Below are 41,445 nucleotides of genomic sequence, written 5' to 3' on the forward strand. Positions count from 1 at the left end.
AGCTGGCCGCTGCGCGGCCAGCAGACTAAAGTCTTGAATAAGCCTGCAGGCGAGACGTTCAGCACGTCTCGCCTGCAGACAACAGCAGCAATTTGAAAGGATTAGTAGTTCATCTGGTGGTAGTAGCGACGCGTGGTGAGCGGGTGGTTGCGGACGTGCTCGAGATGGCAGCTCAGGCGCTCGGTGATGGTGTAGGTGACCATCGGGGAGACGATCTTGCGGAACTCGGGGTCGCTGAACGGCAGCTCGACCTCGGCGGTGTCGAACTTGTTCACGCGGACATGGACGCCCTTCTCGTCGGCGAGCATGTGAGTGAAGTTGTCCACGCGGTCCATGAGCTTACGGGTGTCGTCCTCGCCGTAGAGCATGATGAGGCTCGTGCCCTCCTCGCACAGCTCGATGGTGCCGTGGAAGAACTCGGCGGCGTGGATGGACTTGGTCTTGATCCACTGCATCTCCTCGAGGATGCACATGGCGTAGTCGTAGGCCTCGCCCCAGAGCATGCCGGAGCCGATCACCATGTGGTAGTCGGTGTCCTTGAAGTCCTCGGCCATGGCGGCGCAGCGCTCGTCCTGGGCGTCCTTGGCCTTGATGAGGAACGGAGCGATGTTGCCGAACTCCTCCATGAAGGTGTCGTACTTGGGGAAGGCGCCGGCGTTCTTGAGGAAGCGGGCGACCAGCGTGATCTGGTAGGTGTAGATGGCCTCGCACAGAACGTCGTCCTCGGCGAAGCTGAAGAACTTGTAATCGGCGTACTCGGTGGCCGGAGTGTTGTCGTTGGAGACATACATCAGCGTGCGGGCGCCCTGCTCCTGGCAGAACTTGGCGGCCTCGATGATCTCGGGGGTGGTGCCGGTACGGGTGGAGAAGACGCAGACCGAGTCCTTGTTGAAGGCCTTGGGCGGGCACGCGAGGAACTCAGCGGCGATCTCGCAGTGGACGTCGACGTCGGCCGTGGTGGTCTCGACCCAATACTTCATCGGGAGCGTGTGGGCCCAGGTGCCGCCGCAGCCGATGAAGAAGATGTTGGAATAGCCCTGCTCGCAGACCTCGTCCACGGCAGCCTCAATCTGAGGACGGAGAGCGAGGGCATCGCTCACAACCTTCTCGTAACGAGGCTCATCGAAATTGAACATCCCTTACTCCTAACTCACTTGGATGAACCCTTCATTCATCCCATGACGTTATAATACTTTATATAACTAACTATGCAAGAACTATTTCAAATTTTTTTGATTTTTCTTCAATCAAAACCACCCCTAAAAGGGGTGGTTTGCTCTTAGGGTATAACCCTTGGATTTCCGGCACGCGTCTAAAGGCGCCGGCCCTCACGGGGTTCGGGCCGCACTGCAGGTTGACCCGTGACGGGCCGGTCAAACCGGCGCTACTTGCGCCCCGGCCCCCTATCGAAGGGGTCCTCGTGCTCCCTGACGCCCAGCCGGTCGAGCGCGATGTCGCCTTCTCCTGCTCCCGGATGCACTTCGCGATCGTGGCCTCGTTCAGGCCGAAGGTGGACACGTAGTAGCCCTCGGCCCAGAACTTCCTGTTGCCGAACTTGTACTTCATGTTCGCGTGCCTGTCGAATACCATCGGCGAGCTCTTCCCCTTCAGGTAGCCCATCACGCTCGACACGCTGTACTTCGGCGGTATCGCCAGCAGCATGTGGACGTGGTCGGGCATCAGGTGCCCCTCGATGATCTCTATCCCCTTGTACTGGCAGAGCTTCCTGAAGATCTCCCCGAGGTCGGACCTTGTTTGGTTGTAGATGGCTTTGCGCCTATACTTCGGCGTGAACACGACGTGGTGCTTGCACATCCACTTCGTGTGCGACAGGCTGTAGGCCTTCTGGGCCATACGCCACCACCGCCCTCTCGACTCGGATTCCTTGCGGCCTGAACAATCGCAAGTGTCCGGCGAGGGGGCGGCTTTGTAAAGCCGGTTGTCCCCACCCGCATAGCGGGTGGTTTCTGATGCGGCGCGCTGCGCGCCCCGCACAGGCTAAAGCCTTTAATAAAAAGCCCGTCGATCAAATGATCGACGGGCTTAGACATAGAGTATCGGTTCAATAAATACCGAGCACCAGCATGTTTTCGGCTAAAAAACGTCCTTGGCAAACACCTTAGCGTCATTGGGAACCTGACGGATTTCGATAGCCACGCCATCGCCCAGGAGTTCTTGGATATGCTCGGCATCTTTCTCGGTCGCGAAGATTGCAGGGGTCGGATGAAGCGTGGTCTCGGGGGTCTTTCGGGTTCCACCCAGATTGATCTCTTTGATGTCTTTGCAACCCTTAGCGAGACGATAGACATCTTCAATCGTCTCAGCGATGATAAACAGCGAATACTTGTCGGTAACGCCGCTGTTGAGCGCCTCGATAGCAGCGTCAACATCCTTGATGACGAGTTTAACGCCGCTGGGGCGGGCGAGCCTCAAGGCCGCCTTCCTCATGTCGTCTTTTGCCACAGCATCGCTGGCGAGCAGAATGCAATCTACATCCAAAGCGTGAGTCCAGGACATGGCAACTTGGCCGTGAATCAGTCGGTAATCAACTCTCGTAAGCTTAATCATCGTTATCATCTCCGCACGTGATAAAGGGAATGACAGGTGCGACCCCTAGCTAGGGCTCGAACCAGAACTAACTAGAAATCTTCTTCCTCGGCGCCGGCAAGCATGTCCGCCGCCTCGCAAAGCTGAATAAACGAACGCGATCCCTCGACCGCGGCTTTGGCCTTGTCCGCATCCAGAGAGTCCAGCTGTGTAACCATTTCCACCAGCAGCGGCAAGTTCATTCCGGCGATCAACGCAAACGATCCGGCAGTCTGCCTCTGAATGAATTCGTTGTTTACAGAGCCGCCAAAGATGTCAGTCACGACAAACCAAGAGTCGGCAGGGTCCCTCGTCTCCATCCATGCATCAATCAACGCCGCGACGTCCCTTGAATCGTCATCGACATAGGCGCACAGGCACTCGATTCGGTCGTTGGTGCCCATCAGAATCTCCAGAGAGCTTTTCATGCCTTGGGCGAGATAACCATGACTCGCTAGCAATATCTTATTCATAGTTCTCCAATATCAATAGGACGTACTATATTGTCATAACAAAGTATATTAGCAATCTACCCTACGTGGTGTGTCTATTTTCCAAATCCGCGAACGGTAACAATTGGTCGGTAAATCGACCAATCTATCTCTAATTTACAAATAGAACTTCAGTCGCTCGGTGCAGTACACCTGACGGGAGATGAAAAGCGGCTCGCCACTTGGGGCATAACGTCTATCGACAAACAGAAGCAGCGAAGAGTCCAGCTCCACGTTAAGGTATGCCGCCTCGAGCTCGCTCGCATAGCAGACCTCGAGCGTACGCGTGTTGGGACCCATCTTGATCCCCTGGCGATCGAGTACCGCCATCAGCGAATCATCGAGGGACTCATGCTCCAAAAAAGAAAGCGCAGCGGAATAGCTATTGGTTTCCAGCATCGTGGGCTTGCCATCCACAAGGCGCAGACGACGGCTACGCAATACCTTTTGGGTATCGTCTACGCCCAGGAACTTCGCGTCTCGCAGACTTGGGAAGTCCCAGCCCATTTCGAGAACCCTGGTAGACGCCAGTTTGCCCGCAAGCTGGCACGAATGGGTAAAGCTCTCACGGTCGTCCGCGGCATACATCTGCGTGTCCGACGAAACGAATGTGCCCTTGCCGCGGGCCCTCTCAACAAGCCCAGCATCTTCCATTTCTTTAATTGCGGAGCGAACCGTTATTCGGCTCACGCCAAATTGCTCGATCAGCTCCGCCTCGGTCGGAAGCTTATCTCCCGGGCGGTACGTGCCGTTGGCGATTGAATCAGAAAGCGCACGAACAATCTGTTTGTACAGGGGGATAACGCTATTTGCCTCAACCATATCAACCATACCTTTACAAGGAATCAGCAGCTTATAGATAAATGACTTATATTGTATTAGAACTTTTTAGCACTCCACGCCATTTCCTATAATGTTTCAGCAAACGAGGGGTTATTTTGCGTAAGCGGTGTAGAGTCCATCCATTTCCGCATACAGCTTCAATCTGATGGCGGTATATGCATCCGATAAGCCGATTGATTTTTATCTTCTGTCTGTCTCTCAGTCATCCCTCGTCGTAGAAATGAATGTGAGGTGAGAGACACGTAGTTGACGCACGAGCGTGGATATTTGGACGGTTTTTGAACTTTTGACGGCCGATTTCGTCCGAAAATCCACTGTCATTTGGCGGGCGTCCGAATTTCCACGCTCGTTTGTCCGAAAATCCACGCTCGTGCGGCAGATTGGTCGAAGGTCCCATATGGGTATACTCTCGGGGATTCGACTCGATTCGCCCCCGCTGGGGCGTCAAAGGAGACTGCATATGCCCACCACCTCAACCGACCCGCGCGCCGCTGCCGCCGCGCTGCTAGTGCCCGGCACTACCTGCCACGGCTTTGCCGTCGAGCGCTGCGAGACCGTGCCCGAGCTCGACTCGGACGCCTATGTGCTGCGCCACACCGCCTCGGGCGCTCGCCTGCTGTACCTGGCATGCGATGACGAGAACAAGGCCTTTGCCATTGGCTTTAAGACGCCGCCGGCCGATTCCACCGGCGTGTTCCATATTCTTGAGCACTCGGTACTGTGCGGGTCGGCCAAGTTTCCCGTCAAGGAGCCGTTTGTCGACCTGATCAAGAGCTCCATGCAGACGTTTCTCAACGCCATGACCTACCCCGACAAGACCATCTACCCCGTTGCCACCACCAACGAGCAGGACCTGTACAACCTGATGGACGTGTACCTGGACGCGGTGTTCAACCCGGCCATCTATACCAAGCCCACCATTTTTGAGCAGGAGGGCTGGCACTACGAGCTGGACCTGCCGGAGAGCGCCGAGGGCGAAGGCGACAGCAGCTCCGCGAGCCTGCGCGAGGGCACGCTGCGCTATAACGGCGTGGTGTTCAACGAGATGAAGGGCGCGCTGTCCGACCCCATGAGCGTGCTGGACGACGCCGTCAACGCCGCGCTCTATCCCGACACCGCCTATGCGCACGAAAGCGGCGGCGACCCGCGCGCGATTCCCGCGCTCACCTACGAGCAGTTCCTGGACACGCATGCGCGCCACTACAATCCTTCCAACTCCTACATCACGCTCTACGGCGACCTGGACGTGGACCGCGCACTGGCCTTTTTGGACGAGCGCTATCTGTCGCAGCCGAGTGCCGCAAGCCGCCGCATGGACGCTGCCGTCGCCGCCGGCGAGGACCCGTCCGCGCTGGCGCCCAATCCGCTGGGCGTGCAGGCGCCCGTGACCTGCGAGTACAAGCACGTCGAGATGGCCACTACACCCGAGAACGCCCTGGTGGGCCTGGGCCTTGTGTTGGGCAGCGCGCTCGACCGCAAGCGCACGATCGCGGCGGATATCCTGTTCGAGGCACTGCTGGGCTCCAACGAAGCACCGGTTAAGAAGGCCATTCTGGCCGCCGGCCTGGGCGGCAACGTGGTGAGCTACACCGCGGCCGAGAGCCTGCAGCCCTACGAGCTCATCATGCTGCAAAACGCGCAGCCCGGCGTGGCGCGCGAGCTGCGTCGCATGTTCCAGAACGCCTGCCGCGACCTGTGCGAGCACGGCGTTCCGCGCGAGCGCCTGGAAGCCATCATCAGCAGCAACGAATACGATCTGCGCCAGCGCGACTACGGCATCGCCGACGGCGTGGCCATTGCGTGCGACGCGCTGAGCACCTGGCTCTACGATGACGACGCCGCGACGCTGGCACTCAAGTACGGCCCGGTGTACGAGGAGCTGCGAGGCGAGCTGGACGGCAGCTATTTTGAGGACCTGCTGCGCGAGCTGGTGCTGCAGAACGATCACATGGCGCTCGTCGAGCTGGTGCCGGTGGACGCCGCCGAGGGTTCGGAGGGTGCCGAGGCCATCGAGCTGGCAGCCAAGCGCGACGCCATGACCGATTCCGAGCTGGCCGACGTGGTCGAGCGCACGGCCGCGCTGCGTGCCGCGCAGGAAGCCGAGGACACGCCCGAGGACAAGGCCACGCTGCCGCGCCTGCGCGTGTCCGACATTGGCGAGGCACGCCCCGAACCGTCACTGGTCGTGGACACGACCGCGCCCATCCCCTGTCTGCGCCACGACATCCCTACCAACCGCCTGGCCTACGCCATGCAGTATTTCGACCTGAGCTGCGTCGCGTTTGAGGACCTGCCCTATGTGACGCTGCTCTGCCGCCTGCTTAAGCAGCTGTCCACGCGCGAGCACTCGGCCGAGGAACTCGACAACTTGCTCGCTGGCAAGCTGGGCTTTTTGAGCTTTACGACCGAAGTCATGACCCAGCCCGACGTGGACGGCGTGCGCCCCTACCTGCTGGTGAGCGCCGGCGCCCTGTCCGAGAAGATTAATGCACTGGCGAGTCTGCCGCGCGAGGTATGGTCGAGCACGCTTTTGGCAGATGCCGACGCCGACCGCGTGCGCGACGTGCTCACGCAGATTCGCATTGGGCTTGAGCAGGGCTTTATCAACAACGGTCACTCGGCGGCGCTCGGTCGCGCGATGAGCTACAGCTCGCCTTCGGCCGTGGTGCGCGAGCAGCTTTCGGGCGTGGACTTCTACCTGTTCCTGCGCGATCTGCTCGACCACTTTGACGAGCGCCTGGACGACCTGCGCGCCAAGCTCACCGAGCTGGCAGGCCGCATCTTTGTGGCCGATGGCTGCATGGCGAGCTTTACCGGCAGCGATGAGGACTTTGACGCGTACTGGGATGCCGCGGGCAACCTGGGGCTGGGTGCGGGCGATGGTGCCGGCCGCGACGCGCTCGTGGTGCCGGCGCCGTGCGACCGCCACGAGGCTTTCGTGATCCCCAGCGACATCTGCTTTGCGGCAAGCGCGTGCGACCCGCGTCGCCTGGGCATTGACGTGACAGGCACTTGGGCCGTGGCTGCCAACGCGCTCTCCTACGACTACCTGTGGAACGAGATCCGCGTGAAGGGCGGGGCGTACGGCTGCGGATTCCGCGCGGCAGGTGAGCGTCAGGCGGCGTTTTACACCTACCGCGACCCGGCGATCGATCCTTCGATTGAGCGCGTGGCGCGCGCAGGCGAATGGCTCGGCAGCTTTGAGCCCGACGAAGCCGCCTTTGAGGGCTTTATCGTGAGCTGCGTGAGCGGCATGGACGCGCCGGTGAAGCCGTACGCGCTCACCAAGCGCCGCAACACGACCTACCTGGCCGGGCTCGATCCGCATGCGCGCGAGGAGCGTCGCGCCCAGATGCTCGCCGCCACGCCCGGTGAGCTGCGCTCGCTCGGCACCGACGTGACGCGCATCGCAGCCGAGTCGCCCACCTGCGTCTTTGGCGGCCGCGACGTCATCGCAAAGAGCAACGCCGGCTTTAACGTCATCGACCTGCTGGGCTAGCCACAGCAAGCAAAACCACCACAAAGGGGACAGGCACCTTTGTGGTGGTTTCGACATTTGCCCAGATAAAACCTGCCAAAATAAACCTGTCCCTTTTTGGTAGGTTTGGGGGAGGGGGCTAGGATGGATAAGGCTGAGTTGCGGCGGGCGGTAATTGCTCGGCGCGATGCGATTGATTTGGATGTTCGGAAGGCAAAGTCTGCTGTCATTTGCACGCGGCTGGCTGAGCTGCTGGGCCGCTTGGATGCCGCGGCGCCGCGCACCGTTGCCGTCTATGCCGCGATGGGTTCCGAGGCAGACCCTGCCGCGTTTGCCGCTGCGGCCGCCGCGCGCGGCTGGCGCGCAGCCTATCCGTGCATGCTCTCGGCAGCCGAAGCCGCAGCTTGTGGCCAGCGTATGTGCATGCGGGCAGTTGCCGCCGACGATGCGTCCGCGGCTCCGTTTATCACTCATCCCACGCGAACCTTCGCTGCCGCGGACATCGGCAGCAACCGCTTCCCCATCGTGCCTGCCGAAGCACTCGACATGATTGTTGTGCCGCTCGTGGCCTTCGACCAAACCGGCGCGCGCCTGGGCTACGGCGGCGGCTGCTACGACCGTTACCTGTCCATGCTCTCGCCCGCATGTCAAATCGTCGGCATCGCCTTTGACGAACAGCGCATCGACCACGTCCCCACCGACGTCCACGACCTGCCGCTGCCCAACATCGTCAGCGCCTAAATGTCGTTGTATCGCACCCGCAAGATAAGCGTGGAAAAACTCCCACTTTGGGACTGTTCGGGGGCAAAAAACGGGAGATTATCCACGCTCATTATTCAAACGTCCGATAATCCACGCTCGTATGTCTGAAAATCCACGCTCAATCAACGCGCGTCCAGATTTCCGCGCTCGTGTGTCCGATTATCCACGCTCGTGCAGCTTAACGCCCCGCAACCGCCTCAACATGCACGCGGCACGCCGGCAACTTTGAGCTTGCGATCGAGCTTTGCCGGATCCCTCAGATCATCCCAGCACAAGCGCACGATCCTGCAGTTATCAAGCAGCGAAAGCCTCGACTCGCGCTGGCGCTCATCAAACTGCGCCTTTGCGAGCTTGCCCTCCTCCGCTGCCTTCTCGCTTTTAACGAATCCGTCAAATTCCCCGATGATCAGCCGATCTTCCACGCGCCACAAGTAGTCGACGCGATACGGCCGTCCCGGCTCAACCGGGTCGAACAGCTCAATTTGCAGCTCCGGCGTCTGCCAGCCGCGCTCGATCATCAGGGCGCGCGCCTTGGACTCGCCACCGCTTTCCGACAGGCCATCGGCATACCGTGCAACCCTGCGCGCCGTCACAACACCGCGACGATTTAAGCCAAGCTTGTTGACTGCCTCAACGAGATGCTCCTTCGACAACAGCTGCTCATGAAGCGCCGAGTCCGCAATGATCAGTCCCTCGACAAACGATGCATCGACCAGGCAATCCGTAATCGTTTGATCGATATCGGTCACGGCAATGTCCATCTGGGTGGCCCGTGTTTGACGAACATAACGATGGCGAACGACCTGAGAGTCCGGCGTCGTTGATTGTGCCGGTGCCACGGCGATATGGATGTGCGTCAAATTGGCATGCGAAACCGAAAGGCCATAGATAACAGCCGCCGTATAGGAGCAAAACGTCCAGTCGGGATGCTTTTGCGCAAGGGCCCGCACCCGATGCAGATAACGCTGTCGAAACTTGAGTTCGGACCAATATTCCGGACGCGCATACAGCCCTGGCATGACCGCCTCTAGACTTCCCGCCGCCACCCGTCGCTCAATCTGCTTTGCCTCCGCCGCAGTTCGCGCGTACACGCAGCTCATCTGCTGTTCGCATGCCTTAATGTGACCTGCAAGTCTTTGATTCGCCGTCATGTTTGCCATGTCGCCTCCAAACTCTTGGAACGGCGCCAACGTACCAGACGGTTTCATGCGAAGTCTGACCAAATGCTGTCCAGCAGCTGACCAAATGCTTGACGGTTTTGGACGTTTTAGGCCAATGCTCTATATCTGCAGGTAGAGCGGTTGTCCAGAGGTCCCTGTCTCCACATCTTTATGCCTCAAAAGCCGTCGATTTCCTTAAAAGAAAATATGCTGTGGCTCGAAACTACCTAGTTTGCGATGCTGTCCGTAAACACTCGACGCGTGGTGCTGCCGCCTACGACAGCCGCAGAAAAATCGAGCGTGGAAAATCTCCCACTTTGGGCCTGTTCCTCGACCAAAAGTGGGAGATTATCCACGCTCATTCAACATGCGTCCGATTATCCACGCTCGTCGCGTAGCGGCCACGATAACCGCCGCAGCCACAGCCACGACAGCGGCCTAGTGCTCCTCGCCGGCGCGAGCCAGGTCGTAGGGCGTGGTCTGGTAGACGTAGTAGTTGAGCCAGTTGGTGTAGAGCAGCTGAGCCTGGCTGCGCCAGACGTTGCGCGGCTCGGCGGTGGGGTCGTCGTTCGGGAAGTAATGCGCCGGCACCTGGGGGTTGAGACCGCGCTTCACGTCGCGCTCGTACTCCAGGCGCAACGTGTCGGTATCGTACTCGGGGTGGCCAAAGACAAAGAAGCGGCGGCTGTCGGTCGACTTGACAATATACAGGCCCACCTCGTCGGACACGGCCACGACCTCAAGCTGCGGCTCGGCCTCCACGTCCTCGCGGCGCACATCGGTGTTGCGCGAATGCACGGCATAGAAACGGTCGTCAAAGCCGCGGACCAGCGGGCTTTGCGGCTTGACCAGATAATGCTCGAACACGCCGCTCGCCTTTGCCGGCAGGTCATACTTCTGAATGCCGTAATGATGGTACAGACCGGCCTGCGCGCCCCAACAAATGTGCAGCGTAGAGTGCACGTGCGTGGTGGACCAATCCATGATCTGGCAGAGCTCGGGCCAGTAGTCGACCTCCTCGAACGGCATCTGCTCCACCGGCGCGCCCGTGATGATCAGGCCGTCGTAGTGGATGTCGCGGATGTCGTCGAACGTGCGGTAAAACGTCTCCAGGTGGCCGGCGCTCACGTGGGTGGCCTCGTGCGTTTTGGTGCGCAGCAGGTCCACCTCCACCTGCAGCGGCGTGTTGGAGAGCTTGCGCATGATCTGCGTCTCGGTGGCGATCTTGGTGGGCATGAGGTTGAGGATGAGCACGCGCAGCGGACGGATGTCCTGGTGCAGCGCGCGGTACTCGGTCATGACAAAGATGTTCTCGCTCTCGAGCTGCGCGGCGGCAGGGAGGGCGTCGGGAATGCGAATGGGCATGGATGCTCCTTACGAGTCAGTTGCAGTTATGGTACAACGAGCGGCCCCATCCGCGCGAGTACATCGCTCCGAGACACCGCCAGCGGCCCAAATCACTCCAAAAGTAGAGATTACGGCATGTCCCAAAAATCTATGGCGCTTTAGTCTGGCAAAGTGATAGCAGGAGGCTACAATGGTTCGACGCGAAAAACTCGGCCGAAAGGATACATATATGTACCAGACGCGTAAGATCGGTGTGGTCGGCCAGGGCCACGTAGGAGCACATGTCGCCAACAGCCTGCTCATGCAGGGCATTGCCGATGAGCTGTACCTGTGCGATATCAACGAGGCCAAGGTGACGTCCGAGGTCCAGGACCTGCGCGACTCCCTTTCGTTTGTCCCGTACAACACCAAGATCGTCAACTGCTACGACCACTACGAGGAGCTGGCCTGCTGCGACGTCATCGTCAACGCCGCCGGCAAGGTCGCGCTGGCCGCCGGTAACCGCGACGGCGAGCTGTTCTTTACCACCGACGCCGCGCGCACCTTTGCCAAGCGCATTGTCGACGCCGGCTTCGACGGCATCTTCGTGAGCATCTCCAACCCCTGCGACGTCGTGTGCACCGAGCTGTGGCACCTGACCGGCTACGATCCCAAGAAGATCATCGGCTCGGGCTGCGGCCTAGATTCGGCCCGCCTGCGCACCGAGATCTCCAAGAAGGTCGGCGTGAGCCCCAAGTCCATCGACGCCTACATGATCGGCGAGCACGGCTTTAGCCAGCTTGCCGCCTTTAAGGCCGCGACCATCGCCGGCAAGAGCCTTAACGAGCTTCAGGCCGAGAATCCCGACAAGTACGCCTTCGACCACATGGAGGTCGAGGAGCTCGCACGCAAGGGCGGCTACGTAACCTACCAGGGCAAGCAGTGCACCGAGTACGCCGTCGCCAACTCCGCCGCGCGCGTCTGTGCCGCCGTGCTGCACAACGAGCACGCCGTGCTTTCGGCCTCTACGCTTATGACCGGCCAGTATGGCGAGGAGGGCATCTTCACCTCCCTGCCGTGCGTGATCGGCGCCGAGGGCGTCGAGGAGGTCTACACGCTCGACCTTTCCGAGCACGAGCTCGAGGGCTTCCACAAGAGCTGCCAGCACATCCGCGACAACATCGCCCAGCTCGACTGGTGGGATGCCGAGGCCTACGACGCCAAGTAAGCGTCGGTTGCCGCGACACCTCGCGAATCTAAGCGCGATACCAAGCGGGCCGCGCCGGAAATCCCCGGCGCGGCCCGCTTTTTTGACTCGCGCTGCGCCCTTGCGAATCGAAGGTGAATGGTTTTCCCGTTACTTAGTACTGCTCGATGCCCATGTAGCGACGAACCTCGGGGCTGTGGTCGAACACCTTGCCGCGGGCGGCGCGCAGCTCGCAGCTCATCGCGTAGAAGAAGATCGGCTCCAAGAACGAACGCACGCTGGCGGGCACGTCGCCCAGGCCGTACTCGAGCGCATCGAGTACCATGACCGTATCGGTGTGCGTGTTGAGGAACGCAAGTGCGCGCTCCTCCATGGGGCGGCACTCACCCGATCCGAGCTGCACAAAGTAGAACACGCCGGGCTCGGTGGCCTCGAAGGGACCGTGGAAGTACTCGCCGGAATGGATGTAGCAGCAGTGCTGCCACTGCATCTCCATGAGTGAACAGATGGCCATAGCGTAGGTCTGGCTAAAGTTGGGGCCGGATCCCAGGATATAGAAGAACTTGTGCTGCTGGCAGAGCTCGGCAAAGTGATCGCCCAGCTCGGCGTTGACCTTCTCGCGGGCGGCGGGCAGCAGCGCGTCCATCTGCTTAAGGCCGGCGTAGATGTCGGCGAGCGCCTCGTAGCCCTCCTGCTGGTCGAGCAGCTCGGCAGCCATTAGCACGCCAATGCCCTGCGGGACCTCGGCCTGCGACTCGCCCTTGCCCCACGGATAGACCCAGGTGGTCCACTTGCCGTTGTCGATCTTGGAGCCCGCGTAGTCGGTCATAGTCACGACCTCGGCGCCGGCGGCGAGCGCCATCTCGCAGGCATCGACAACCTCCTGCGTATTGCCGCTGTGGCTGCAGGCGACGACGAGCGACTTCGGCCCCAGGCTCTTGGGCGCCATCAGGCAAAACTCGCGTGCCGTGTAGACCGTCGAGGCAAACGTGGTGGCCTCGCGCTTGAGCAGCTCGTTAGCCGGCATCAGGTCGATCATCGAACCGCCGCAGGCGATCCAAAAGGCGTTCTCGATCTTACACTTGCGCTCGATAATTTCCTGAATCAGATCGTGTGCGTTCATGGTGATGCCCCTCCTTTTGTGGCGGTTTTGAACGACGATGGCTCGTACCTGCGGTCGTTCTATATTGTTCTATTTATAGCACGCACAACGACGCTCGTGAAGCCATTTCGCCAAACTTGTTCTATGTTGTTCTATCTGTGGACGTTAGATGTCGAAGACGTAGCGCGAGCCCACGATCTTTTGGCGTCCGAGCAGTAGAGGGCGTCCGCCGGCGTCGGTAAAGTAGGCCTCCATATAGAAGAGCGGCTCGCCGACCGGCACCTCCAGCAGCGGGGCCGCGTGGGCATCCGCCAGCGCAATCTCCACGGTACAGGGGTCGGACTTGAGCGGCGCGCGGCCCGAGTGGTCGGCAACGAGCGCAAAGATCGAGTTATCGGTGAGGTCCTCGGCGGCCAGCGTCTGCAGGTAGGGATGGTCGGCGAGCACAAAGGCGTTGTTCTCGAGCATGACGGGGATGCCGTCGGCCGTGCGCACGCGCTCGACCACGATAAGCTCACTGCCGGGCTCCACGCCAAAAAACGCCGCGTCCTCGCGCGTCGCCGCAACCACCGTGCGCGACACCAGGCGCGCTCCGGCCACCATATCGTTGGCAGCACAACCCTCAGTAAAACTCTGGACGTCACCCTTCTGGCGAATCTTGCGCTTGAGCTTGGGCGCGCACACAAACGTGCCCCTCCCCTGCTGGCGGCTGAGATACCCCGCGCGCGACAGCTCCTCGATGGCGCGGCGCACGGTGATGCGTCCCACGCCGTAGGACTTCGCGAGCTCCATCTCGGAAGGAATACGCGAGCCGGCCGCGTACACGCCGCGCGCGATCTCGCCCTTTAGGTCGTCCATAACCTGCTGGTACAGCGGCACGGCGGACACCTCGGCGCGCTCGGAACGTTCGGTCTTGCTATCGGCTGCCATCATTACGCTCCATCCCGCGCATGCTCGGACTCAAATTCTTCAATCGCCGCCATAAACTGCTCGCCAAAGGCGTCGGCCTTTTTCTCGCCAATGCCGTTGACCCGGATCAGCTCCTCGCGCGTTTGAGGGCGCAGGCGGCACAGGCCGCGCAGAGCCTTGTCGGAAAAGACCATATACGGCGCCATCTCCAGCTCGGTCGAGATCTCCTTGCGCAAGGCACGCAGGCGCTCGAACAGCTCGGCATCGTCGCCCACGCGCGGGCGCTGATCCAGCTCAGCCTCCTCGCGCAGCAGATCCACCGCGCGGCGGGCGCGGGCCGAGGCCTTGCGCTTGGACGCGCGACGCTTAACGGTAAAGGCGAACGCCTCATCCTCGACCTCGCCGGCACGCGGGCCCAGCCCAACGACCGGGTACTGCCCCTGCGAGGTGGCCAGATAACCGCGGCCGCACAGCTGGCCGATGATGTCCTTGATGCGCCCGACCGATTCGCTCGACAGCTCACCGTAGCCGCGGTCCTCGTCCAGATGCATCTGGCGAATGCGCTCGGTGTTGCCGCCGTGGAGCACGTCGGCGATCAGCGACTTGCCAAAACGCATGGGACGCGTGGCCACATAGCGCACGGCAGCGCGGGCCATATCGGTGACGTCCTCGACCTCGAACTGAGTGAGGCAGTTGCTGCAGTTGCCGCAGCCCTCGGCGTCGTCCGTGGCGGTGGCGCCCGCACCAGCCGCAGCAGCATGCTCGGCCGCGGCCTCGTCGCCAAAGTAGCGCAGCATATATTCGCGCAGGCAGCCGGTGGTATTGCAGTAGCCCTCCATCTGGCTGAGCAGACGATATCGATTTTGGAGCGCCCACGCGCGTTGCTCGTCGTCGAGCGCCTCGTCGGCCGCATCGCCGCGGTCGATTAAAAAGCGGCGCATGCGAAAATCGTTGCCGTTCCACAGTAAGTGGCAGCTGGCCGGATCGCCATCGCGGCCGGCGCGGCCCGCCTCCTGGTAGTAGGCCTCGATGCTCTCGGGCACATTGTTGTGGATCACGTAGCGCACGTTGGGCTTGTCGATGCCCATGCCAAAGGCGTTGGTGGCAACCATCACCTGAAGATCGTCGTCAATAAAGGCACGCTGGCTTTGGCGGCGGGCGTCATTGCCCATGCCGGCATGGTAGCGGCCAACGCGAATGCCGCTGGGGCCCAGCGCCTCGGCAAGCTCGCCTGCCAGCGCATCGACCGTCTTGCGGGTCGAGCAATACACGATGCCGCTCTCGCCCGAATGCGCAATCACATAGTCGCGCACCCACGCTGCCTTGGCCTTGTCGCCCATCTCCTCGCAGCCAAAGTAGAGGTTCTTGCGATCGAAGCCCGTCACCACCGTCGCGGGATTTTGCAGGCCGAGCATCTGCTGAATGTCCGCGCGCACACGCTCAGTCGCCGTAGCGGTAAAGGCCGCCACGATGGGGCGCTGCGGCAGGGAATCGATGAACTCACGAATCTGCAGGTAGGCGGGGCGGAAATCCTGGCCCCATTGGCTCACGCAGTGGGCCTCGTCAATGGCCACGAGCGGCACGCCAATGCCGCCGTCCGCCGCGGCCTCCTGCGCAAAGGCTAAAAAGCGCGGCTCGAGCAGGCGCTCGGGCGCCACGTACATAAGTTGGTAGCGGCCCTCGCGCGCCCGCTTGAGCACGGTGTTTTGCTGGGCCGGAGTAAGGCTGGAGTTGAGATAACTGGGGCGCGCACCCGCCGCGAGCAGCGCGCGGGTCTGGTCCTCCATAAGCGACAGCAACGGACTCACCACAAAGGTGATGCCGGGAAGCATGAGCGCGGGCACCTGGTAGCAAATGGACTTGCCGGCGCCCGTGGGCATAACGCCCAGCGCGTCGCAGCCGGCAAGGATCGCATCGACCATACGGTCCTGCCCCGGGCGAAACGAGGTGTAGCCAAAATAGGCGCCGAGCGTGTCGAGCGCCGTCTGCTGCATGCTATCGGTCATGGTTTCCTAACGTCCAAGTCATCTGCCGCCGATTATACGCCGCCACGCGGACCGGTGCCCCACGGCCACCAGCGATGGGCTACGCAATCCGGAGGGAACGAGCGTGGATTTTTGGACACTTTCCGGATGAGCGTGGATAATCTCCCACTTTGGGCCCGTCACCAAGCCAAAAACGGGAGATTATCCACGCTCATTCTGCAGATTGCCGCTCTGGCGGGCTTGCAGCGTCGACCGGTCCATCGTTCGTCAGAACGGCGGAACCAGCCCTACATGACCATAACGTAGCGCGATCCCACGTAGTACTGCTTACCCATCAGGACCGGCTCGCCATTGGGGCCGATAAAGCCGGCACGCAGATTGAGCAGTGGATCGTGCGGAGCAATGCCCAACTCGGCCGCTTGCTCGGCGTTAGCGCGAACGGCCTCGACCGTACGGTAGCCAACCGAGACAATCGGCGTTCCGCCAACACGCTCGACCTCGGCAAAAATCGACTTGTCCTCAAGATCGGCCGTCAACAGCTCACGGTATGTATCAAACGGCACAAAGATGTTCTCCTCAAAGATGGGCTCGCCGTCGGCCGTACGCACGCGCTTAATGTGCAGTAGCAGCGCGTCCTTCTGCAGGCCAAAGAACTCCATCTCGTTTTGACGTGCCGGCACAATCTGGCGATCGACCACGTGTGCACCCGCCTTCATGTCATTGTCGGCACACAGCGCGGTAAACGTCTGCAGCGTCGAGGCGTGGAACTGGCGGTTGATGTGCGGCGTGGAGACAAAGGTGCCGCGGCCCTGCTGCTTAACCAGGTAGCCATCGGAGCACAGCTCCTCAACGGCGCGACGCACCGTAATGCGGCTTACCTCGTACTGCTCGGCAAGCTCAAGCTCGGACGGGATACGCTCCTTGGGTGCATAAACACCTTTCTCGATCGCATCCTTGATTTCGTCGTAAATCTGCTGGTAAAGTGGTGCATTTTTGGGTGCGGGCATATCTGATCACTCTTATCAAAATAGCGAAATAACTAATACGTATATAACGTCTTTTTATATGTTATCTCAGTTTGATAAAACGATACACCACATACAGCAAATCCTTACTTGCCGTCGTCCTGCTGCAGACTGTCCTGCTCGCTGAGGCGCGCCTGCCTGCTGGCCATGCGCGCGGGCTTGTCGGGATCGGGTACGGCCGTGGGCATGGGCTCGTCGACATGACCGCCCCACCAGCCGCCCACGAAGTTGAGCGTGTGGAACACATTGATCACGGCGCCGGGATCAATATCGCACACCAGCTTGATAATGTCCTGGCTCTCGTAGGTCGAGACAACGGCGTGCAGCAGATACATCTTTTCGCGGCTGTATCCGCCAATGACCTCGGCGCAGCTAATGCCATGCTGAAAATGGTCAACATAGGCTGTCATGACCTCGTCTGCCTTGCGTGTCGTGATCTGCAGCGTCACACGGTCGTAGCGTCGGTAGAAACTGTCGATGGTCTTGGTCGAAATAAACTGGAACACGATGGAATACGCCGCATTGTCCCAGCCAAACATAAAGCCAAAGATGACGCCCCAGATGGTCTTGCCTGTATGGTTGGAAACCCACAGCGCGATAAAGTCGGTGCCGCCGGTGGATGCGCCGGACTTAAGCGCGATGGCGGCGCCCAGGCCCGAGACCACGCCGCCAAAGATGATGAGCATGATCTTGTCGCCCAAAAACGGGGCGAAGTGAAAGATGTTGAGGAACAGCGACGAGAGCATGACCTGCATCATCGAGAAGATGACGAAGCGCTTGCTGATGCCGCTCCAGCAAAGGAGCGCCACGGGGATGTTGAGCGCGAGCATGCCGAGCGAGATGTCGATATGAACGCCGCCGAGCGAGGTGACGCGATCGAGCAGGACCGCGACGCCGGTGAGGCCGCTCGGAAGCAGGTCGGCGGGGCGAATGAACGCCTGAATCAGAAATGTCTGGAGAACGGCGGAGATGGTGACCGCCACGGCAGTAATGGCGCGGCGGACGATGGTGAGACGGCCGAGCACGAGCACGCGGTCCGTGAGCTGATCGATGGCGTTCGCCACGTAGGCTCCTTTCGAAGGCAGATGTAATTGTGGGGCATGCCGGCGATTGTAGCATGGAGCGTGCGGGGGCGCTTCAATTCACCCTCTCTCGACAACCATCAGAAGGACCGTGAGGCCGCTCAAAAGAAAAACGCCGTGAAGAGAGCGATCCCTTCACGGCGAATTCGGCGTTTGCCCAGATAAAACCTGCCAAAATAAACCTGTCCCTAAATGGCAGGTAGGATGTCGGACAGGTTGTCGATGACAACGTCGGCGGCGGACTGGTCCAGGTTGACGCCCTCGTGCGGACGCAGTGCCAGGACGCGCGCGCCGGAGCGCTTGCCGGCCTCGATGCCCAAAGGCGAGTCCTCGATAACCAGGCACTCGGTAGGCTCCACACCCAGCGCCTCCATGGCACGCAGGTAGATCTCGGGGTCGGGCTTAAATGCACTGCACTCGTGACCGCTGATGGTGTAGTCCAGCACGTCGGTGATACCGGCAATCTCCACCAGCTCGTCAATGAGCTCGCGATAGGACGAGCTCGCGATGGCACACTTGACGCCGCGCTCGTGCAGCTCGCGCATCACCGGCTCCGTCTGCTCGTTGAGCAGCTCGGCATACGGAACAGGGTGAACCGGGCTGTAGACCTGCTTGTACTCAACGCGCAAGCGCTCGCGCAGCTCAACATCGTCGGGCACCAGCGACTTCCAGATGGCAGGCTCGTTAGACCCCGAAAGATCGGGGATCTCGTCAAAGTGGAACCCCTTTTCCTCCATAAACGCCACGCGGCGACGGTTGTAGAACCACTCGGTATCGACCAGCACGCCGTCCATATCAAACAGCACTGCCTTGATCATACGCATCTCCTCCCACCTGCCAAAAAGGGACAGGTTTATTTTGGTAGGTTTTATCTGGTGTTTTGCGACGCGACAGACACGCCCCCAAAGCAAAAAGGGGACGGGGCGCAAACCCCATCCCCTCTCAATCAACCCGTAAGGTCTACTTACTTGTGATTAGTAGGAAAGCTTCCACATGTAGCGACGCATGGTCAGCGGGTGCTGACGGGCCTCGGCGATCTGGTTGCCGTACTCGCGCATAACGGCGAGGTGCAGCAGCGGGTTGAAGTAGGTGACGACGCTCGCGGGCACGGCGTCAGCCAGGCCGTAGTCCTTGGAGTCGATCAGAGCGACCTTGGCGCCCATGCGCTCAAGGAAGGTGAGGGCGCGAGCGTCCATCGGACGGGTAGCACCATCGGACATGAAGAAGACGTAGGGCTTACCCTCGGTGGAAACCTCGAACGGGCCGTGGAAGTACTCGCCGGTGTTGTAGGCGGCGGCGTCGATCCACTGCATCTCGGTGAACAGGAAGGCGGCGTGAGAATAAGCCATCTTCTCGGAGGCACCGGAGGCCATGAAGTAGATCATCTTGTCGTCCTTGAAGTCCTCGGCGAACTTCTTGGCGAGCTTCTTGCAGTGCTGAGCGGCGTTCTCGCAGAGATCGAAAACGTTGGTGAGGCCGGTGATCATGTCCTCGTAGTGGTCATAGCCCTCGGTCTGCTGAAGGATCTCGAGAGCAAGAGCGATGGCATAGCCGGGCTTCTCGCACTTGGCAGCGTAGTTGGCGTGGAAGCCGTGGACGATGACGTGGTCGGCGTCGACGGTCAGAGCGGAGCCAGCCTTGTTGGTGAGGGAGACGACCGGGCAGTTGTGCTTCTTGGCGGTCTTGTTGGCCTCGACGGTCTCGGGCGTGGAGCCACCGAGGGAGCAGGTGATCACGAAGGTGTGCTCGTTGACCCAGGAAGGCGTGTCGTAGTTGAACTCGTTAGCGGTGAAGATCTGAACGTTCAGCTTGTCCGTGTTGTTGGCCAGGAAGTACTTGGCGGGGTAAAGGTCGGACATGGAGGCACCGCAGCCGACGAAGGCGACGCTGTGAATCTCGTGGTTGGACAGGACGTCAGCGACGATCTGCTTAGGGAGGTTAAGGTCGATCTCGTACATCTGACACATTCCTTTCGATGTTTTGCGGCGCCACATTGCCGGACGCTCGCAGGGTTACCGTGATTTGGACCGAGTCGCCGGCCCGTTGAGGATGTGCCAAAGGGACTGTCCTTTGACACATTTAGGGATGGAAGCCTGCCTGGGGTATGGGATGCCAGGCAGGCCCCCGGGGGAAGCATTGGGTCGCGACTAGGCCAGGATGCCGGCCGCGGAGAGGGCGATGCCGCCCACGATGGCGATCACGAGAAGCCAACCGGTGTTGACGTTCTTCTTGATGAGCCAGTACATAAGGCCGGTGAGGCCAAGGGAGATCATCTGGGGCATCATGCCGTCCAGGATGTCCTGGATCACGACGGTGCCGTCAGCGAACTGCAGCGGGGTGGTGGCACCGATCAGCGTAGCGATCATGCCGCCCACGGACATAAGACCCACGATGCCGCAGACATACATGAGCTTCTCCATGAGGTCGCCGCCCTGAAGCTTGCTCAGGTACTCGTGGCCGCCCTGATAGCCCATCTTGGCTGCGAACCAAGTGATCAGCACAGAGGGGACGATGGAGATGAGCATGGCCAGGATCGGGCCCATGATGGAGCCCTGCTGAGCCAGCTGAACGCCCAGACCAAAGGCGATAACGCGGATGGTGCCCTGGAAGAAGGAGTCACCGATGCCGGAAAGCGGACCCATGAGGGAGGTCTTGACCGCGTTGATCGAATCGGGATCGAAGTTCTCGGGATCCTTGGCGTACTCCTCCTCCATGGAGGCGGCGAGGCCTAGGACAAAAGCGCTCGTCTGCGGGGTGCAGTTGTAGAACGCCATGTGACGGTGGTAAGCCTCTTTCTTAGCAGCGAGCTGCTTGGGATCGGACTCATCCGGATAGAGGCGATCGAGCGTGGGAACCATGCCGTAGAGGAAGCCCATGTTCATCTGACGCTCGTAGTTCCAAGAGGCCTGGATGGCCCAGGAGCGCCAGAAGAACTGGCTGACCTTCTTGTTCAGGGACACGTCCTTGGTTGCGGTTGCCATAGTGTGTTCCTCCTTAGTCTTCGTCGTCTTCGAGCGGATCGTAGTCGGAATCGACACCGGCGGCTGCATGGGAACCGTTGAACTTGAAGCCCATGAAGACGACAGCCAAGCACACACCGATCAGAGCGACCGCGATGACGGACAGGTTGAGGTAAGCGGCGAGCAGGAAACCGATGAACAGGAACGGAGTCATACCCTTCTTGATCATCATGGTGAGCAGCAGGGCCAAGCCGTAGGCGGTCATGATCTTGGTCGAAACGTTAAGACCAGTGGACAGCCACTCGGGAACCATGTTGACGATGGCCTGAACCAGGTCGGTGCCAACAAAGACGGCGAGGAAGATCGGCAGGAAGTACATGACGGCGTACAGACCGGAGCCGGCGCAGATGTGCATACGGTAAGCGGTCTTGAACTTTCCGTTATCGATCGCGCTATCTGCCACATGGGTGAGGGCGGCGATGATGGAACGGAACACGATGCCGAGGAGCTGACCCAGGACGGCGACCGGGATGGCGATCGTCATGGCGGTCTCGGCGGAAGCATCGGTCAGGCACGCAAAGGCAGCGGCCACGATGCCGCCCAGGACCATATCGGGCGGAACGGCGGCGCCGACCTGCACCAGGCCCATGGACACGAGCTCGACGGCGGCACCGACGGCAAGGCCGGTGGGCACATCGCCCAGCAGCAGACCGACGAGCGTAGCGCCAACGAGGGGCTGCTCGAAGTTAAGACGACCGAGCAGGCGGGAGTCCCACATGCAGAACACGCCGACGAGGCCGACGAGCACCGCACTGATGAACGTATTCATACCCTTCTCCTTTCAGTCAGGCAAAAGCCTGGTTGATTACAGCTTGGCGTCGATGTCGACGCTCTGATACGTAGGGGTCTGCTGGACGTAGAGCTTGATGCCCATGTCGAGCAGCTGGTTGACGTCGGCCTTCTGGGTGGCGTCGAGGAAGACGGAGCTGTCCTTGCCGCCAATCTGATCGGCACCGTCGTGGTTGGCGGTGGCGCCCAGGTTGATGGCGTCGAGCTTGTAGCCCTGGCAGAACTGCAGCATCTCGGCAGTGTTGCCAAAGACGAACATGACGCGCTCGCCGAGGGTGTTGAGCTTGTCCATCTTGGCGAGGGCACGCTCGACGGTGAAGACGTTCAGGCGCACGCCCTGGGGCTTGGCCAGCTTAAGAGCGCCCTTCTTGATGTCATCGTTGGCGGCAGCGTTGTCGACGACGATGATGCGCTCGGCCTGAACCTTGGTGGTCCAGGTAAAGACGACCTGGCCGTGCAGCAGACGGTAGTCAAGACGTGCGAGGACGATCTTGGCGGGACCGGAGCTGTGACGGGGCGCCTTAGCCTTCTTGGCGGGAGTCGCGGCAGCCTCGACCGGTGCGTTGGGGTTGGTCAGACCGGTGCGGGCCTCGTTGATGAGGGCCGCGAGCTTGGCGCCCTTGATGGGGGCGGGACTCATAGCGAGCGTCAGTGCCAGCGGAATGTTGAAACCGCTGATCACCGTGAACTTCGTGCCGTTCTTGGAAAGCTCGACCATGTTGTTGTTGACCGAGCTGCCGAGCATATCGGTCAGCACATAGACGGTGTCGTCCGCGTTGAACGTGGCGATCATAGCCTCAACCTTATTGGTGATGGGCTCCTTGTCGTCACGAGCAAGCGACACGACGTGGACGTTCGACACGTCGCCGAGAACCATCTCGAGCGTGTCTTTGGCGCCTGCGGCCAGGCCGCCATGAGATGCGAGAATGATCTGATTCATCTTGCCTCCTCCTTTTCGTTATGGTCATTATAACGTCTTATACGTTGCTTATATTGATAATTAGTATATAAACCGTTCGCGGGTGAAAAACGACCGTTGGCGGGTTTAACGTACTTGAAACGTTGGGGCTGGGTAGGTCGGCGCTGGCTGGATAACCCCAGGTCGGACGCCGCGCGCAACCCTCTATCGCACGAAGTACCAGGGGCTTTCCTGCACGGTGGGCTCCAGCGCAATGCCCGTGCGCTCGCGGAAGAGATCCATGTCCTGCGATTTCTCCGTCCACCACGCGTTGGGCTTAAAGGTCATGCTCTCAACGACATGGCCGACAAACACACTGTTGCGCAGCTTGGAAAAGTCGGTGTTCATAATCACGATGGACGCGAGCACCAAAACGATGCCCAGGACTTTGATCGCGCCGGCGGGCTCGGCGTAGACGCCAATGCCCAGCAGTACGGTGACGACTGTCTCGAATGACATTACGACGGGAACTTTCGACGTCTCGAGCCCCATGGACAGACCCTGCATATATAAGATGTAAGCCACGGCTGTGGGGATGAGCCCAAAGCCAAGGAACAGCAGTATCAGCTGAGGCGACATTGCCGCGGCGACATCCGGCCACGGAGCCGCGATAGCTGCCATAACCGCACCGCCAAAAACAAAGCCCCAAAACGTGACAGCCAGCGGGTGGACCGTCTTGGTTGCTATCCGACTAAACACCGCGAGCGACGCACCACAAAGGCCTGCAATCACGCCCGACGTGACGCCCCAAACCGAAAAATGAAAACCGGAAAGGTCGCCATTGGTCACCGCAAGCACGCAGCCAACGATGTTAAAGACAATGGCAACGAGCTTGTTGAGGGTCACGTCCTCGCGATAAAGGACGCGGCCGAGCGCGACGCCAAACACCGGCGACGTGTAGAGCAGCACCGATGCCGTGGACATGCCCACCTCGCGCATGCACTCGTAATAGCAGGTGTTGGCGGCAGCCAAACCGACGATACCGACAAGCGCGCAGGAAACAAGCTCTTTAGGGCTTGCCTTGAACAGGGTCAGCGGACCCTGAACCACGGTAGACCCCTCACCCGGACGGCAGCCCATAAACATCAGGACCGGCGCCAAGATAAGCGCTCCGACCAACAAGCGAAAGGCAGCCATGCTCTGGGACGAAACGCCCATGGCCGAGATGCCGTTTACAAAGATTCCGATGCTGCCCCACATAAGCGCGGCGATCAGCACCAGCACATAGCCCAGATTGCTCCTCTTCAACGCAGCCTCCTCAGTATTATTTCCAATATGTTTCATGCTACGTTATAGTCGTTATATACATTTTTCAAGGCACAAATCGGCGAACGGGAAATCTCTCGACACAAGGAGTGTCCCCAACTGCCGGCAGTAAAGGAACGTCCCTAACTGCCGGCAGAAAGGGAACGTCCCCAAGTGCCGCTCTAGCAGTTGCAGTGAAATAGTTCTCAAACAGAGGCTTCACGCCCCCAAACAGGAACTATTCCACCGCAACTTATGAGGGATATTGGGCTGTTAGGCCACTCTATCCCTTAGTAATCCAGCTTCCACATGTAGCGGCGCGTCATGTAGTCCTTATGGGTGACGGCGGAGAGCGCACGCATGTAGACGTTGTTGAGGATCGGGGCAAAGATCAGGTGGTTGAAGTACTCGCTCACGCTGTCCTTGATGTCGTTGAGGCCGAGCTCCTTGGCGTCGAGCTGGTAGACGCGCTCACCACCGTACTGGTTGACAAAGCGAATGCCGCGCTCGTCGTTACAGCGGCTGCGGCCGACGCTGATGAGCTGGAACAGCGAGGTGCGCTTGTCCAGGATCTCGAAGGGGCCGTGGAAGAAGTCGCAGGTGTTGATGGTGCAGGAGTCGATCTGCAGCATCTCCTGCACGTTGCAGATGCTAAAGACGTAGGCGGCACCAAAGAGCGGGCCCTGAGCCATAACGTTGATGCAGGGCTTGTCGGCGTTCTGCTCGGCCCACTTGGCTGCGAGCGGACGGGTGTACTCGACGGCCTTGTGATAGATGGGATCGACCAGGTCGAAGGCGGCCATAGCGGTCTCGTACTCGGCATAGCCCTCGGTCTGCTGCGTGAGCTCCATGGCAATCATGGTCACGACGGCGGAGTTGGTGCGGCCCATGCAGGACTCGTCGATGGCAAGGCTGTCGTACTGGATCTTGTAGTCGCAGACCTCGGTGAGGCCGGACTCGTCAACATAGATGGCGATGGTGCTGGCGCCGTGGTCCTTGGCGACCTGGGCGGCGACGATGGTCTCCTTGGTGCCGCGCATGGACACGACGACGGCCAGGGTGTTCTCGTTGACGTAGGCCGGGGTGGCGTGCACGAACTCGTTGCTGGTGTAGCTGGAGCTCACGACCTGCGTGGCCTCGTGCTCCATAAAGTACTGGGCAGGATAGTTGCCGCCGTTGGATCCGCCGGCGCCGATCCACACGACGCGCTTGATGCCGCCCTTGTCTGCCTTGTCAGCCAAAACCTGGGAGACGACGTCCTTAACCTGTTCCTGAGTAGTCATCGTGCATCAGCCTTTCTTCTCGTTTGATGCTGTCGATGGCATACAAGTTACATACATGTTTTAGCGATGTCGACTAGTTGTATGCTATATTTGTCTTAGAAATTTTGCTGGTAAAGTTTTCGGCAATCCATTACCAGCGGTTTTATTGTCATGTTGGATACATGCTTGGTTCAGCAAGCATACAAGTTAGATACAGGTTGTTCGCATGCGCACTTCGTCAAAAAAGAACTTGGCCCAATACGAGCGTCTGGCGGGTACGCTGCGCGACCGCATCGCCGCCGGCGTCTACGCGCGCGAAGACAAGCTGCCGTCCGAGATGGAACTCATGGACGAATCGGGGCTGTCGCGCAGCACCGTGCGCCACGCCCTTAAGGTGCTCGTTGATGAGGGGCTGGTGCGCACCGAGCGCGGGCGCGGTGCCTTTGTGGCCGACACGCCCGCGCTCCACGAGAACAACCTGGTGTTTTCGAGCTACACGGCACAGGTACAAGGCCAGGGCATGAAGCCCACCACGCGCACCGTGGACTCGGGCTTTGCCAAGGCGGCCGGCAGCATAGCTAAGTTCTTTGACGCCGCCGTGGGCAGCAAGCTTGTCAAACTTGTCCGCCTGCGTTACCTGGACGATGCGCCACTGTGCCTGGAGACCACCTATTTGCCGCCAAGCTTTGGGTCGCTCATCGATCGCGATATCAACGGTTCGCTCTACGCCACGCTGCGCCAAGAATTCCATCGCGCGCCGGCACAGGGACATAAGACCTTTGAGGTGTGCTATGCCTCGCAAAACGAGGCGTTTTTGCTCAACGTTGAGCGCGGGCAGGCGCTGATCCTGATCACCGACTACGTCTACGACACCGACGGCCGCCCGCTGCACATTTCCAAGCGCATCCAGCGCACCGACCGCGCCAAATACACCGAGCCCATCGGCTAGCCGACACCAAAACCACCACAAAGGGACAGGCACCTTCGTGGTGGTTTTAGGCGGGAAGGTCGGGGAACCAGGTTGGTTTGGGCTGGTTGGGGGTGCGCTCGGCCAGGACCAGCTCCATCCAGCACATGTCGTACCAGCGGTCGAACTTTTGGGCACAGCGGTCGAAAGCACCCACCAAGCGATATCCCATATGGGCATGGAAGTCCTGGCTGTTGTGCGTTAGATACTCGTCGTCCTTGTCGTGCGGCACGGCGATGAGCGCGCACATGTTGGTGATGCCCATCGCGATCAGGCACTGCTTGAGCGCATCGTGCAGCTTGCGGCCCAGCCCGCCGTGGCGCACGTCGCGTGCCAGGTAAATCGACGTCTCGACCGACCAGTCGTATGCCTCGCGGCTGTTGAGCGGACTCGCATAGGCATAGCCTACCGGACGCCCGTCCAGCTCCATCACCAGATACGGATAGCGCTTGAGCGTACGCTCGATGCGCCCGGCGAACTCCTCAACGCTCGGCACCTCGTATTCGCAGGTAATCGCCGTCTGGCGCACATACGGCTCATAGATGGCAAGCAACGCCGGCGCGTCTTCGGGCGTCGCCAGGCGAATCGCCGGCTCGGACATCTCGGTCATACAACCCTTCTCTCTCAAAAACAAAGGCCGCCTTGCGCCAAACCCAGCGCAAGGCGGCCCCTCGTCATTACATCAGGCTACAGGACAGCCGCCAGCGCGTCGATGTCCTCCTGCGTCGTGGCCCAGCTGGTGCAAAAGCGCACCACCGTGTGGGTATCGTCGTACTTTTCCCAGTACTCGATCGCCGCATGCTCGCGAATGCGGGCCATGTCCTCGTTGGGCAGAATCACGAACTGCTGGTTTGTGGGCGTCTCCAAAAAGAACTGGTAGCCGCGCTCGTGCAGCACACGACGCAGCGCCTGGGCCGTCTGAATCGCCTGTCGGCCAATCTCAAAATACAGGCCATCGGTAAAGAGCGCCTCAAACTGCACGCCCGTCAGGCGGCCCTTAGCCAACAGCGCGCCGTGCTGCTTAATACGCGGAATGGGATGCGCCGGAGCGTGCATGCCGCAGAACACCACAGCCTCGCCGCAAAGCGCGCCGCACTTGGTGCCGCCGATGTAGAACACGTCGCACAGCTGCGCCAGCTCGGGCAGGGTAATGTCGCACTCATCGGCCGCCAGTGCATAGGCCAGACGAGCACCGTCCACAAACAGCGGAATCTCGCGCTTCTGGCACACCGCGTGAATCGCCGCGAGCTCGGCGGCGGAGTACAGCGTGCCGTACTCGGTCGATAGACTCACGTACACGGCGCCCGGGAACACCGTGTGCTCGTAGCTCTCGTTTTCGTAGAACACCTGGATATAGTTCTCGAGATCCTCGGCGTGCATCTTGCCCTCGTAGCCGGGGATGGTGAGCACCTTGTGGCCGCCAAACTCGATGGCGCCCGCCTCGTGGCAAGCGACATGGCCGGTCTCGGCGGCAACGACGCCCTCGTAGGGCGCGAGCAGCATGTCAATCACCGTCGCGTTGGCCTGCGTGCCGCCCACCAGCAAGAACACGTCGGCATCGGGGGCCTGACAGGCCTCGCGAATCAGCTGCTTGGCACGCTCGGTGTGCGCATCGGTACCGTAGCCGGGCTGCGGCTCCATGTTGGTATCGACGAGCGCCTGCAGCACTGCCGGATGAGCACCGTGGGAATAGTCGTTGTTGAACGCGAGCATGGCAATCCTCTCTAGCCGGGCATGGGCCCGATGATTTAAACGCCGCTATTGTACGCCGCCCGGATAGGCAATGCGCGCGGCAAGGCACTCAAGTGCCAGCACCAGGGCAAAGCCGCAGCTCACGTCAGTCAAAAAGTGCGCACCGATCACAATGCGGCCAAAGGCGACGAGCGCCGCAACCGCAGCCGCCGTCCAAAAGACCACGCGACGGCGCGACGGCTTTTCCTTAAAGGACGCCGCAGGAAGCCCGGCAAGCATAAGACCGATCGCCGCGTGCGCCGTGTGTCCGCTCGCAAACGACTTAAAGCCGTCCTTGATTACGCCGGCCGCAATATAGCTCCACTTGTCGGGGTTGCCAATCACCCACCACGGCTGAAAATTGAGCCCCGGCGTGACCTCGATCACGCGCATGCGCGGGCGCGACCACAGCGGCTTGACAACCACGTTGAGGATGATGGCCTGAGCGACCCACACGGCAAGCACCATCAGCGCCCAGCGCGTGAGCTCGTCGGAGTCGGTGTCGCGCGTGAGGCGATAGACGACAAGGTTGGCAGCGATGACCAGCACAAACGTCAGCACCAACTGGACAGCGATGAGTTTGCCGCCAACCTTCAGGGACGAGACGATCTCGTAGCCGGCCAGGCCAACGTTGACGAGGATGCCGAGCACGGCGAGCCATTTGCTCCCCCTGGAGTCGGGACGCACCGCGCGCACGAGCATAACGCCCGCGACGCTCGCCGTCAGCTCAAACGGCAGCTCGCCGGCGGCCTCGATAAAGCGGCCGTACATGCTGCCGATGTTGAACAGCGCGCTCGAGATCTGATAATCGAAGAAACTGCCCACGCCCAGACAAAGGCACAGGACAACCGCGATAATGGCGACATCTTTCTTATAGATATATCCGAACATGCTTTCCTTTCGATGGGGCTGGAATCAACCTGCAACGTGGCGGGACAAAGAGCCACTGATGTCTTTGTCCCATATATTCCCTTACTGGTTGAGCATAAGTGAGCGAAAACGTCCCATTTGTGGCAAGGTGACCCGAAGGAGGAGGGAAGCGTACTTGCGTACGCGACCGACGAGTGAGGGCCAAATTGCCCAAATGGGGTGTTTGCAGCGTCGACCCATTAGTCGTCATCGCTGGCGCCCAGCTGCTGCAGCAGCATGAGTGTGGCCGCCACGGGGCCGGCGCCGTCGTTGGCGTCGAGGCCGCGACCCAGGCCGCTGCCCGCGCCGGCGCCCGCCTTGTAGGGCACCGACAGCTTGCGGCTCTTGGGGAAGTTCACCGCGCCATAGCGATTCTTGAACTCAAAGGCTACCTTCTTGGGAACGTCAACCCCCAGGAAGGTAATGCGCCCACCGCTGAGCGTGACGCTCTCGAGCCCCAGGCGCTCGCCGCGAATGCGGATGCGCGCGCGGTTGAACAGGTTGAGTCCCGCCAGCGGCAGCTCACCATGCGCGGCCTCGGTCTCCTCCTGCACCTCGTCGACACTCTCCAGGTCCTCAGCCGCCGCGAGCTTGCGGTACACGAGCACGCGCTGGTCCACCGCCGGCATGTACTCCTCGGACAAGAAGTAGTCGGCCGGCAGGTTGATGCCCACGCTCGCCGCCTCCACGCCGGCATCGTCATCGCCGCGCGCCTCGGCCACGGCCTGGCCCAACATCTGCGTAAACAGGTCAAAGCCCACGCTCGACAGGTTGCCGTGCTGCTCGGCACCCATCAGCGAACCGGCGCCGCGGATCTCCAGGTCGCGCATGGCGATGCGCATGCCGCTGCCCAGGTCCTGGAACTCGGAAAGTGCGGTCAGACGCGCCGTGGCCTCCTCGGTGAGCGGCAGCTCACCCGGGAACATAAAGTACGCGTATGCCTGCGTGGCCGAGCGGCCAACACGGCCCTTGAGCTGGTAGAGCTGTGCCAGACCCAGACGCTGCGAGTCCTCGATGATGAGCGTATTGGCGCATGCGTTGTCGATACCGCTCTCCACGATGGTCGTGGCGATGAGCACGTCGATCTTTTTGGTCGCGAACTCGATCATCACGTCCTCGACCTCGCGCGGGCTCATCTTGCCGTGCGCCACGCCCACGCGTGCCTCGGGCGCGGCCTCGTGCACGCGCGCCACGGCGTCGTCGATGGTCTTGACGCGGTTGGACACGTAGTACACCTGGCCGCCGCGACCCACCTCCAGGCGAATCGCCGCGCTCACCACGTCGGGGTCGTACTCCCCCACGTGCACGATCACGGGACGGCGCCCGGTCGGCGGCGTGGTGATCAGGCTCATGTCGCGCACGCCGCTCGTTGCCATCTGCATAGTTCGCGGAATGGGCGTTGCCGAAAGCGTGAGCACGTCAATCTGCTCACGCAGGTTCTTGAGCTGCTCCTTGTGCTGCACGCCAAAGCGCTGCTCCTCGTCAATGATCACCAGGCCCAGGTTCTTGGGGTTCACATCGGCCGAAAGCAGGCGATGCGTGCCGATGAGCACATCGATCGTGCCCTCGGCAAACGCCTTGAGCGCGCGCTTTTGCTGCGCCGGCGTACGGAAGCGGCTGAGCACCTCGACCTCAAGGCCAAACGGGGCAAAGCGCTCAAAGAACGTCTCGTAGTGCTGCTGGGCCAGAATGGTCGTGGGGCAGAGCACCATGACCTGACGGCCGGAGTCCACGCACTTAAACGCCGCGCGCAGGGCGACCTCGGTCTTGCCAAAGCCCACATCGCCGCACAGCAGGCGGTCCATGGGCTTGGGCGCCTCCATGTCTGCCTTAATGTCGGCGATGGCCTCCAGCTGGTCGCGCGTCTCGTCGTAGGGAAAGCTCTCCTCCATCTCGATCTGCTCGGGCGTGTCGGGCGGGCAGGCGATACCGGTAATCGAGGAGCGGCGCGTATACAGATCGACCAGGTCAAACGCCAGCTTTTTGGCGTTCTTGCGCGCCTTGTTGGTGGCACGCGTCCAGTCGGCGGTGTTGAGCCTGGTCAGGCGCGGCTTGTCGCCGTCGGGACCAACATAGCGCGTGATGCGGTCGACTTGCTCGAGCGGCACATAGAGCTTGTCGCCATCGGCATATTCCAGCAAAAAGTAGTCGCGCTCCTTGCCGCCCACTTCCTGGCGCGCGATCTCGCTAAAGAGCGCGATGCCATGCGTTGCATGCACCACGTAGTCGCCCGGCTTAAAGGGGAAGGTGATTTGCGTAATGTCGACCTTGCGGCGGCTGCGGGCGCGATTGGCGTCCATGCGGGCGTTGAGGTCGGCGATCGAGAACACGGCCAGATTGGCATCAGGCACCACCACGCCCTGCGGCAAGGCGGCATCCACAAAGGTCACGCGCCCGCGCGAAATGGTGGGCACGGCGGCACCGACGGCAGCCTGCGCCGCGCCCGCCTCGAGCGAGCGGGCGTTGAGCGCGTCGGCGCGGCGCTCACGAATTGAGGCATGGGCCTGTTGGCGGGCAGCACGGTCGGCAGAATCCGCCGCCGCCACGCGCACGCGGTCGCCGATAACGCCGGCGTTTTCGGGGGCGGCCGTCAGCGACTCCTCAAAGGTGATGCCCTCGTCGCCAAAGGTGAGCTCCATCGACTCGCGCGCACCGCGGTCGGGAATGGCAAACACGCAGGCATAGCGCTTGCCCACGACCTCCTGAATGCGCGTCATAAAGCGATTGTCCGAGCCCGCAATGGCCGGCTGCTCAATCTTGAGCTCGGCTGTAACCGCACCGCCGGCACGAATCAGGCTCACGTAGTTCAGGCGCTGCTGAGCACCAAAGTCGAGCTGTTGGGCGCGCACATACAGACCCTCCAGACGGTCAATCCCCGCCTCGCCGGCACGGGCCTCGATATCCTCGTAGGCGCGCAGGCAGTCATCGAACAGCGAGCGCGGCTCGGACAGGACCACAAGCGCCTTGCCGCTCACATGCGCCAACGGGCTCACGGTCTGGCCGTACATCACCGGCAAAAAGCGGTCGAGCTCGGGCGTGACGATGCGCGCGTCCACCATCTCGAGCAGCGCCGCCAGCTTGCTATCGCTCTGGCTGGCGCGATAGAGCGCCACATGCATGTTGTGGACGGCCTCGTCGGTGAGCGCCAGCTCGCGGCACGGGAAGATCTCGATGCTGTCCTCGTTGCCGATGGTTTGACCCGTAGAGCTCACCATGCGGCGGATGCGGTCGATCTCGTCGCCAAAGAACTCAATGCGCACGGGTGCTTTTTCCTGCGCGGGGAACACCTCGACGGTATCACCGTGCACGCGGAACAGGCCGGGTGCGTCGGCGGCACCGGCATTGGTATAGCCCATGCCCACCAGGCGCTGCGGCACCTCGTCAAAAGGGATCTCCTCGCCCACCGCAAAGGTCGTGGACTCCCAGTAGCGGCTCTCGACTGGCGGCACGCAACGCAGCAGCGCGCGGGCTGAGGCAACCATAATGCAGTTGTCGCCGCGCACGATGCGTCCCAGGGCCTCGCAGCGCTGTGCCACCACGGCATCGTCGGGCGCCTGCTCGCGCCACGGATAGTCCTTGCGCTCGGGAAAGCGGCACACGCGCGCCAGCCCCACATAGGCGGCAAGGCTGCGCGCAGCGCGATCGGCCGCATCCTCGCCGCTCACGATGTAGACCGTCGGGCGCGGACGGCGCGCAAACTGGGCGGCCGCCATAAGCGTACGGCCCGACTGCGACACGGCCAGCGTCACGTCCTCGCCGGCATCGAGTCCGGCCTCGACGGTCTGCAAGGCCTCGGCAGTGTAGAGCTGCGCGGCTATACGGTGAATGAGCATGCTGTTCCTCCGGCATCGCAACGCCAAAAGCCCGCCGGGGCAAGCTCGGCGGGTCGTACGTCAAAGATCATTGTTTGTCATGGTAGCGCATGGAGAGGACTCCTGCTCAAGGGCAAACCCGGCCCTGCAAAAAACGCCAGACGAAGATGCATTCCGCCCTACCCCGCTACGCGCACGCTGGGGCACAAATCTGCCAGCGGACACTCGTCGCACTTGGGCTTACGGGCGTCGCAGATCTCGCGACCAAAGGTGATCCACTGGTGGTTGACCGACTCCCAATACCCGTGCGGCAAAATCTTGAGCAGATCCTGCTCGGTCTTGAGCGGCTCTTTGGCATGCGTCTTGGGACTCAGCATCAGGCGGTGCGCAATGCGATTGACGTGCGTATCGACCGCAATGCCCTCCACAATGCCAAACCCCACGTTGAGCACGATGTTCGCCGTCTTGCGCCCCACGCCCGGCAGCTTTACAAGCTCCTTCATGTCGGCCGGTACCTCGCCGCCGTAGTCAGCAACGATCATCTGCGCGGCCTCCACGGCATGCTTGGCCTTACTCTTATAAAAGCCGAGTGACTTAATGGTGTCTGCCACGTCAGCCACGCTCGCCCCGGCCATGGCCTCGGGCGTGGGCCACTGGGCAAACAGCCGCGGCGTCACCTTGTTAACCTGCGCGTCGGTCGTTTGCGCCGAGAGTAGCACCGCGATCAGCAGGCGGAAGGGATTCTCGTGGTCCAAAAAGCACTCGACCGGGCCATAGCGACGGTTGAAGCGCTCACACACCTCGATGGCGCGCTCGCGCTTGGCGGCATTGGTCTCGCGTGGCATAACGACTCCTCGGCTCAACGGCACAATAAACTTATGGGCACAATTGTCCCACGTCCGAGACGTTTACGCCTCCAAGAATGCGCCGGTCTGACGGCTCCACAGGCTCGCGTACTCGCCGCCCGCCTCGACGAGCTGCACATGCGTGCCGTCCTCGACGATCTCACCATCGGCCAGCACCACAATGCGGTCGAGCGCCGCCACGGTGGACAGGCGGTGCGCCACCACAATGGAGGTACGTCCACGCATCAGGTTTTCGAGCGCCTCCTGCACCAGCGCCTCGGACTCGCTGTCCAGGGCAGAGGTCGCCTCGTCGAGCACTAGAATCGGCGCGTCGGTTAGGATGGCGCGGGCGATAGCCACGCGCTGACGCTGGCCGCCCGAGAGCTTGACGCCGCGCTCACCCACCATGGTGTCAAAGCCACGGGGCAATCGGTCGATAAACTCCAGGGCATTGGCCAGGCGTGCGGCCTCGCGGATCTGCTCGTCGGTGGCGCCCGCGCGGCCGTAGGCGATATTCTCGCGAATGGAGCGGTGGAACAGCAGCGCCTCCTGCGGCACGTAGGCAACCTGGCGGCGCAGGCTCTGCTGCGTGCAGCGCGAAACGTCCTGACCGTCCACGAGCACGCGGCCGCCCTGCACGTCGTCCAGGCGCAGCAACAGCTTGGTGAGCGTCGTCTTGCCCGAGCCCGATTTGCCCACCAGGCCCACGCGCTGGCCCGCCGCCACATGGAGCGTCAGGTCGTCGAACACGCTCTCGCCCGCCGCGGCATCACGGTATGCAAAGCTCAGGTGCTCAAAATCAATCGCGCCCTCGCGCACCTTGAGCTCGGGGGCGTTCTCGTCGTCTGCCACCAGACGCGGCTCGTCCAGCACGCGCGTCATCTCGGCCGCATCGCCCAGCGCGCGGTTGATGCGCTGCATCATGGAGCTCACGTAGTTCAGACGCATGGTGAGGTTATACGTGTAGGTAAAGATCATGACGAGCGAGCCGGCCGAGATGCCAAACCACGCGTTGCCGCCCGCCACGAACACACTCACCACGGCCATGGTGATGACGATAAGGCCCGAGGTCGTAAAGTTGCGCTGCATCATGGCGTGCATCGAGACCGTCTCGGCGTCGCGCGCGGCGCGATCGGCGGTGTCGAACAGATCGCGTTCAAAGTCCTCTCGCCCGCAGGTCTTGACGGCCAAGATGTTCGTGACCGCGTCGGACAGCACACCCGAGAGCTTATTCTGCGCGGCGGACGTCGCGGCCGAAAGTGGCATGATGCGCTTGTACATAAGCCAGACAAACGCGATGTAGACGACCATGATGCCCACCAGGATCACGGTAAACGTCGGTACCACCGGGGCGAGTGCGGCCACGGTGCAGATGACCGAGGTGATGGTGGGGATGAGCGAATACACCGTCACGTCGACCAGACCCGTGTAGCCGCTCATAAAACGGCTTGTCTGGCTCACAAGCGATCCGCCAAAGCGGCTGGTATGGAATGTCATGGATTGGTTGGAGAGCGTGTCGAAGCACAGGCGCGCCAGGTGGTAGTTGCCTGCGATCTCGAGCTTGTAGACGGTGTAGTCCTGTAACTTGGAGAGGATCTGACCCACCAGGTTAACGAGTACGAGCGCCAGGATATAGGGGCCGAAGACCTCGAATACTTGATCGCCCGCCACGGGGCCGGCCTGGACGCGGTCGACGATGAGGGCCATCACGTAGGTGTTGGCAAACGTGAGCAAAAAGATATAGCCCGCCGACGAGAGCACCGAGAGAAAGACAATCAGCGGCTGCGTGCGCGTGACACCCCAAAACCGCTGCAGCGTGCGGCGCACGGTGGAGCGGCTGAGCGGACTGGTGCTTCTCTGAGACATGGGCTTCCTTTCGCATCTGATAGGGCGAAACGCCATTGTTGCACATTGAAGCGCACTTCAGGCAAGCACGATGCGAAAAGCGATGGGGCACCCGCGTTTACGCCGGCGACCCACCGTCCGTTGCGACTAGTCCTCGTCTTTTTGGTCTGCGAGCAGGCCTGCGGACTCCAAGCCCAAAATCGCGTCGGCTTCCTCAGCATCCTCCAGCGCGTCGATGTCCTTGAGCTTGCGCTCCATGACGTTGGTGCGCGTGGTAATGATGCCCTCGACCGTTTTGCCCGCGGTCTCGATCTGCTGCTGGGCGCGGCGCAGCGCCGCCTGATAGCGCGGCAGCTCGGCCTTGACGGCGGAGAGCACGCGCAGTACGTCGTCGGTACGTTTTTGCAGCCTAAACGTCTGGTAGCTCATCTGCAGGCTGTTGAGAATGGCGGCCATGGTGCTGGGACCGGCTACGTTGACGTGATAGTCGCGGCCCAGGATCTCGATAAGCCCGGGGCGGCTGACGACCTCGGCATACAGGCCCTCAAACGGCACGAACATGATGCCAAAATTGGTCGTCGCAGGCACGCTCAGGTACTTTTCGCAGATGTCCTTGGCCTCGCGTTTCACCATCATATCAAGCGTCTTGCGCGCTGCGGCGACGGCCTCAGCGTCACCAGACTCCTGGGCGTCGAGCAGATGCTCGTACGCGTCGCCCGGAAACTTGGAGTCAATCGGCAGCAGCACGGGGTCGCCCTCGTCCACCGGCAGCCTGACAGCAAACTCAACGCGTTCCGAGGCGCCGGGCTTGGTGGCGACGTTTTCCAGATACTGATCGGGCGTGAGGATGTCCGCCAGGATTGCACCCAGCTGCACCTCGCCCAAAATGCCACGCGCCTTGACATTGCCCAGCACGCGCTTAAGGTCGCCCACGCCGGTGGCGATAGACTGCATGTCGCCCAGGCCCTTGTACACGGCCTCGAGCTGGTCGCTCACCTGCTTAAACGATGCCGACAGTCGGTCGTTGAGCGTACGGGAGAGGTTCTCGTCCACCGTCGCGCGCATTTGGTCGAGCTGCACGTTGTTGTCTTTGCGGATGGCGCCCAGCTGAGCATCGACCGTCTCGCGCACCTTGTCCAGGCGATGCTCGATGCCTTCGCGGTTGGCGCCAAGCTGTTGGGCCGTCTCGCGGCGCAGGTCATCCATACGGTCGCCGGCCTGCGAGAACTCGCGCGCAATGGTCAGGTAGCGCTGCTGCTCTACGGCGGCGTCGGTCGTCTGCTGCTGCGCGATGGCATTTGCCGTGCGGCGGGTTTCGGCCAACGCGACGTTCAGGGTGTCGAGCGTGCTGTTGGCCTGCTCGAGCGCTGCCAGCGTTTCCGCGCTACTGTCGCCACGCTCCCGCAGCTCGGCACGCAGGCTCTTGAGCTGGAGGGCGCAAGCCACAGCAACCCCCACCGCCACCAAGGCGATCACAACAAGCACAATATCAATAGCAGACATAAACTCCGCCCAACAAACCCAATCGAGCACCAATCAAAACCGCGATCAATCTTACCCTGTCAAACGCAGCTCATGTCCAATCGAGCGCAGACAAGTTACCTTTGCGCTATGGGTGCTGGTCCGCTAGCTCTCCCAGCTGGCGCGGATGGTTGCTGCGACATCCCCCAAGCGCTGACCAAGAGCTGCCAAGTGCTGAAGTACCTCATTGGGCGAGGCGCCGTTGAGGATGCACGTGAGGGCATATGAGGCCAAGAAGATTGTCGCGAGCCCCAGCGGAATCAGCACGATCATCGCCAGCGTACGCAGGCGCTGGGCCCAGCGACGGTGACGCGCACGACGTTTATCGAACGCGAGCTCCTGTGCATATGAATCCTGCTGTACGGAATAGGCCTCTGGCGCCGATTCACACCCGGGCACAGCTGCAGGTACAGCAGCGGGCACGACATTTTGCGCAAAGGGCTGGGCTGCCGCCCCTTGCATTTGCATCTCCATGAGCCGTTGCTGCTGACGCAGCATGCGCTCAGCTTGTTGCTGCGGAGTCTCAAGAAACAGATCCATGCTGGCCTCCAAAATCGGAGCATTCGACGCTTACGACCAGCATCCCGCACCGCCATGACCGCGACAACGCAATCGCCGGCAATAGCCACAAAGTTTCTTTTGCTCAAAAGCTGTCGAAAAGCTCAACAACTCCTCTACCAGCACTTTCTCTGAGCTTTTTTCGCCAGCAATCTTTTGGCCTTCCACCCTTACGCCAACTGACCAAAATCTAACCAAAAGCTTGACGAAAATTGTGAAGACAGGGACCCCACATAAACAAACGTGCCGCCCCAAAAGGGCGGCACACAAACTTAATTATCAGCTTTTCTGCAGTGAGCACGCGACGACCCAACGCCGGAGCTCGGGGCGGGAGGCCGTGTTGCCTTCCCTCAACGCGACCCTGCGAAGCCGTGAGCGGGGAGGGAAGGCAACACGGCCTCCCGCCCCGAGCTCCGAAGACGGCGAAGACAGGCTACATGCCCGCGAGACCTCGAGCTGCGGTGGCACACATAAACGCCAGGACTAGGATCACGAGCGAACCCGCGATATCAACCAGCACGCCCATTGCACGGCGCTCAAACAACCAGCTCTCAAAGTGCGGAGCAACATTGCGCCAGACACGCCACAACAAGATGCCCATGCCGATGACGCCGGGAATATTGAGCAGCAAAATCTCGGAGCACAAGAGGCCGATCAAGTTGCCGGCGGCAAAGCCCGCATCGCCCTCGCAGTATTTGCGATAAATCATGTACAGCATGTACGCTACAAACGGCTGCAAGCACGCAGAGATAAACGTGACCACCATCGAGGGGTCCTGAGAAAAGACATCGGTGAGCTTATCCACGCTCGTGGCATCCTTAGAGGCCAGGAACAAGCCAATGACCACCACGGGCACCACGCCCAAGATGACCTCGACCAGAGTAAACAACTTGGCAGTCAAATCCTCACTAGCCGAATTCAAATGAGGCGCCCACTCAGGATGAGCATGCGCGCCGACCTTCTTGTCTTTCTCGGCACGATCGGCCTTTTTACCCTCGACAACCCGACGGCCAGGATCCTTGCGAGTTCCCGCCGCAGCAACCCGAGCCCGAGACTTCTTACCCATAAAAAAACACCCCATCAGGTAGTAGATAAACTAAAAGTCGCTACCCAGTGTACCCCACCCATGAACGGTGCCATCCCAACCAGTCCCCACACAAAACGTGCCGCCCCATAAGGGGCGGCACACAAACTTCTAATCAGCTTTTCAGTAACGAGCACGCGACGACCGGGAGCCGGAGCGCAGGGCGGGGAAATACCTTTGCCTCGCGCGACCCTGCGGAGCCGTGAGCGAGAGGGAAAGGTATTTCCCCGCCCTGCGCTCCGCAGTCCGCGTTCGTATCGGCGCTAGTAGTTCACCACCTGCTCCTCAAAGTACGCCTTGGGGTGGTTGCACACCGGGCACACCTCAGGCGCCTCGGCACCAACGTGCAGGTGCCCGCAGTTCAGGCACTTCCACACCTTTACGCCCTCGCGCTCAAACACCTCGCCCGACTCGATGCGCTCGACGAGCTTGTTGTAGCGCTCCTCGTGGGCCTTCTCGACGGCGGCGACACCACGGAACTTTGCGGCAATCTCGGCAAAGCCCTCTTCCTCGGCGGTCTTGGCAAACTCGTCGTACATCGTGGTCCACTCGTAGTTCTCACCCGCGGCGGCATCGCGCAGATTGTCCAGGGTATCGGGGACGGCGCCATCGTGCAGATACTTAAACCACAGTTTGGCGTGCTCGGACTCGTTGCCAGCCGTCTCGGCAAAGATGTTCGAGATCTGAACGTAGCCGTCCTTCTTGGCCTTGGAGGCATAGTAGCGATACTTGGTGTGTGCCTGGGACTCACCGGCAAAAGCGGTCTCGAGGTTCTTCTTGGTTTGAGAATTCTCAAAATCCATAGGTGTACTTCCCTTCAACGCATGCCGCCCGTAGGCTTCGAGCGGCCTCGTCTTTAGGATGCCCTCATGCCGAAAATCTAAACCTTACAATCCTGTTCTTCAGATTTGCACGGGCTAGATGCTCAGCCAGCGATCGCCCTCGGCTCGGCAAAAGCCCTCACGCTCCAGGTCGGCCAGAATGCCCGCGACAAGCTCGCGCTCGACCGGTCCACGCCCAGCCGCCGCTTCCATCTCGTTAACGCCCACCACGGCATCAGCAAGCGTAATCCCCGCCGGCTGGCCATCGCGCGCTGCCAGCAACATGCGCACGATATGCGCGCGCTTTTGGCGACGTGAGCCCTCAAACTTTGATTGACGGCTATAGCCCGCCGAGCGCCTGGACGGATTGGGCAACGTCTTTTTTAGATATGCGCCGTAATCTAGCAACGCGTAATACCACGCGCGCGGCGTATCGGCATCATCGAGCGGCACGGCAAAGGGAGCGATCTCGTCGGTCGCCGCACCGGGGGCCGCCGGACAGGCCGCCTGAATCAGCGGCACCAGCTCGCGATCGGGAACAGCCGGTACATCGGGAAAGAAGTGATGCAGAAAGACCGTGCGCACGTTGGTCTCCAGATACACGCCCGGAAGATCAAACGCAAACGACCGGATACCTTGCGCCGTTGCCGGGCCAATACCAGGCAGAGCGACCAAGTCACGCGTCTCGTGCGGAAACTCCCCGCCCCAATCCTCTACGACCCGTTGAGCGGCCCCGTGAAGCGCCAGAGCGCGTCGGTTGTAGCCCATGCCCTGCCAAGCGTCCAAAACATCGGAAGGCGCGGCCTGGGCAAGCGCCTGCACGGTCGGAAAGCGATCGAGCCACGCCGGCATACGCGTCTCCACGCGTGGTACCTGTGTTTGCTGCAGCATGACCTCAGAAAGCCAAATGATGTACGGATCGCGCGTGCGGCGCCACGGAAGGTCGCGATAACGCAGGACCCCTTCCGAACGAATCATCGAACGAAAGGGGTCCTGAATCATATCTATGCTCCTTATGCGGCGCTATTCCTCCCGGCAAGCGCACGCGCAGGTGGCGTACTCGGGAAACGCTTCGCGGTCGGCGAATTTGGGATCGACGTCCGGGAACTGGCGGTGAGCGACGATGTCGCCGAGCGAAACGGAATCGAGGTAATCGCGCATCAACGCTTGAGCTCCGGCCCACAGGGGATGATAGCAGCACGTGCCCATGCGTGCACAGTCGCCATCGGGTGCGGTGCAATCATTCATAACCATAGGGCCCTGAACGGCCTCGACGACCTGGCGGATGGTGACGTCGTCCGGACTGACCTTGAGACGCATGCCACCGTGGACGCCACGCAGGCTCTCCACAATACCGGCCTGGACCAAACCGTGCTGAATCGAGCGGGCAAACGAATACGGAACATTGACCTCTTCGGCAGCGGTGCGAACAGAAAGCAAACGCTCCGGATCCTCGGCAAGCATCGCCAGCATACGAAGGGCGTAATCAGTCTTCCTCGATATGTCCATTTTTCCCCTTTCAAGGAATACGAACAGCTCGAACGAGCTCCGGGGCCGAGCTTGTGTCGAGACGCTAAATGACCGCAGGACATCCAAATGGTAAATCGGATATCCACTGAGTGCCGCGCTTGGAGCGAAATGCATCAGATGCGGCCTACAGTGCAATTTAGTATAACCTAACCCCCTGTCTCGTTGAACAGGTGTTGCGCAACAAAGCTGTTGTTTAGACAGATATGCTTATTAGATTTTACTTGCGTTCCCGAAGGGGCGGGGATTCTGGGCGAAGATGCGCCAGGGCGATCGTTCTATCGAAACAAAGTGCATCAAACGCAAAAAGCCACGTCCGAAGACGTGGCTTTAATTGCGTTGGCGGGAAGTACGGGGCTCGAACCCGCGACCTCCGACGTGACAGGCCGGCGCTCTAACCAAACTGAGCTAACTCCCCAGGCAGGCGTTCGCGTTTGTTTCCGCTCGCGTGCGCTGCGGGGATTAGTATACACAGAAGTCTGTCCGGCGCGCAACAACTTTTTTGAAAAAATTTTTCGGTCCCTCCGGGAGGGTCTCCGGGGCCGGCGGGCGCGGGTTAAGTTTGCTGCTCTACAGTCCTGCGCAAGACGGAAAG

General features: G+C 60.9%; 34 protein-coding genes, 1 tRNA gene and 1 pseudogene. 4 read left to right on the top strand and 32 right to left on the bottom strand.

From position 1 onward, the window contains the following. Nucleotides 1-101 precede the first annotated feature (101 nt). From DW943_RS09535 to DW943_RS09555, 5 genes and pseudogenes are all read right to left on the bottom strand, one after another. The gene (locus DW943_RS09535; RefSeq protein WP_117862879.1) at nucleotides 102-1,136 is read right to left on the bottom strand and encodes an SIS domain-containing protein; all 1,035 of its coding nucleotides are present in this window, start codon (nucleotides 1,134-1,136) and stop codon (nucleotides 102-104) included. Between the two features lie 248 nt (nucleotides 1,137-1,384). Beyond that, nucleotides 1,385-1,854, bottom strand: a pseudogene (gene tnpA / locus DW943_RS09540) (IS200/IS605 family transposase). A gap of 240 nt (nucleotides 1,855-2,094) precedes the next feature. Next, complete coding sequence (locus tag DW943_RS09545; RefSeq protein WP_117862880.1) at nucleotides 2,095-2,568, bottom strand: PTS sugar transporter subunit IIB; 474 nt, start codon at nucleotides 2,566-2,568, stop codon at nucleotides 2,095-2,097. Nucleotides 2,569-2,639: 71 nt separating this feature from the next. Beyond that, complete coding sequence (locus tag DW943_RS09550) at nucleotides 2,640-3,059, bottom strand: PTS sugar transporter subunit IIA (RefSeq protein WP_117862881.1); 420 nt, start codon at nucleotides 3,057-3,059, stop codon at nucleotides 2,640-2,642. A 135-nt stretch (nucleotides 3,060-3,194) separates the two neighbouring features. Next, nucleotides 3,195-3,899, bottom strand: coding sequence for a GntR family transcriptional regulator (locus DW943_RS09555; protein ID WP_117862882.1), 705 nt, complete (start codon nucleotides 3,897-3,899; stop codon nucleotides 3,195-3,197). Nucleotides 3,900-4,380: 481 nt separating this feature from the next. On the opposite strand from DW943_RS09555, the gene DW943_RS09560 reads away from it, so the two are divergent. Both DW943_RS09560 and DW943_RS09565 read left to right on the top strand, forming a co-directional pair. Beyond that, nucleotides 4,381-7,419, top strand: a complete 3,039-nt coding sequence (locus DW943_RS09560) for an insulinase family protein (protein WP_117862883.1) — start codon at nucleotides 4,381-4,383, stop codon at nucleotides 7,417-7,419. 123 nt (nucleotides 7,420-7,542) lie between these two features. Further along, on the top strand, nucleotides 7,543-8,139 hold the full coding sequence (locus tag DW943_RS09565) for a 5-formyltetrahydrofolate cyclo-ligase (protein ID WP_117862884.1): 597 nt from the start codon (nucleotides 7,543-7,545) through the stop codon (nucleotides 8,137-8,139). Nucleotides 8,140-8,357: 218 nt separating this feature from the next. On the opposite strand, the gene DW943_RS09570 is transcribed toward DW943_RS09565, so the two are convergent. Together DW943_RS09570 and metA are read right to left on the bottom strand one after the other, a co-directional pair. After that, a complete protein-coding gene (locus tag DW943_RS09570) occupies nucleotides 8,358-9,320 on the bottom strand; it encodes a hypothetical protein (protein WP_147348656.1) in 963 nt (320 codons plus the stop codon). 438 nt (nucleotides 9,321-9,758) lie between these two features. Then, complete coding sequence (gene metA, locus DW943_RS09575) at nucleotides 9,759-10,685, bottom strand: homoserine O-succinyltransferase (protein WP_055250586.1); 927 nt, start codon at nucleotides 10,683-10,685, stop codon at nucleotides 9,759-9,761. A 211-nt stretch (nucleotides 10,686-10,896) separates the two neighbouring features. Between metA and DW943_RS09580 the strand changes: the two genes are divergently transcribed. Continuing rightward, on the top strand, nucleotides 10,897-11,874 hold the full coding sequence (locus DW943_RS09580) for an L-lactate dehydrogenase (protein WP_117563734.1): 978 nt from the start codon (nucleotides 10,897-10,899) through the stop codon (nucleotides 11,872-11,874). Between the two features lie 133 nt (nucleotides 11,875-12,007). Here the strand turns inward: DW943_RS09580 and DW943_RS09585 are convergent, their stop codons facing one another. The 12 genes from DW943_RS09585 to DW943_RS09640 all read right to left on the bottom strand — a co-directional run bounded on the left by DW943_RS09585 (nucleotide 12,008) and on the right by DW943_RS09640 (nucleotide 25,251). After that, entirely contained in the window at nucleotides 12,008-12,976 is a 969-nt protein-coding gene (locus DW943_RS09585; RefSeq protein ID WP_117862886.1) for an SIS domain-containing protein, read from the bottom strand. Nucleotides 12,977-13,120: 144 nt separating this feature from the next. Continuing rightward, nucleotides 13,121-13,885, bottom strand: coding sequence for a GntR family transcriptional regulator (locus DW943_RS09590; RefSeq protein WP_117862903.1), 765 nt, complete (start codon nucleotides 13,883-13,885; stop codon nucleotides 13,121-13,123). A 2-nt stretch (nucleotides 13,886-13,887) separates the two neighbouring features. Continuing rightward, nucleotides 13,888-15,870 (bottom strand): RecQ family ATP-dependent DNA helicase, encoded by a 1,983-nt coding sequence (locus DW943_RS09595; RefSeq protein WP_117862887.1) that lies wholly within the window; start codon nucleotides 15,868-15,870, stop codon nucleotides 13,888-13,890. A gap of 266 nt (nucleotides 15,871-16,136) precedes the next feature. Then, nucleotides 16,137-16,856, bottom strand: a complete 720-nt coding sequence (locus DW943_RS09600) for a GntR family transcriptional regulator (protein WP_117736865.1) — start codon at nucleotides 16,854-16,856, stop codon at nucleotides 16,137-16,139. Between the two features lie 104 nt (nucleotides 16,857-16,960). Continuing rightward, nucleotides 16,961-17,938: a YitT family protein gene (locus DW943_RS09605; RefSeq protein ID WP_117862888.1), complete on the bottom strand. Its 978-nt coding sequence runs from the start codon at nucleotides 17,936-17,938 to the stop codon at nucleotides 16,961-16,963. Nucleotides 17,939-18,144: 206 nt separating this feature from the next. Then, nucleotides 18,145-18,774: an HAD family phosphatase gene (locus DW943_RS09610; protein ID WP_158566153.1), complete on the bottom strand. Its 630-nt coding sequence runs from the start codon at nucleotides 18,772-18,774 to the stop codon at nucleotides 18,145-18,147. 156 nt (nucleotides 18,775-18,930) lie between these two features. Next, complete coding sequence (locus tag DW943_RS09615; RefSeq protein WP_226814256.1) at nucleotides 18,931-19,914, bottom strand: SIS domain-containing protein; 984 nt, start codon at nucleotides 19,912-19,914, stop codon at nucleotides 18,931-18,933. A 189-nt stretch (nucleotides 19,915-20,103) separates the two neighbouring features. Further along, nucleotides 20,104-20,937, bottom strand: a complete 834-nt coding sequence (locus DW943_RS09620) for a PTS system mannose/fructose/sorbose family transporter subunit IID (RefSeq protein WP_117855153.1) — start codon at nucleotides 20,935-20,937, stop codon at nucleotides 20,104-20,106. Nucleotides 20,938-20,950: 13 nt separating this feature from the next. Next, complete coding sequence (locus DW943_RS09625) at nucleotides 20,951-21,745, bottom strand: PTS sugar transporter subunit IIC (RefSeq protein ID WP_006235136.1); 795 nt, start codon at nucleotides 21,743-21,745, stop codon at nucleotides 20,951-20,953. 36 nt (nucleotides 21,746-21,781) lie between these two features. Beyond that, entirely contained in the window at nucleotides 21,782-22,705 is a 924-nt protein-coding gene (locus tag DW943_RS09630; protein ID WP_117862890.1) for a PTS mannose/fructose/sorbose transporter subunit IIAB, read from the bottom strand. Between the two features lie 183 nt (nucleotides 22,706-22,888). Then, entirely contained in the window at nucleotides 22,889-23,971 is a 1,083-nt protein-coding gene (locus tag DW943_RS09635; protein WP_158566154.1) for a DMT family transporter, read from the bottom strand. Nucleotides 23,972-24,258: 287 nt separating this feature from the next. Beyond that, nucleotides 24,259-25,251 carry an SIS domain-containing protein gene (locus tag DW943_RS09640; RefSeq protein ID WP_117862892.1) on the bottom strand — a complete coding sequence of 331 codons (993 nt, stop codon included), beginning with the start codon at nucleotides 25,249-25,251 and terminating at the stop codon, nucleotides 24,259-24,261. A gap of 205 nt (nucleotides 25,252-25,456) precedes the next feature. On the opposite strand from DW943_RS09640, the gene DW943_RS09645 reads away from it, so the two are divergent. Next, a complete protein-coding gene (locus DW943_RS09645) occupies nucleotides 25,457-26,179 on the top strand; it encodes a GntR family transcriptional regulator (RefSeq protein ID WP_117862893.1) in 723 nt (240 codons plus the stop codon). A gap of 46 nt (nucleotides 26,180-26,225) precedes the next feature. Here DW943_RS09645 and DW943_RS09650 read toward each other — a convergent pair whose 3' ends face one another. The 13 genes from DW943_RS09650 to DW943_RS09710 form a co-directional block, all read right to left on the bottom strand. Next, complete coding sequence (locus DW943_RS09650) at nucleotides 26,226-26,807, bottom strand: GNAT family N-acetyltransferase (protein ID WP_117862894.1); 582 nt, start codon at nucleotides 26,805-26,807, stop codon at nucleotides 26,226-26,228. A gap of 77 nt (nucleotides 26,808-26,884) precedes the next feature. Next, a complete protein-coding gene (locus tag DW943_RS09655; RefSeq protein WP_117862895.1) occupies nucleotides 26,885-27,910 on the bottom strand; it encodes a low specificity L-threonine aldolase in 1,026 nt (341 codons plus the stop codon). 45 nt (nucleotides 27,911-27,955) lie between these two features. After that, the gene (locus DW943_RS09660) at nucleotides 27,956-28,819 is read right to left on the bottom strand and encodes a phosphatase PAP2 family protein (protein WP_117862896.1); all 864 of its coding nucleotides are present in this window, start codon (nucleotides 28,817-28,819) and stop codon (nucleotides 27,956-27,958) included. A 218-nt stretch (nucleotides 28,820-29,037) separates the two neighbouring features. Then, a complete protein-coding gene (mfd, locus tag DW943_RS09665; RefSeq protein WP_117862897.1) occupies nucleotides 29,038-32,670 on the bottom strand; it encodes a transcription-repair coupling factor in 3,633 nt (1,210 codons plus the stop codon). 158 nt (nucleotides 32,671-32,828) lie between these two features. Then, nucleotides 32,829-33,494, bottom strand: a complete 666-nt coding sequence (gene nth / locus DW943_RS09670; protein ID WP_117862898.1) for an endonuclease III — start codon at nucleotides 33,492-33,494, stop codon at nucleotides 32,829-32,831. Between the two features lie 63 nt (nucleotides 33,495-33,557). Next, nucleotides 33,558-35,360: an ABC transporter ATP-binding protein gene (locus DW943_RS09675; RefSeq protein ID WP_117862899.1), complete on the bottom strand. Its 1,803-nt coding sequence runs from the start codon at nucleotides 35,358-35,360 to the stop codon at nucleotides 33,558-33,560. A 126-nt stretch (nucleotides 35,361-35,486) separates the two neighbouring features. Further along, nucleotides 35,487-36,842 carry a DNA recombination protein RmuC gene (locus tag DW943_RS09680; RefSeq protein ID WP_117862900.1) on the bottom strand — a complete coding sequence of 452 codons (1,356 nt, stop codon included), beginning with the start codon at nucleotides 36,840-36,842 and terminating at the stop codon, nucleotides 35,487-35,489. A gap of 123 nt (nucleotides 36,843-36,965) precedes the next feature. Beyond that, on the bottom strand, nucleotides 36,966-37,400 hold the full coding sequence (locus DW943_RS09685) for a hypothetical protein (RefSeq protein ID WP_117646626.1): 435 nt from the start codon (nucleotides 37,398-37,400) through the stop codon (nucleotides 36,966-36,968). A gap of 451 nt (nucleotides 37,401-37,851) precedes the next feature. Further along, nucleotides 37,852-38,484: a hypothetical protein gene (locus tag DW943_RS09690; RefSeq protein ID WP_117862901.1), complete on the bottom strand. Its 633-nt coding sequence runs from the start codon at nucleotides 38,482-38,484 to the stop codon at nucleotides 37,852-37,854. Between the two features lie 281 nt (nucleotides 38,485-38,765). Next, a complete protein-coding gene (gene rbr / locus DW943_RS09695) occupies nucleotides 38,766-39,305 on the bottom strand; it encodes a rubrerythrin (protein WP_055252097.1) in 540 nt (179 codons plus the stop codon). Between the two features lie 114 nt (nucleotides 39,306-39,419). Next, nucleotides 39,420-40,325, bottom strand: coding sequence for an adenine glycosylase (locus DW943_RS09700; RefSeq protein WP_117758024.1), 906 nt, complete (start codon nucleotides 40,323-40,325; stop codon nucleotides 39,420-39,422). Nucleotides 40,326-40,346: 21 nt separating this feature from the next. Further along, nucleotides 40,347-40,832 carry an Rrf2 family transcriptional regulator gene (locus DW943_RS09705; protein WP_117862902.1) on the bottom strand — a complete coding sequence of 162 codons (486 nt, stop codon included), beginning with the start codon at nucleotides 40,830-40,832 and terminating at the stop codon, nucleotides 40,347-40,349. A gap of 358 nt (nucleotides 40,833-41,190) precedes the next feature. Further along, nucleotides 41,191-41,268: transfer RNA gene (locus DW943_RS09710), tRNA-Asp, on the bottom strand. Nucleotides 41,269-41,445 lie beyond the last annotated feature (177 nt).

Source organism: Collinsella sp. AM44-11, from assembly GCF_003467145.1.
GTDB lineage: Bacteria > Actinomycetota > Coriobacteriia > Coriobacteriales > Coriobacteriaceae > Collinsella.

Coding starts and splice junctions, on each gene's coding strand:
- DW943_RS09640 (WP_117862892.1), bottom strand. CDS start 25,251: ATGACTACTCAGGAACAGGTTAAGGACGTCGTCTCCCAGGTTTTGGCT.
- DW943_RS09570 (WP_147348656.1), bottom strand. CDS start 9,320: ATGGCAAACATGACGGCGAATCAAAGACTTGCAGGTCACATTAAGGCA.
- DW943_RS09555 (WP_117862882.1), bottom strand. CDS start 3,899: ATGGTTGAGGCAAATAGCGTTATCCCCCTGTACAAACAGATTGTTCGT.
- mfd (WP_117862897.1), bottom strand. CDS start 32,670: ATGCTCATTCACCGTATAGCCGCGCAGCTCTACACTGCCGAGGCCTTG.
- DW943_RS09585 (WP_117862886.1), bottom strand. CDS start 12,976: ATGAACGCACACGATCTGATTCAGGAAATTATCGAGCGCAAGTGTAAG.
- DW943_RS09595 (WP_117862887.1), bottom strand. CDS start 15,870: ATGACCGATAGCATGCAGCAGACGGCGCTCGACACGCTCGGCGCCTAT.
- DW943_RS09620 (WP_117855153.1), bottom strand. CDS start 20,937: ATGGCAACCGCAACCAAGGACGTGTCCCTGAACAAGAAGGTCAGCCAG.
- DW943_RS09700 (WP_117758024.1), bottom strand. CDS start 40,325: ATGATTCAGGACCCCTTTCGTTCGATGATTCGTTCGGAAGGGGTCCTG.
- DW943_RS09705 (WP_117862902.1), bottom strand. CDS start 40,832: ATGGACATATCGAGGAAGACTGATTACGCCCTTCGTATGCTGGCGATG.
- DW943_RS09680 (WP_117862900.1), bottom strand. CDS start 36,842: ATGTCTGCTATTGATATTGTGCTTGTTGTGATCGCCTTGGTGGCGGTG.
- rbr (WP_055252097.1), bottom strand. CDS start 39,305: ATGGATTTTGAGAATTCTCAAACCAAGAAGAACCTCGAGACCGCTTTT.
- DW943_RS09630 (WP_117862890.1), bottom strand. CDS start 22,705: ATGAATCAGATCATTCTCGCATCTCATGGCGGCCTGGCCGCAGGCGCC.
- DW943_RS09600 (WP_117736865.1), bottom strand. CDS start 16,856: ATGCCCGCACCCAAAAATGCACCACTTTACCAGCAGATTTACGACGAA.
- DW943_RS09535 (WP_117862879.1), bottom strand. CDS start 1,136: ATGTTCAATTTCGATGAGCCTCGTTACGAGAAGGTTGTGAGCGATGCC.
- DW943_RS09565 (WP_117862884.1), top strand. CDS start 7,543: ATGGATAAGGCTGAGTTGCGGCGGGCGGTAATTGCTCGGCGCGATGCG.
- DW943_RS09685 (WP_117646626.1), bottom strand. CDS start 37,400: ATGGATCTGTTTCTTGAGACTCCGCAGCAACAAGCTGAGCGCATGCTG.
- metA (WP_055250586.1), bottom strand. CDS start 10,685: ATGCCCATTCGCATTCCCGACGCCCTCCCTGCCGCCGCGCAGCTCGAG.
- DW943_RS09610 (WP_158566153.1), bottom strand. CDS start 18,774: ATGATCAAGGCAGTGCTGTTTGATATGGACGGCGTGCTGGTCGATACC.
- DW943_RS09625 (WP_006235136.1), bottom strand. CDS start 21,745: ATGAATACGTTCATCAGTGCGGTGCTCGTCGGCCTCGTCGGCGTGTTC.
- DW943_RS09590 (WP_117862903.1), bottom strand. CDS start 13,885: ATGGCAGCCGATAGCAAGACCGAACGTTCCGAGCGCGCCGAGGTGTCC.
- DW943_RS09675 (WP_117862899.1), bottom strand. CDS start 35,360: ATGTCTCAGAGAAGCACCAGTCCGCTCAGCCGCTCCACCGTGCGCCGC.
- DW943_RS09660 (WP_117862896.1), bottom strand. CDS start 28,819: ATGTTCGGATATATCTATAAGAAAGATGTCGCCATTATCGCGGTTGTC.
- DW943_RS09580 (WP_117563734.1), top strand. CDS start 10,897: ATGTACCAGACGCGTAAGATCGGTGTGGTCGGCCAGGGCCACGTAGGA.
- DW943_RS09545 (WP_117862880.1), bottom strand. CDS start 2,568: ATGATTAAGCTTACGAGAGTTGATTACCGACTGATTCACGGCCAAGTT.
- DW943_RS09560 (WP_117862883.1), top strand. CDS start 4,381: ATGCCCACCACCTCAACCGACCCGCGCGCCGCTGCCGCCGCGCTGCTA.
- DW943_RS09645 (WP_117862893.1), top strand. CDS start 25,457: ATGCGCACTTCGTCAAAAAAGAACTTGGCCCAATACGAGCGTCTGGCG.
- DW943_RS09550 (WP_117862881.1), bottom strand. CDS start 3,059: ATGAATAAGATATTGCTAGCGAGTCATGGTTATCTCGCCCAAGGCATG.
- DW943_RS09655 (WP_117862895.1), bottom strand. CDS start 27,910: ATGCTCGCGTTCAACAACGACTATTCCCACGGTGCTCATCCGGCAGTG.
- nth (WP_117862898.1), bottom strand. CDS start 33,494: ATGCCACGCGAGACCAATGCCGCCAAGCGCGAGCGCGCCATCGAGGTG.
- DW943_RS09615 (WP_226814256.1), bottom strand. CDS start 19,914: ATGTACGAGATCGACCTTAACCTCCCTAAGCAGATCGTCGCTGACGTC.
- DW943_RS09690 (WP_117862901.1), bottom strand. CDS start 38,484: ATGGGTAAGAAGTCTCGGGCTCGGGTTGCTGCGGCGGGAACTCGCAAG.
- DW943_RS09650 (WP_117862894.1), bottom strand. CDS start 26,807: ATGACCGAGATGTCCGAGCCGGCGATTCGCCTGGCGACGCCCGAAGAC.